The organism is Kitasatospora sp. NPDC002227, from assembly GCF_040296285.1.
Taxonomy (GTDB): Bacteria; Actinomycetota; Actinomycetes; order Streptomycetales; family Streptomycetaceae; genus Kitasatospora.
Map to the genome: position 1 here is coordinate 1 of NZ_JBEOWY010000058.1, position 53,454 is coordinate 53,454.

The window sequence follows — 53,454 nt, forward strand, 5'->3', positions numbered from 1 at the left end:
GTGGACCAAGCGGTGGGGCGGTGTGCCCTCGATGGGCGCGATCACCTCCGTGATGCGGGCCCACCAGATCCTGCTCTCCCGGGTGGACGCCGTGGCTCTCCTCCCGACGGCCGCCGCCGGACGACCGGGCTCAGACCGTGTAGAACCCGAAGATGTCGACGATCAGGTCGACGGTGCCGCCGCTGGTGTTCCAGAAGTCGACGATGCCGTCGGGGCCGGGCGCCGCCTGGACCAGGTTCGGAACGATGTCGCCCTGCTTCCAGTTCAGGGTGGAGACCAGCGGCCGGTTCGGCCAGTACGGGTTCTTGGCCTGGTACTGGACGAGCTGGTTCGGGTCCGGCGAGACGGTGAGGTAGCCGGGCGCGACGGTGTTGGCGACGGTGGTGTTCAGCGCGAACGCGGTGTCACCCGGGTCACCGAGCTTGGAGTAGATGTAGTAGCCGTTGCTGTTGTACAGCGGGCCCTTGCCCCAGGTCCGGGTGTCCAGCCAGCGGAACGGGTTCAGCGGCACGTAGGAGCTGACCCCGGTCGGGCTGTAGTAGCCGACCACGTCCACCACGACCTGGGCCGAGCCCCAGCTGCCGTTGTAGATCCTGATCTTCCCGTCCGCGCCGACCGGGACGATCACCGCGTTGGCGACGGTCTGGTCACCGGTGAAGTTCAGGTTGGAGGCGGTCGGGCGGTCGGTGCCGTCGGGGTAGGCCGTCAGGTAGCCGCCGCCCTGCGGGCCCGTCACGGTGACGTTCAGCGCCACGGCGGTGATGCCGGTGGCGGGCAGCCCGCCGACGCCGTTGCCGGCGATCTGCACGGTGAACGAGCCGCCACCGGGCACCGCGCCCTTGGCCGTGCCGGTGCCGTAGCGGGTGTCCGCCAGGCGACCCGGGGCGGTGGCGGTGTAGCCGCTGGAGAACGAGCGGGTGAAGTAGCCGGTGATGTCGGCGACCAGGTTCACCGCGCCCCGGCTGCCGTTGAAGAGCTCCACCTCGCCGTTCTGGCCGATCGGAGTGATCGTCAGGTTCGGCACCGTCCGGCCGGGGGTGAAGTTGACGTTCGAGGTGCCCGGCCTGGCCTTGCCGGCCGGGAAGGCGGTGACGAAGCCGCCCTGCTCGGGGTCGGTCACGGTGACGTTCAGCACGGCCGCGACGGCGTCGGCGGGCACTCCCCCCTGGCCGGCCACCTTGAGCCGCACGCTGGAGGCCGACGCCACCTTGGCGAGCGGGGCCCCGGTGCCGTTGCGGGTGTCGAGCAGCCGGGTCGGGCCGAACGGGGTGTAGTGGGAGCCGGCGGTGGCGATGTCCACCGAGTTGGTCACCAGGTCGCCCGTCCAGTTGGGGGTGACCGTGATGGTGATCGTGTAGTTGCCCGGGTGCGCGTAGGTGTGCAGGTCCTTCCAGCCGACCTGCGGGCTGAGCCCGCCGACCGTCCGCTGCCCGTCGCCCCACTCCAGGGTGTAGCCCGCGCTCTCCGCCTTGCGCGAGGTCAGCGTGGAGGTGACCTCGACCTCGGTGGCGCCCAGGTTCTTGACGGCGAGTGCGACCGCCAGGCCCGGGTCGGTGCTCAGGTACTCCACCGCGCCCCGGCTGGTGCGCGGCTTGTTGCCGTAGAAGTCGACGGCCAGCTGGCCCGGCGCCGTCGGGTCGGCGGTGCCGATCGCGGTCGAGCCCTTCTGCAGCGCCAAGTCCTGGCCGCCGTAGCCGCGGACCATGGTCGAGCCGGGCTTCACCGTGTCCAGGGTGTCGTGCGCGCCCTGGCCGGTGGCGGCCTTGAAGTCGGCCAGGGTCGGGTAGGCCGTGCCGCCGAAGCCGTACGGCACGGTGTTGTTGCCGGGCGGGAAGTAGAAGGTGTTGGTGTCGGTGGTGGTGCCCGCCACCGCGTCGGCGGCGACCCGGACACTCGGGTCCCAGGAGTAGCCCTTGGCCACGCAGTCGGTCTTGTAGCCGCCGTTGGAGTTGGTGGCCGGGTTGGAGTCCACGAACAGGTTGTTGCGGACACTGACCCCGGTGGACGCGCCGTCCAGGTCCAGGGCCGGGCTGCACCCGCGCTGCACGCTGTTACCCGTGAGGGTCAGGCCCTGCACGCCGGTGGCGACCACGCTGCCGTTGGCCAGCACGTCGGTGGCCAGGGTCACCCGGCTCGCCCCGGCGGCGATCCGGACCACGGCCTTGCCCTGGGTCCAGCGGCCGGTCCGGGCGTAGGCCCGACTGACCGTCACATCGCTGGAGCCGCCGTCGATCGTGATGGCGTCGTCCAGCCAGGCGGCGGCGACACCGCCGTCCATGGTGATCCGGGCCGAGTTGAGCACCCGCAGCGCCGGGGCACCGTCGGACTGCAGTGCGAGGTTTCGCAGCGTCACGTCCGAGACGCCGTCGAGCGTCAGCGCGGGCTTGCCGGCCTGGGCGTCGAGGGCGGGGATGCCGGTGTTGTCGGCGGCGGCCACGGTGATGCCCGAGGTGCGGATCGTCACCGACTCCGGGAAGTAGTTCGCCTGGATCTGCACGGTGTCGCCGGCCTTCGCCGCGTCCACCCCGTGCTGGACGGTGCAGAACGGCGCGTTCGCCTCGCCCGTCCCGGTGTCGGTCTGGCACTCCCTCGGCAGGACGTAGACCGTCCGGCCGGTGGCGGCCACCGCGTGGCTCCTCGCCCCGGTCGTCGGGGAGGCCGCCGAGGAGGCCTGCGGTGCGCGGCGGGAGTTCTTGGCCGGGCTCTCGAAGGTGTCCAGCGCGGCCGAGCGCGCGGCCGCCAGGGCGGCGGAGCCGGCCTGGCCCTGGGCGGCGGTGGGACCGCGGTCGGCCGCGTGGCCGACGGCGGGTATCAGTGCGAGGCCGGCCGTGAACAGGGCGGCCGTCGCGGTGAGGCGGCGGTGGAACACCGACCCTCCAGTCGTGGGAGTGTGCGAACCAGTCTTGCTGTGCCTGCGAACGCAGAGTGCGCCGAAGCCTAGCGTTCAGTTCGGACACCCACCGAACCGGGGGTGGGAACGCCGAAGGCCCCCCTGGTCTCCCAGGAGGGCCTTCGTGTTGGGTGGAGCTGAGGGGATTCGAACCCCTGACCCCCTCGATGCGAACGAGGTGCGCTACCGGACTGCGCCACAGCCCCAACGAGAAGAAACTCTAGCACCTTCCGAGGGTGGTCCGTGACCACCCCCCTGGTGAGGGGGTGGTCACGTCACTCGTTGGCCGCCCGGGGGCGGGTCTCGGCGTGGGCCGGGTCGGCGTACTGGTCGAAGAGGGGGGTGTTGGCGGAGCGGGGGTCGGCGGTGCGGCCGGAGTCCCAGGTGTCGCGGGCGTTCAGGTCCAGGCCCCGGGTGACGCGGGGGGCCACGGGGGCCGTGACGTAGGTGGGGAGCGGCACCGGGACGGGCTCCCAGGAGTCCGGGCCGGGGGCGCTGCGCTCGCGCAGGTCGTCCACCCACTCCTCGTGGTCGGTCGCCTCGGCCAGGGCGGCCGCGGGGGTGCGGCCGGTCTCCTCCGGGTCGGCCGCCAGGCGCAGGTGCGGGCGGGCCGGGCCGGGCGGCGGCACGGCGTCGTGCCGCGGCGCGCTCTCCTGACCCGTCGTCGGGGCGGCCGTGCGGGCCTGCTCGCGGGCGCGCAGCCGCTCCGCCGCCTGGGCCGCCCGGGCGCGGTCGAGCTTGACCTCGTACCGCTGGCGCTCCAGGCGGCGCAGGTGGCCGATGTAGAGGGTCAGCAGGATCGCCGGGCAGGCGGGCACCCAGAGGAAGGCCACCCCGGCCACCGCGGCGACCACGGCCCCGGCCGCGAAGGCCAGGAAGAGGGTGGTGACCATCCGGCGGCGGCGCGCCAGGAGGCGGGCCCGCCGCTCCCGGTGCGCGGCGGCGGAGGCGGCCGACTCGGCGTCAGCGGGGTACGCCTGGACCGGTTCGGGGTCCGCCTCGGCGGCCGCCGAGGCGTCCGGGCTCGCCAGAGCGTCGGCCGGGCCCTCCTCGGGCTCCTCGGCACGCTCGGTCCGGTCGTCGGTCTGGTCGCCCAGGGCCCTGGTGACCCGCCGCTCCATGGCCGATCGGCCGGCCAGCAGGCGGATCGCGGTACTGAAGCGTTCCGTCGGACGCGCCTCGTTGAGCTCGTCCTGCCTGCGGAGCCACATCGGCACCAGATAGGCAGCCCAGGCCCCTACGATGACTGCGTAGATAAGGCCGCTACTGCTCACGTTTCACACGGTACGGGCGTCGGGGAAGGCCTGACAGCAATTTGGCACGGCGTGTCGGGCGATCAAGCTGATTCTCCGACTATTTTGCCGGTATTTGTGACCACTCGGGGCACCGGCGATGCCATATCGATATCTTATTCGAACAGATATTCAATTTCCGTTCGGGCCACGCGAACTGACCGCCCGCCAGCGGTCCAGCAGGCTCCGCGGAGCCTCCTCGACCGTCATCGCGTAGACCAGGTGATCCCGCCAGTCGCCGTCGATGTGCAGATATCGGGGCCGCATTCCCTCCTCGCGGAAGCCGAGCTTCTCGACCACCCGCCGGCTCGGCACGTTCTCCGGCCGGATGCACACCTCGATCCGGTGCAGACCGAGCACCCCGAAACAGTGGTCGACGCAGAGCGCCACCGCCGTCGGCATGATTCCCCGGCCGGCCACCTCCTCGTCCACCCAGTAGCCGATGTTGGCCGAGCACATCGAGCCCCAGGTGATCCCGCCGACGGTGAGCTGGCCCACCAGCCGGCCCTGGTACTGGAGCACGAACGGCAGGATCCGCCCGGCCGCCGCCTCCGCCCGCAGGTAGCGGGTCATCTGGCGGAAGGTCGGCCGGGCGCCCGCCTCGCGGCCGGGCTGGGCGGGCGGCACGGTAGCCTCCCAACGCCGCAGCCACTCGCGGTTGCGGCGGCTGACCTCCTGCCAGTCCCGCTGGTCACGGGCCCGGATCGGGCGCAGGGCGATGTCGCCCTCCCGCAGCTCGACCTGCCAGCCGGTGTTCAGCTCGGGCTCCCCTCGACCGGCGGCCGGGGGTGGTCGCCGCCCCCGAGCTGGTCGACGGCGTGGGCGAGCAGCGGCTCCAGGACGGCCAGCCCGTCCTTCACCCCACCGGTGGAGCCGGGCAGGTTGACGATCAGGGTCCGCCCGGCCAGGCCCGCCAGGCCCCGGGAGAGCGCCGAGGTGGGCACCTTCTCGCGGCCGTACGCCCGGATCGACTCGGCGATGCCGGGCACCTGACGGTCGATCACCCGCAGGGTCATCTCGGGCGTGAGGTCCATCGGCGAGATCCCGGTGCCGCCGGTGGTGAGCACCACGTCGTACCCGGCGGCCACGGCGGCCCGCAGCGCGGCCTCCACCGGCTCGCCGTCCGGCACCAGCTGGGGGCCGTCCACCGCGAAGCCCATCGCGCGCAGGCCCTCGACCAGCAGCGGCCCGCCCTTGTCGGCGTAGACCCCGGCCGAGGCCCGGTTGGAGACGGTGACGGCGAGGGCCCTCACGACTGGCCCCGCTGAACGGCGTCCCGCTGCCAGTCGCCGCTCTTGCCGCCGGTCTTGGTGAGCACCCGGACGTCCTCGATCGCGGCCGCCTTGTCCACCGCCTTGACCATGTCGATCACGGTCAGCCCGGCCACCGCGACGGCGGTCAGCGCCTCCATCTCGACGCCGGTGCGGTCGGCCGTCTTCACCGTGGCGGTGATCTCCACCGCGTCGTCGGTGACCGCCAGGTCCACCTTGACGCCCGAGATGGCGATCGGGTGGCAGAGCGGGATCAGCTCGGGCGTCTTCTTGGCGCCCATGATCCCGGCGATCCGGGCCACGGCGAGGGCGTCGCCCTTGGGCACGCCCTCGCCGCGCAGCAGTTCGATCACCTTGGGGGCGACCCGCACCCGCCCGGCGGCCACCGCCGTGCGGACGGTGGTGGCCTTCTCGGATACGTCGACCATCCGGGCGGCGCCGGTCTCGTCGACGTGGGTGAGCCGGTCGCCGGGGTCAGTTGCGGTCACGGGGTCTCTCCAAAGCAGGGGTGCGAATACCGCGCTACCGTACCGCTCCCCACCGGTCAGGCCGTGAGAAGGACCACATCCACGGCGGAGTCGGCCGCCAGCGACGTGACGTCCTCGGGCACCACGATCAGGCAGTCCGCCTTCGCCAGCGCCCCGACCAGGTGCGAACCCTCGCCGCCGACCGGGTGCACCACGCCGTCCGCGTACCGGCCGCGCAGGAACTGCCGCCGCCCCGCCGGGGAGCGCAGCTCGACCGGGCACAGCGCCCGGACCACCGGTCGGTGCACGTCGGGGGCGCCCAGCATGGTGCGGATCACCGGGCGGACGAACAGCTCGAAGGAGATGTACGCGCTCACCGGGTTGCCCGGCAGCGCGAGCAGCGGCACCCCGCCGATCCGCCCGAAGCCCTGCGGCTTGCCGGGCTGCATCCGCAGCCGGCGGAAGTCCACTCCCCCGTACGACTCGCCCCCCTCGATTTGCTGGAGGGCCTCCTTGACCACGTCGTACGCCCCGACGCTGACCCCGCCGCTGGTGACGATCAGGTCGGCCCGGCCGAGCTGGTCCTCCAGCACGGCTCGCAGCACCGAGGCGTCGTCCGGCACCCCGCCGACGCGGTAGGCGATGGCCCCCGCGTCCCGGGCGGCGGCGGTGAGGGTGAAGCTGTTGGAGTCGGAGATCTGCCCGGGGCCGATCGGCTCGCCGGGCTGGACCAGCTCGCTGCCGGTGGAGAGCACCACCACGCGGGGGCGGGGGCGGACCTTGACGGCGCCCCGGCCGATCGCGGCCAGCAGGCCGAGCTGGGCCGGGCCGAGCACGGTGCCGGCCTCGAGCACCTCGGCCCCGGCGGTGATGTCGCTGCCCCGGCGGCGGATGTGCGCGCCCTCGGCGACCGGGCGCAGCACCCGGACCTCCTCGCCCGCCACGGGCGCGGTCATACTGTCGGCGGCCAGGCCGCTGCCGGTGCCGCCGTCGGTCCACTCGACCGGGGCGACGGCCTCGGCGCCGGGGGGCACCGGGGCGCCGGTCATGATCCGGGCCGCCTGGCCCGGGCCCACCTTGGGCAGCTCGCCCGCCCCGGCGGCGATGTCGCCGACCACGGTGAGCACCGAGGGGTACTGCCCGTCGGCGCCCTGGGTGTCGGCGGTGCGGACGGCGTACCCGTCCATCGAGCTGTTGTCGAACGGCGGCAGGTCGCCGGCGGCGACCACGTCCTCGTCCAGGCGGCAGCCCTGGGCGTCCAGCAGCTGGAGCTCGATGGCGGGCAGCGGCCCGACGGTGGCGAGCACGTCCGCGAGGTGCTCGTCCACCGTCCACAGGCGCGGGGCCGGGCCCGCCCCGTCCTCGCAGCAGCTGCTCTGGGTAGGCCCGGTCATCGCCTCACGCTCACTTCTCTAGAGGTCAGCCCTGCATCTCGGAGGCGACGAACTCGGTGAGCCAGGACCGGAAGTCCGGGCCGAGGTCGTCGCGCTCGCAGGCGAGACGGACGATAGCGCGAAGGTAGTCCGCGCGGTCGCCCGTGTCATAACGGCGGCCCTTGAAGAGCACACCGTGCACCGGCCCGCCGGCCGTCTCGTCCCGGCCGGCCAGCTCGCGCAGGGCGTCGGTCAGCTGGATCTCGCCGCCCCGGCCGGGCTTGGTGTCGCGCAGCACGTCGAAGACGGCCGGGTCCAGGATGTAGCGGCCGATGACGGCGTAGTTGGAGGGCGCGTCGGCCGTGTCGGGCTTCTCGACCAGGTCGGTGATCCGGAAGACGTCCTCGCCGAAGCCGTTGGGCTTGACGGCGGCGCAGCCGTAGAGGTGGATCTGGGAGGGGTCGACCTCCATGAGCGCGACGACCGAGCCGCCGAGCTCCTGCTGGACCTCGATCATGCGGGAGAGCAGCGGGTCACGCGGGTCGATCAGGTCGTCACCGAGCAGGACGGCGAACGGCTGGCCGGCCACGTGCTGCTCGGCCACCGAGACGGCGTGGCCGAGGCCCTTCGGGTCGCCCTGGCGGACGTAGTGCATGTTGGCCAGCTGGACCGACTCCTGGACCCGGCGCAGCTTGTCCTGGTCACCCTTGCGGGCGAGCAGCTCCTCGAGCTCGTAGGCGCGGTCGAAGTGGTCCTCCAGCGCGCGCTTGTTGCGGCCGGTGACCATCAGTATGTCGGACAGGCCGGCGGCGGCGGCCTCCTCGACGACGTACTGGATGGCCGGCTTGTCGACGACCGGCAGCATCTCCTTCGGAGTCGCCTTGGTCGCCGGGAGGAAGCGGGTACCGAGCCCGGCGGCGGGCACCACGGCCTTGGTGACGGGGATGCGGGCGTTCGTCTGCGTCATGCGGAGACCTTACTCATGCTCGGTACCGGGAACTGAGAACGGGGTGAACGGAGGGCAAATCCCAGCCGCTCAGGAGACTCCGTCACGCACCACGGTCACTTCGAAAGGGGTGTGGGACGCTCCGGAGGGCTGTGGGCCCCTCCGGCACAGAGCGACAGATTACCGGGGATTTCGGGCGTCTTTGCCACCTCGCCCCCCGGTCCTTCGCGTCCGTCCTGGTCAGGCCCCGCACCGGCCGCCAAGGTGAGCGAACAGCCCGGCTCCGCGGCCCGCCAGCCGTCGCCCCCGGCGGCTCGGGCCAGGCCCAGCGCCTGGTCCGCCGCGCGCAGCAGCAGGGCGGTGTGCGCCTCGCCGCCGGGCAGCGGCGCCGTCCCGGCCAGGGTGGCGATGCCGACGGCGGCGCTCAGGCCGTTGCCCGCCGCCGGGTGGTGCGGCTGGCGGCCGATCGGCGACCAGTCGAGCAGCGGGTGCCGCCGGACCGTCCAGCACAGCCGCTCCGCCACGTGCACCGCGCCCGCGAGGTCGGTGTCGGGCAGCACCACCAGGAACTCCTCGCCGCCGTAGCGGGCCAGGGTGTCGGTGCGGCGGATCTCCACGTTCAACCGCTGGGCCAAGTCCCGCAGGACGGCGCCGGCCCGGCCCCGGCCGTGCTCGGCCACCACGGCCTCGAAGCCGGCGATCTCCAGCATCAGCAGCGCCAGCGGGGGCTCCTCCCCCGGCTCGGCCCGGCGGGCCCGCTCGACCTCCCGCTCCAGTGTCAGCTGCAGGTGCCGGTGGTTCCACACCCCGGTGAGCGGGTCGCAGGAGGCGGTGCGCCGCAGCTCCTCGGCCTCGGCCTCCAGCTCGGCCAGCCGCTCCCGCAGCCCGGCCTCCCGCTGCTCGGCGGCCGCCGCCGAGCGCCGCCCGCGCAGCCCGCCGCGGACGGCGGCCGCCAGCGCCGGGGCACTGAGCACGGCCAACGCCTGGACCAGGAGCTGGCTGGACATCCGGGGCCTTCCACGTGTCAGGCTCAGGCCGTCACCTCGCAGACCGGCGACCGTGACCTGGGCGTACTGAGGAGCATCCGATGCATGACTATCCGGTGCACAACGAGAAGGCCGAGCTGAGGTCACGCCTGCTCGGCCGGCGCCGGGAACTTTCGCCCGAATGGCGCAAAACCGCCGCCGAGGCGCTGGCCGGGCACGCCGTCCGGCTGGCCGAGCCGGGCACGACGGTGGCCGCGTACGTCTCGGTCGGTGGCGAGCCGGGCACCCGGCCGCTGCTCGAGGCGCTGCGCGAGCGCGGCGTGCGGGTGCTGCTGCCGGTGCTGCTGCCCGACAACGACCTGGACTGGGCCGCCTACGAAGGCCCCGAACGGCTCGCCCCGGCCGGGCGCGGCCTGCTGGAGCCGGTCGGGCCCCGGCTCGGGCCGGAGGCGGTCTGCGCGGCCGCGCTGGTGCTGCTGCCGGGCCTCGCGGTGGACCACCGCGGCCTGCGGCTGGGCCGTGGCGGCGGCTCCTACGACCGCGTGCTGGCCCGCCTGGACCGGGCGGGGGCCACCCCGCTCCTGGTGACCCTGCTCTGGGCGCACGAGTTCCTGCCCGAGGTGCCCGCCGAGGAGCACGACCGCCCGGTGGGGGCGGTCGTGACCCCGGAGGGCGTCACTCTGATCAGGGCGTGAGCGTCAGGGTGTTCTTGGTCGCCGCGTCGACCTTGGCCGAGGACCAGGCCCAGGGGAGCAGGTCCCCCCGGGCCCACAGGGCCGTCTGGTCGTTGTAGTTGTCGTGGAAGGCGTGGCCGGAGGCTCCGCCGACGTTGATCCAGTGCGAGGCGTCGAAGTCGCTCAGGTCGACCACCATCCGCATCGACGGCACCCAGTCGACCTCGTACCCGGCGGCGGCGTTCCACCCGGAGGCGTCCACGGCCGCCGAGCCGCCCGAGAGCTGGTACGGGCCGCGGTTGAGCAGCTTGTGCACCAGGCCGGAGGCGATCGAGGAATCGTCGGTGCCCAGCGTCGGCTCCTTGAGCGTCAGCGTGTGCAGGCGGCCCCAGCTCCAGGTGGAGATGGACTTGCCGAGCCGGGAGGTCAGGTCCTGGCGGGCGTTCTTCATCGCCTCGGCGAGCAGGTTGTCCATGCCCTTCTGCGGGCGGTGCTCCGAGTCGATGTAGCTCCACCACGGGCTCTGCGGCTGGCCGAGCATGCCGCGCACGACCTCCATCCAGCGGTCCCCGCCGTCCGGCTGGGCCTTGGCGGCCGCCCGGGTGCCGCACTCGGTCACGGTGGTGGTGCCGTTGACCGCGTCGGCCGGGAGGTTGTTGTCGTGCTTCTGCCGCAGCTGGCAGTCGCCCTTGGCCCGCAGGTCGGCCGGGAACTTCTGGCCGAAGGCGAGGATCAGCAGCTGGCGCCAGACGCCGTTGTAGTACGCGGCGGCCGCCGAGGAGGCGTCCTGGTGGTAGTTCCAGTCCTTCAGCAGGTCCTGCGCCTCGCGGACGTACGGGTCGGTGATGTTGACCTTGAGCAGCTGCGGCACCAGGGTCTGCGCCAGCACGCTGGTGTTGTCCGACTGCATCTGCTGCATGTCGTCCGGGGAGATCCGGCCGCCGTTCTTGAGCTTGCTCTTGATCTGGTCGGTGATCTCCTTGGCCCGGGTGCCGTACTCCCAGTCGTTGGTGAGCAGGTACTTGTAGTCCGGGCCGACCACGGCCTGGTTGGCGGTGACGATGTAGCCGTCGGCCGGGTTGTAGCTGTAGGGCAGCGACTTGAAGGAGACGTAGTCCGGCTTCCAGTCGTAGGCCGAGTCCCAGCCCGGGGCCGGGTAGCGGCCGTCGCCCTTGCCGCGGACCGGCACCAGGCCGGGCGCCTGGTAGCCGATGTTGCCCTTGGTGTCGGCGTAGATCAGGTTCTGCGCGGGGACGGCGAAATCCTCGGCAGCCTTCTGGAAGTCGCCCCAGTTGGCCGCCCGGTCCAGCTTGAAGACGGCGTCCATGGTCCTGGTGGGCTTCAGCGCCGTCCACTCCAGTGCCACGCCGTACCCGGCGGCGCGGTCGGGGCCGCTGCCGACCGGGGCGTACTTGCCGAGGTCCTGCTGCTCGTTGCTCTGGTCCGAGATCAGCGGACCGTGGTTGGTGGTGCGCACCGTGATGGTCCGGTCATCGCCGCCGGCGACCTTGATGGTCTCCTTGCGGGTCTCGAACTTCCGGTCCTGGCCGTCCACCAGGTAGGTGTCCGGGCTGGTGACCTTCTCCAGGTAGAGGTCGGTCACGTCGGCGCCGAGGTTGGTGAAGCCCCAGGAGATGTTCTGGTTGTGGCCGATCACCACGCCGGGCATCCCCGCGAAGGTGAAGCCCGCCGTGTCGTACCCGCAGGCCGGGCCGGTCTTCCGGCAGTGCAGGCCCATCTGGTACCAGACCGAGGGCATCTCGGGGCCCAGGTGCGGGTCGTTGGCCAGCAGCGGCTTGTGGGTGGTGGTGTGCTGGCCGGAGACCACCCAGGAGTTGGAGCCGATGCCCTGGCCCTGCGGGCCGAGCAGCTGCGGCATGGTGGCCATCCGGTCCGAGATGCCCTGCAGCAGCGCCTGGGTGGTGGCCCGGCCCTGCGCGGCGGCGGCGCTCGGCGCGGTGGAGCCGTCGGCGGGCTGGTAGCTGCCGTCGGCGGCGACCTTGCCGGTCTTCACGATGGTGCCGTTGCGGGTGTACGGGTAGTCCGGGTAGAGCTGGGCGATCTGGTCGGAGTTGAAACTCTGCGACAGCAGCGAGCGGTCGATCTCCTCCTGCAGGTTGCCCGACAGGCTCCAGGCCATCGCCTTGAGCCAGGCCACCGAGTCCACCGGATCCCACTTCTCCGGCTTGTACGAGCCGTTGACGGCGCCGAGCATCGCGTACTCCACCGAGGCGGAGGCACCGCCGGGGTGCTCGGCGAGCCAGGCATTCACGCCGTCCGAGTAGGCCTGCAGGTACTTCTTGGTGTCGGGGGCGAGCACGCTGTCGTACTCCTGCTGCGCGACCCGGCGCCAGCCCATGGTGCGCAGGAAGGAGTCGGTCTCGACCTGGCCGGAGCCGAACATCTCGGAGAGCCGGCCGGCCGTGATGTGCCGCCGGACGTCCATCTCCCAGAACCGGTCCTGCGCCTGCACGTAGCCCTGGGCCCGGAACAGGTCCTCGGGCGTGTCGGCGTACAGCTGGGGGATGCCGTTGGCGTCCCGCTTGACGTCCACCACGGCGGTCATCCCGGCGACCTGCACACTGCCCGACACCTCGGGGTACGAGGAGCGGACGGTGTTCACGGCCCAGTACCCGCCGCCGGCCACCGCGGCGACCAGCAGGACGGCCAGCACGATCACGAACAGACGGGCGCGCCGGAACTTCTTCGAGCGGGGCATCTGGTGGGTCCTTGGCTGGGTCGACGGCCGTGACAGGTCACCACATTAGGGCGACTCGGGTGGCGGGCATGCACGGGGGAGGCTCCGGCGCATAAGCCGGTGATAAAAGAACAGGTAAAATGTTAGACTGGGTAACGACACTTGTCGCCCCACTTGCCCGCCGCCCTTCATGACGACGAGGTGCCACTGCGTGACTGTCGACCACCTGAACCGCTTCCTGCTCGAGTTCTCCGTGATCATGCTGGTCGCGGTGGTCGCCGTGCGCTTCGCGACCCGATCAGGGCTGCCCAGTCTCCTCATCTACCTGGGGATCGGCGTCGCGCTCGGCCAGAACGGCCTGGGCATCACCTTCGACAACGCCTCGCTCACCCAGGTGCTCGGGTACGCCGCCCTGGTCGTGATCCTGGCCGAGGGCGGGCTCAAGACCAGCTTCAAGGCGATACGGCCGGTGATCCCGGCGGCGAGCGTGCTGGCCACCTTCGGGGTCGCGGTCAGCGTCTTCGTCACCGCCGCCGGGGCGCACTGGCTGGCCGGCTTCGACTGGCGGACTTCGCTGCTGCTCGGCGCGATCGTCTCCTCCACCGACGCCGCCGCCGTCTTCTCGGTGCTGCGCACCGTGCCGCTGCCGCCCCGGCTGACCGGGCTCCTGGAGGCCGAGTCCGGCTTCAACGACGCCCCCGTGGTGATCCTGGTGGTCGCCTTCGCCACCACCGGGCCGCTGGACTCCTGGTACGTGCTGGTCGGCACGATCTTCGCCGAGCTGGCCGTCGGCCTGGCCGTGGGCTACGTGGTGGGCCGCCTGGGCGCCTACGCGGTGAAGCGGGTCGCACTGCCCTCCTCGGGCCTCTACCCGATCGCCGTGATGGCGCTCGCCGTCCTCGCCTACGCGGGCGGCGCGCTGCTGCACGGCTCCGGCTTCCTCGCCGTCTACATCGCCTCGGTGATCCTCGGCAACGCCAAGCTGCCGCACGGCCCGGCCGTCCGGGGCTTCGCCGACGGGCTGGCCTGGATCGGGCAGATCGGCATGTTCGTGGTGCTCGGCCTGCTCTGCAACCCCGACACCATGGGCTCGGCCATCGTGCCCGGCCTGGTCATCGGCGCCGTGCTGGTCTTCGTCGCCCGGCCCGCCTCGGTGCTGGTCACCATGACCCCGTTCCGGCTGCCCTGGGGCGAGCAGGGCCTGCTCAGCTGGGCCGGGCTGCGCGGCGCGGTGCCCATCGTGCTGGCCACCATCCCGCTGGTGGCGGACGTGCCGCAGGCCCAGGAGGTCTTCAACATCGTCTTCATCCTGGTCGTGGTCTTCACCCTGCTGCAGGGCCCGACCCTGCCGCTGGTGGCCAGGTGGCTGCGGATCGGCGAGGGCTCGATCGGGCAGGACCTCGGCATCGAGTCCGCCCCGCTCGAGCGGCTGCACGGCCAGCTGCTCTCGGTCTCGCTCGCGGCCGGCTCGAAGATGGCCGGCGTGGAGATCAGCGAGCTGCGGCTGCCCGCCGGGGCCGCCGTGACCCTGGTGGTGCGCGACGGCAGCAGCTTCGTACCGGACAAGGCCACCGTGCTGCGGGCCGGCGACGAGCTGCTCGTGGTCACCACCGAGGAGGTCAGCGAGGCGGCCGAGCGGCGGCTGCGCGCCGTGGACAAGGGCGGCAAGCTGGCGGGCTGGCTGCACGGGCGGTCGTAGGGCCCTGCGGGTGGTCGTGGGTTCTGCGGGTGGTCACCGTTGGTTCTCCGCCAGCTACGCGGGTAGCTGATTCGGTTCATGTGCGTCGCGCGACGTTCACCTTGCGTTCCTAGGCGGGATTGGGTGTTCCGCGCTAGCATGGTGATACAAGCTTCTGTACCTACCTGAACACCCGCTACATCTGTCTGATGCAGAGTTGGCGCGACCGCTCGGCGGCTGAGGTCCCGTTCCGGACCCGGTATCACCCCGGTCGACGCGCGAGAGGACGACTCTCGGCGCCGTCGGGGCCACCCACACCCCGTCCGCGCTACCAGGCAGCAGGAAGGACCGACCGTGACGGCCCCCGCCCCGGTCGAAACCCCCGCCCCCACCCGTGTCGGCTACGGTGCCCTGCTCCGCACCCCCGGCGCCTGGACGTTCCTGGTCCCCGCCTTCGCCGCCCGCCTGCCCTACGCCATGCTGAGCCTGGGCATCGTGCTGCTGGTCTTCGACACCCACGGCTCCTACGGCACCGCCGGTGCGGTCGCCGCGGTCTCCGCCGTCGCCCAGGCCTTCGTCGGCCCGCAGACCGGCCGGCTGGCCGACCGGTACGGCCAGGCCGCCGTACTGCTGCCGAGCGTCGCCGTGCACGCCCTGTCGGTCGGCGCGCTGATCGCGCTGGCGCTCGGGCACGCCCCGGTCTGGACGCTCTTCCTGGCCGCCGCCCCCGCCGGGGCGAGCGTGCCGCAGATCGGCGCGATGGTGCGGGCCCGCTGGGTGGCCAAGCTGTCGAGTGATTCCCCGCAGAAGCTGAACACCGCCTTCGCCTTCGAGTCCGTCACCGACGAGTTCACCTTCGTCGTCGGCCCGGTGCTCGCCACCGCGATCGCCACCACCGTCACCCCGGCCGCCGGCCTGATCGGCGAGGCCGCGCTGACCGTGCTCGGCGGCCTGGCCTTCGCGGCCCAGCGCCGCACCGCCCCCGCCCAGCACCCTCGGACGGCCGGCGCCGAGCGCGTCTCGGCGCTCTCCTCCCCGGGCGTGCGCCTGCTCGCGGGCTCCTTCCTCGGGGTCGGCACCGTCTTCGGCGCCATGCAGGTCTCCGTCACCGCCTTCGCGGAGGCGGTCGGCCAGCCGGGCGTGAGCGGCACCGTCTACGGCATCTTCGCGGGCGGCTCCATGCTGGCCGGCGTGCTGTACGGAATGGTCGCCTGGCGGCGCTCGGCCCGGCAGCGGATGCTCGGCAGCTACGCGCTCCTGGTGCTCGGCTGCTCGACCCTGTGGGCGATGCCCGACCTGACCGCGCTGGCCGTGGCCGGCCTGGTCTGCGGCCTGGCCATCGCGCCCACCCTGATCACCGGCTACACGCTGGTCGAGTCGCTGGTCGCCGACGGCGCCAAGACCGAGGCGTTCACCTGGCTGACCGGTGCGATCGGCCTCGGCCTGGCGGCCGGCTCCACCGTCGCCGGGCAGCTGATCGACGGGCACGGCGCCTGGGCCGGCTTCCTGGTCCCGATCGCCGGGGCCGGGCTCGGCCTGGCCGCGCTGATCTCGCTGCGGCACCTGCTGACGCCGCCCGCCAAGGCCGGCCGCACGGTGGCCCGGGGCGGGGCCGCCCAGGGCGCCCAGCTGGTGGGTGCCGCCAAGGGGTGAATCGCTCGGCCCGGCGCCGGGCGGGGGTATCTCACACCTGGGGCGCTGGACTCCGGGTGGCGGAATGCCGCATCATTGACCGTCGTTAGCACTCATCAGGCGAGAGTGCCAGGGGGAAGTGCAGGAGGAAGACAAGTGCCCACGTACCAGTACCAGTGCACCGAGTGTGGCAACGGCCTGGAGGCGGTGCAGAAGTTCACCGACGACGCGCTGACCACCTGCCCGGACTGCCAGGGGAAGCTCCGCAAGGTCTTCTCGGCCGTGGGCGTGGTCTTCAAGGGCTCGGGCTTCTACCGCACCGACAGCCGGTCCTCCTCGACCAGCTCGGTGAGCGCCTCCTCGGGCTCGTCCGGCTCCTCCGGCTCCTCCTCGGCCGCTTCGGCGCCCGCCGCCCCGGCCCCCGCTCCGGCGGCCTCCTCGAGCAGCACGGGCACCAGCTCCGCGAGCTGAGCACAGGCTTCACAGGGCCCGGCACCTTCTCGGTGCCGGGCCCTGTTGCGTGCTGTTTCACCCCTGCGGGTGACATGCGTTGTCCACAGCCCCGGGGTTATCCACAGGCTGGGGGTATTTCTGCCGGACCGGGGGCCTTCGGCGCACCCTGGTCCCGCGGGCCCGGCCGGGCCCGTGCCGGCCGACCGGAGGCGGTGCCCCAGCCATGACCAGCACTACGCAGTTCGGAGAGCGTCCCCCGCAGCAGCGGGCCCGGGCGGTGGCCCCCGATCCGGAGCCGGCCGTCCCACCCCGGCGGGCGGTGCCCGACTTCGCGCCGATCCGGCGCGGTGCGGGCGGGCGGCACCGACTGCAGCAGGCCGTCCGGCACCGACCGGGCGTGGTGGTGGCCGGGCTGCTGGCCGCCTCCACCTCGCTGACCGCCGGGCCCCTGCGGCACGGCCCGCTGCCACCGCTGCGGGCCTCCCCGGCGGCCGCCACGGCTGCCGTCACCCCCGCGCCCACAGCCCCGGAGGCCGGGTTCGCCCCTGGCGCCGCCCTGCTGCCGGGGGCGGGGAGCGGCCAGTCCGAGGCGTCAACCAGACGCCGTCGGATTCACCCGTGACCACTCCCGTGGTTCGTCGTTCAGCGCGGCATGAAGGGCTTCAAGGAATTCCTGCTCCGCGGCAATGTCATCGACCTCGCCGTCGCCGTCGTCATCGGCGCGGCCTTCACCAACATCGTCAACGCCTTCGTGAAGGGCGTCATCGACCCCATCGTCGGCCTCTTCGGAAGCGAGGACCTGGCCTCGTACTCGTCCTGCCTCAAGGGCCCCTGCGCCATGGACGAGACCGGCCACGTCACTTCCGGCGTCTACATCCTGTGGGGCTCGGTGCTGAGCGCGGCCCTGCAGTTCCTGATCACCGCCGCCGTCGTCTACTTCGCCCTGATCGTCCCCATGAAGCACTACATGGCCAACCGCAAGACCGTCGAGGAGGTCGCCGCCGAGGCGGAGGCCCAGGAGGTCGTGCTGCTCACCGAGATCCGCGACGCGCTGGTCCGGCAGGGCTGAGAGCCCGGCTCCCGCCCCCCGCCCGCCGTCCCTGCCCCCGTTCCCGCTTCTGTCCGCCGTCCCCGTCCCGGCCGCCTCACTCCCCGTGGTGCGGCGGCCGCTGGCTCAGGTACCAGTCCAGCCCCCGGCCGCCGGCGGCCGTGCCCTGGCCCTCGCCCCAGCCCCGGTCGGTGTCGTCACCGCTCTGCCGGTCCAGCGGGTCGCCGAAGACCAGCGCGGCCTTCTTCCGGGCCTGCTCGCCCTGGTCGGCCTGCTGCGCCGGTTCGTCCCGCTCGTTCATCCGTCCCGCTCCCACGTCCGTCCTGCTCCGACCCTCCCAGGGTAGGCGGCCCTCTCCCGCCGCCGGGAAACGGCGAGGAGCCCCGGCCAACCGCCAGGGCTCCCACCACTCCCGCTCGCCCCGCGCACCGGTCAGGCCGCCTCGAAGCCCGAGTGGTCCGCGATCTTCTTCAGCTCCGCCAGGGCGTGCTTCTCGATCTGCCGGATCCGCTCCCGAGTCAGCCCGTGCTGCTTGCCGACCTCGGTGAGCGTCCGCTCGCGGCCGTCCTCCATCCCGTAGCGGGAGCGGATGATCGAGGCCGTCCGGTCGTCCAGGCGGCCGATCAGGTCGTCCAGCTCCTCACGGCGCAGCATCACCAGCACGGCGTCCTCCGGGGAGGTCGCTCCGGTGTCCTCCACCAGGTCACCGAACTGGGTCTCGCCCTCGTCGTCCACCGACATGTTCAGGCTGACCGGGTCACGCGCCCAGTCCAGCACGTCCTTGACCCGCTGCTCGGTGGTGTCGAGCTCGGCCGCCACCTCGGCCGGATCCGGCTCCCGCCCCAGCTCCTTGGCCTTCTCCCGCTGCACCCGGCGGATCCGGCCCAGCTCCTCCACCAGGTGGACGGGCAGCCGGATGGTGCGCGACTGGTCGGCGATCGAGCGGGTGATCGCCTGCCTGATCCACCATGTCGCGTAGGTGGAGAACTTGAAGCCCTTCGCGTAGTCGAACTTCTCGACCGCGCGCACCAGGCCGGCGTTGCCCTCCTGGATGAGGTCGAGCAGGGGCAGCCCGCTGCGCGGGTACCGCCGGGCGACCGCAACCACCAGCCGGAGATTGGAGCGGATGAAGACGTCCTTGGCGCGCTCGGCGTCCTCGGCTATCGCCTCCAGCTCCTCACGCTGCGCCCCCTCGGGCAGGGGGCCCTCGTCCAGCAGGTGCTGGGCGTAGACACCGGCCTCGATACGCAGCGAAAGTTCGACCTCCTCGGCGGCGTCGAGCAGGGGTGTCCTGGCGATCTCGTCGAGGTACATGCCGACGAGGTCGCGGTCGGCCTCGTAGTTGGTCGGGCGGGCCGAGCGAGTCCGGTCGGCCCTGTCGCGAACGACGGCACGAGTGGCCATGCTTGCTCCCTTACAGCTGGTGCCGGTCGGCTGAACTTCCGCCCCTGCCCGCCGGCTGGTTGTCGCCCCCTCGCACCGGGCCGCAGCTCGGCCGGGGCCGGCCTCGGCCAGCCGGGGCATGACTTGTGCGGGCCTCCCGGAGGCTCACACGTAACGAATCAACGCATAGAAAACGGACAACATTCCCAACTGGGCCGGATTCGTCGACCGATGCAGTATCCTGCGGCACTTATCCCCCGCTTAACGACCCTAGGTGACCGGCCGATGACCTGGAGTGTCACCACCTGCGTACGCAAAGGACATGGGAGCGACACCACCCGTCCGCACGCCCTCCGCACAAAAGCCGCCAAATCGATATGCCTCCGGCACTGGTTCCCGCACTCCCCCTGGGAAGGTGTCAGCCATGCACCTGTCCACCAACGGCCCCCGCACCGACCCCGGCCCCGCACCGGGCGCCGAGTCGGCGTTGACCGTGCGCCGCAGCACCGTCCGGTACGCCGCCGTGGCCCTCGCCTGCGCCGCCCTGCTCGGCCTGCTGCTCGGCCTGGTGGAGACCAGATGGGGCCCGCTGGCCGGGCTCGACCGCAGCTGGGTGGACGCGCTGCACCGGTTCGCCCGCGGCCACACCGCCTGGACGGCCTCGATGCAGACCCTGACCGACATCGGCGGCCCGCTCACCATGCGGGTGCTGCTCGGGCTGGCGGCCACCTGGCTCTGGGCGATCGGGGCCCGGACGCTGGCCGGCTGGGCCGTCGCCCAGCTGCTCCTCGCCTGGCTGGTGGGCACGGCGGGCAAGGCCCTGGTCGGGCGCTCGCGCCCGTTCTTCATCGACCCGGTCTCGACGGCGCCGGACGCCTCCTTCCCCTCCGGCCACGCGCTCGCCTCGGCCGTGACCTGCGCGGCGCTGGTGCTGCTGGTCTGGCCGCAGGCCAACCGGGCCGGCCGGGTGGCGGCCTGCGTGGCCGCCGGCCTGGCCGTCCTGGCCGTCGGCTGGACCAGGATCGCCCTCGGGGTGCACTGGCCGAGCGACGTGCTGGCCGGCTGGCTCACGGCGGGCCTGGTCGTCGGCGCCGTCACGGTCGCGACCGAGATCTGGCGGCCCGGCGCCCTGGCCCGGGACGCCCGACGGGTCGACTGGCGGACCAGACCACGGGTGCAGCGCGTGCTGGCCGCCGAGGACGACCGGCCGGACGGGGACGAGGACTCGGATTCTGACGGTCGGTGAGAAAGGTCACACCGGCGCGGCGCGACCCTCGATCGAGTGGGAACCCCGGCGGGGCGAGCCGAACGGTACGTACAGATACGAAATAAAAACGTTCTAAATCCGGGCATTAGCCCCATCCTCGGCCGATCGGTGCCGACTCCAGACGGTCCGTCGCGGCCCCGGCCGGGCCGCCGAGATCTCCGGCACACGGCACAGCGCTCCCCAACGAGTGCCGAGGTGAGGCAGACTTCTCCGGCTGGGTGCACCCGCGCTCACCCCGGAGTGGAGGGCCCGCAGCGCCACCACCCAGGCACCGAGTGACGGGGGTCCGATGACCATGAACACGACGGGCGAGCCCCACGGCTCGTACGGCGACCCGCCCACCATGCCCCTGCGGCAGATCCCCGACCTGCCCGGCGTCCCGCCGCAGCCGGGCCACGCGCCGGCCGCGGTGCCCGGGCCGCGCGCGCCGCAGCCTGCGGTCCAGCAGCCTCAGCCCGCCGAGGCCGAGCCCGCCCCGGCCTCGACCGGGCGCAACGGGCTGATCATGGCGCTGGGTTCGCTGGCCTCGCGCGCACTCGGGTTCGTGCGTAGCGCGATGATCGTCGCCGCGCTCACCACCGGCCCGGTGGGCAGCGCGTTCAACGTCGGCAACTCGCTGCCCAACATCGTCTACATGATGCTCATCGGCGGCGCGCTCGCCTCGGTGTTCGTCCCCGAGCTGGTGCACGCCGCGCAGACCCACAAGGACGGCGGCGCCGCCTACACGGACCGGCTGCTGACTCTCTGCGGCGTCGTGCTGGTGGTGCTCACCGTCGGCGCCTGGCTGTTCGCACCGCAGATCGTCGACGTGTACTCCGACTACAGCGGTGCCCAGCGAGACCTCACCATCGCGTTCGCCCGCTACTGCCTGCCGCAGATCTTCTTCTACGGCGTGTTCACCCTGCTCGGCCAGGTCCTCAACGCCCGCGACAAGTTCGGCGCGATGATGTGGACGCCGGTGCTGAACAACGTGGTGGCGATCGCCGTCTTCGGCCTCTACATCGCGATCAGCAACCACGCGGAGAAGGCCGAACAGATGACCTCGGGCCAGACGATGCTGCTCGGCCTGGGCAGCACGCTGGGCATCGTGATCCAGGCACTGGGTCTGCTGCCCTCACTGCGGGCGGCCAAGTTCCGCTACCGGCCGCGCTTCGACTGGCGGGGCACGGGGCTGGCCAAGCCACTGCGGTCGGCGGGCTGGGCCCTGCTGCTGGTCCTGGTCACCCAGCTCTCCTTCGCCGTGATCACCCAGCTGACCACCCGGGCCGAGAACCTCGGCAAGCCTTTCGGCATCGACTACGCGGGCAACGCCGCCTACAACTACGCCTACCAGCTCTTCGTCGTCCCGCAGGGTGTCATCACCATCTCGCTGGTCACCGCGCTGCTGCCGCAGATGACCCGGGCGGCCACCGCGAAGAACCTGCCGGCCATCGGCGCCGACCTCGCCGACATGCTGCGCACCTCCGCCGGAATGATCATTCCGGCCAGCGTCATCATGGTCGCCCTGGCCGGCCCGATCTGCTCCGTCGCCTACCTGCACGGCCGGATGACCCCGGTCGGGGTCGAGGTCATCTCCCAGGCCCTGATCGCCTTCGTGATCGGCCTGCCGGCCTTCTGCGCGCAGTACGCGCTGGCCCGCGGCTTCTACGCGATGGGTGACGCCAGGACCCCGTTCTGGCTGACCGTCGCCACCACCGGCACCAACGCCGGGCTGTCCTGCGTCGCGTACTGGGTGCTCTCGCCGCGCTGGATCATCATCGGGATGGCCGGGGCGCAGAGCATCGCGTGCGTGGTCAGCATCGTGCTGACCGGCTGGGCGCTCGGCCGCCGTCTGCGCCAGGCGCCGGCCCCCCAGCCGGTGCAGCAGCCGGTGCAGCAGCAGCCCGAGCAGCCGGCCCCCGACGCGACGATGATGCTGAACCTGCGCCAGGTGGCCGCCCGCAGCGAGGCCACCATGACGCTCAACCTGCGGCGCGGCCCGGTCCGCAGCGGGCTGGACGGGGTGCGGGTGGTCACGCTGCACGTGATGCTCGTGCTGGCCTGCCTGCCCGGTGCGTTCGCCGGGCACTGGCTGGCCGACAGCACCGCGAGCGCGCTGGGCGGCGGGCTGATCGGCAACCTGATCGGCCTGGGCCTGGGCTCGCTGACCGTGCTGGCCTCGCTCTTCCTGCTGGCCCGCCCGCTCGGCGCCGGGGCGGCCGTCGCCCCGCTGGCCCGCAAGCTGCGCATCCCGTACAGCACCCCGGCCGTGGCCAACGGCGGCAAGCACCGTCGCTGACCGTTCATCAGAATATGGCCCTGAGCCGCAGGTCAGGGCACCTGATCGCCACATCGGCGCACCCGTTACGCACACCCGCGTTTTGTGACAGAGCCGTGACATCGGGCGGCCCCCCGGCCGGTGGCAAGGCCGTTCGAAAGTGTTAGCGTCGCCGGAGTCTTCCCTGCGTACGGCGCACCGGACCGCGGCGGGCCACCAGCGCGGCCGAGTGCCCCCGGAAGACTGCTGAGCACACGATCGGCCGGTGCGCCGGTACCACAGGGGAAGGGTCTGCAGACTCCGTATGACTGACATGCTTGGAGCCGCCCCCGGGCGCGGCTCGCACCGGGGAGCCCGCCGTCGGAGCCAGAAGCTGCGCCTTCCGCTGGCCCTCACGGTCGCCCTCGCCGCCTCCGCCACCGTCGCGACCACCTCCAACGCCGTCGCCGCCGGGGCCGTGACGACCACCGGCACGGACGCGCTGCAGAAGCAGTTCACCGCCGCCGCGGCCGAGTTCCAGGTGCCGGAGAGCGTGCTGCTGGCGCTCTCGTACCAGCAGTCCCGCTGGGAGTCGCACCAGGGTGCGCCGAGCACCACCGGCAACTACAACGTGATGGGCCTGACCCAGGTCGACGCGGCCGCCGTGACCAAGGCGCTGGCGAGCGGCCCGGGCGCCGAGGTGGACGGCCGTGGTGACGACGCCCCGGCGGGCGCCGCCAAGGCCCCCGCGCCGAAGGTCGTGGACAGCCCCGCGCTGCACACCCTCGACGCCGCCGCCAAGCTGCTCTCCCGCCCCGCCGACGAGCTGAAGACCGACTCGGCGCAGAGCATCCGCGGTGGCGCCGCCCTGCTGGTGCAGTACCAGAAGCAGCTCGGCAAGAGCCTGTCCGCCGACCCGGCCGCCTGGTACCAGGCGGTCGCCCGCTTCAGCCAGTCCACCGACGCCGACGGCGGCACCGCCTTCGCCGACCGGGTGTTCACCACCCTGCGCACCGGCGCGTCCTTGGTCACCACCGACGGCCAGGCCGTCCAGCTGGCGGCCAACCCCACCGTCGCCGCCCCCCGGACGGCCCTCGCCCCGCGGGCGCTGACCGCGAACGGCGCCGCCCAGGGCACCGTCGAGTGCCCGGCCTCGCTCAACTGCGACTTCAAGCCCGCCGCCTACGCGCTGACCAACCCGAACGACAAGACCTCGTACGGGAACTACACCCAGGCGAACCGTCCGGCCGACGGTGACAAGATCCAGTACATCGTCATCCACGACACCGAGGGCGGCTTCGACGGGTCCATCCAGACCTTCCAGAACCCGGCCACCCAGGCGAGCGCGCACTACATCGTCCGCTCCGGCGACGGCCACGTCACCCAGCTGGTGAACGACCAGAACATCGCGTGGCACGCGGGCAACAAGACGATCAACATGCACAGCATCGGCATCGAGCACGAGGGTTACGCCTTCCCCGGCGACAACGCGACCTGGTACTCGGAGCAGCTGTACCAGTCCTCCGCGACGCTGGTGAAGTACCTGGCCGCCAAGTACAACGTGCCGCTGGACCGTCAGCACATCATCGGTCACGACGACGTGCCGGGCCCGCTCCAGTCCTACATCAACGGCATGCACTGGGACCCGGGCACGTTCTGGGACTGGAACCACTACATGGACCTGATCAACCCGGCGGCCAAGGCCAACCTGGGCGGTCAGCCGATGGTCGGCGCCAAGGTCACCATCTCGCCCGCCTTCGACTCGACCAACCAGCCCCCGGTCGACAACAGCCAGGACCGCCCGCAGAACTTCGTCTACCTGCGCACCCAGCCGGACCCGAACGCCCCGCTGATCAACGGCGGCACCACCCAGGCCGCCGACTGGAAGGACAAGGCCGTCGCCGGCACCTCCTTCGTGGTGGCCGACCTCCAGGGCGACTGGACGGCGATCTGGTACGGCGGCGTCAAGGCGTGGTTCTACAACCCGGGCGGCTCGACCGCCAAGGCCGACAAGGGCACCGCGACGCCGATCCTGACCCCGAAGGCAGGGCTGGCCTCCATCCCGGTCTACGGCCGCACCTACCCCGAGCAGACGGCCTACGCGGCGTACCCGAACATCTTCAGCTCGAGCATGGCGCCGACCCCGTACGACGCGACCATCGCCGCCGGGCAGCGGTACGTCTCGGGCAGCGACACCCAGGTGCCGGGCGACTTCTTCTACGCCCAGAACATCGACGGCAGCGGGCAGAACGACCGCACCCTGGTGGTCGGCAACGACACGTACTTCCCGATCCGCTTCAACCACCGCCTGGCGTTCCTGAAGTCGACCGACGTGGACGTGGTGTACGCGCCCAGCGGCTACACCCCGTTCGGCCCGACCCGGGTGATGGACACCCGCAAGGGCACCGGCGTCCCGGCCGCCAAGGTCGGCCCCGGCGGCACCGTGACCCTCCAGGTGACCGGCGGCAGCACCGGCATCCCGTCCGACGCCACCTCGGTGATCCTCAACGTGACGGCCGTGCAGCCCACCACCGGCGGCTTCGTGACGGTCTACCCGAACGGGCAGCCCCGGCCGGTGACTTCGAACCTCAACTTCACCGCCGGGCAGATCATCCCCAACCTGGTGGTCGTCCCGGTCGTGAACGGCAAGGTCAACTTCTTCAACCAGGGCGGCTACGTCGACCTGGTCGCCGACATCACGGGCTACTACTCGCCGGGCAGCACCTCGAAGTTCAGCACCACCACGCCGACCCGCCTGCTCGACACCCGCACGGGCATCGGGGCGGACCAGGCCCCGGTGGGCCAGGACAGCAAGATCACCCTCCAGGTGGCCGGCCGGGCGGGCGTGCCCGCCAACGCCACCGGTGTGGTGCTCAACGTGACGGCGACCCGCGGCACCGTCGGCGGCTTCGTGACGGTGTACCCGAACGGCACCTCGATGCCGACCGTCTCGAACCTCAACTTCAGCGCCGGGCAGACCATCCCGAACCTGGTGATCGTGCCGATCGTCAACGGCAAGGTCGACCTGTACAACAAGTTCGGCAACGTCGACCTGATCGCCGACATCACCGGCTACTACACGCCGGACGGCGCCTCGAAGTTCACCAGCGCGGGCCCGACCCGCCTGCTGGACACCCGCAAGGGCATCGGCGCCACCCAGGCCCCGGTCGGCCCGGACTCCAGCATCTCGCTGCAGGTCGCCGGCCGGGCCGGGCTGCCGGCCACCGGCGTCAAGGCGGTCGTGCTCAACGTCACCGCCGTCGGGGCGAGCGCGGGCGGCTTCGTGGCCGTCTACCCGAACGGCACCCCGCTGCCGACCGTCTCCAACCTCAACTTCGGCCCGGGGCAGGTCATCCCGAACCTGGTCGTGGTCCCGGTCGGCGCCGACGGCAAGGTCGCGCTGTACAACAAGTTCGGCACGGTCAACCTGGTCGCCGACATCACCGGGTACTACACCGGCTGAGCCCCGCGAACGGCACCCGGTGGCCCGGTCCTCCCCGCCAGGGGTGGGGCCGGGCCACCGGCGTCCCAACCACCACGCGGTGCCGGGCGGATGTCACCACCTGCTGAGCAATGCCGGGCGCCGGGCAATGCCGGGCAACCCCGCTGGCCTGTGGTGTGATCGGGCATGGACGACCGCTCGTGAGAAAGGCGCCCCACCCGTGCCGTACGACGACCTCCGTTCCTACCTCGACGCCCTCGATCTGGACCGTCAACTCCGCCATCTCACCGAGGAGCTGGACCCCGCGCAGGGCCCCGCCGAGGCCTTGCGGGCCGCCGCCGAGCTGGGTGACCACGCCCCCGGGCTCTACCTCGACAACCTGCACGGCCTCCCCGAGGCCCAGCTCACCCTGGGGCTGCTCGGCTCCTGGACCAACCACGCGATCGCCCTCGGCCTGCCGCCGACCACCCCGCTGCGGGCCCAGATCGAGGAGTTCGGCCGCCGCTGGCACAGCCCGGTGGGGCCGGTCACGCACCGCGCCGATCCGGCCTGGGACGAGTACGTACTGACCGGCACCGAGGTGGACCTGGCCGCCGTGCTGCCGCTCTTCGAGCTGGGCGGCGACGAGCAGCAGGCCTCGGACCGCGCCCCGGTGCTCGCCGCGCTGCCCGGCCACCGCACCCCCGACCTGCGGCTGCGCCGGTTCGAGCCGAGATCCCGCAACCGGCTGGCCCTGCGGCTCACGGCCGGCGACCCGCTGGCCCACCACCCCCGGCAGGCCGACCTGCCGGTGGCCCTGGCCCTGGGCACCGAGCCCATGCTCACGGTGGCCGCCGCCACCGTCCGCAGCGGCTGCGCGTACACCCGGGCCGCCGCGCTGCGCGGGGCGCCCTGCCCCGTCACCACCGGCCCGCTGACCGGCTTCGAGGTGCCCTGGGGCTGCGAGGCCCTGCTCGAGGGGGTGCTCGAAGCCCGCGCGCAGGGTGCGACACACGCCCCCGTGGTGCGCATCGACCGGATCTCCCACCGCGCGAGCCCCATCTTCGACTCACTGCGCCGCACCGGCGAACACCTGACCGGGCCGGCCGCCTGCGTCCGGCTGCTCGACCGGCTGCGGGCCGACTTCCCCGACGTCCGGGCGGTCAACTCCCTCTACGGAGACGGCAGGTTGGCGATCGTCGCACTCACCCCGCGCCACCCCGGCCTGGCCGAGGCCGTCACCGCCCGCTGCCACGGGCTCGCCCCCGGCCACTCGGTGATCACGGTGAGCGGCGACGTCGACCCCTTCGACCTCCCGCAGGTGCTCGGCGCCCTCGCCGCCGGGCCCGCGCTGACCCTCGACACCACCCGCCCGGCCGTCCCGGTCTAGGGCCTGTCCGGCCGATCTTGTCGGATCAGCGCGCGACGTCGGGGGCCCGGCTGGGCGTGCGCCCGAGTCACCCTCGTACTGGGTCGTACTTGGGTGATTCGGGCGTGCGTCCAGGCGGGATTCCCGGTGTCGCGCGCCCGGCAAGACCGGCCGGACAGGCCCTGGGGCCTGTCCTCCGGATCACGCCGGCCGCAGGTGTGCGCGAACTGCGCACACCGCGTGCGCTGTTGCGCGAGAACCGGAGCCGTTCCGTCCCTACCGTGGTGGGCGTCGATGGGCACCTGTGCCCTCAGCCCCGCCTGCCGACCTCCCCGTCGGCCGGGCAGCGATGGAACTTTGAGGTGCTTTCATGACCGCGCCCGGCGCAGAAGTGACCAGCGCAGCAATGACCGCCGAGGAGGCTCTGGCCGCCGCGGCCGATGTGCTCGGCGAGGAGACCGACAAGGCCACCACCCTGGGCCCGAACGTCAGCCTCTACCGCTCGCGCGGGATCGACGGGGTGCTCCGGCCGCGGACCGCCGAGCAGGTGCGGCGGATCGTGAAGATCTTCGGCAGCTCGGCGCGGGCCGGTTCGCTGCACGCCTTCAGCACCGGCGGCAACTGGGGCCTCGGCTCCAAGGAGCCCGCCCGGGACGGCGCGGTGGTGCTCGATCTGCACGGGCTCGACCGGGTGCGCGACCTGGACCTCGCCGGCGGCTGGGCGCTGGTCGAGCCCGGGGTGACCCAGGCCCGGCTCGCGAAGCTGCTGGCGGGCACCGGGCGGATGCTCAACTGCACCGTCTCCTCCGCCCACACCAGCGTGCTGGGCAACGCCCTGGACCGCGGCGTCGGGCTGCGCCACCAGCGGGTCGAGGACCTGCTCGGACTGGAGGTGGCACTGCCGAACGGCGAGCTGGTGCACGTGGGTTGGTGGCCCGAGGCCGGCCGGACCACCCCGGTCTACCCGCACGGTCTCGGCCCCTCGCTGGTGCAGTTCTTCACCCAGTCCGACTTCGGCGTGGTCACCGCCGCCGCCGTGCGGCTGCTGCCCCGCCCGGAGGCGCTGCGGGTGGTCCGGCTCAACTTCGCCGCCGAGCAGCTGACCCCGGCGATCGACGAGCTCCGCCGCTGGGTGGCCCAGGGCCTGACCAGCGGTGTGGTCAAGGTCTACAACCCGCCGGCCGCCCGGGGCTACGGCTCCGCCGAGGGCGAGTACCTGGTGCACGTCTGCGTGGACGGCACCGAGGCGTCGGTGGCCGCCCTGACCGGGGTGGTCACCGCGGCCGCCGAGGCCAGTGGCCTGTTCACCCAGGTGTCCGCCACCGACGCGAGTGACCCGGCACAGCCGAACCACCAGGTGGCCAAGCTGGTCGAGGCCGCCTACGCGGGCGACCCGGACGCCCAGGACGTGCTCTTCGAGACCAAGATGGGCCGCCCGGCCGCCGAGTTGGACGAGAAGGGCGGCTTCCTCTTCTTCCTCCTCCTGGTGCCCTTCACCGGCCGTGACCTGGCCCGGGCCGACGCCCTCCTGGAGCAGGTCTTCCAGGAGACCGGGGTGCGCTGCGGCGCCACCCTGAACGCGCTGAACGCCGACCTGATCGACTGCGTCGTCACCATGAAGTACGAGCGCACCGAGGAGCAGGCCGCCCTCGGCCACCGCGCTCTCGACCGGCTGTACGAGCTCGCCGCCGAGGCGGGCTGGATGCCCTACCGCCTGGACATCGACCACGCCGACTGGACCGACCGCTTCGGCGACCCCGCCGCCCGGGCCCTGGTCCGCCGTCTCAAGGACACCGTGGACCCCAACCGGGCCGTCGCCCAAGGCCGTTACGCGTAACCCCCGCCTCCCCACAGACCTGAAGGACGAACCATGACCATGCTCGAACCCGACCCGACGACGATCAGATTCCAGTCCCGGCCGACCAGCGCCGCGGAGATCCTGGACCGTGCCCGCACCGTGGCGCCGCTCATCCGCGAGCGGGCCGAGGAGACCGAGCGGATCGGGCAGCTCCCGCAGGACGTCTTCGAAATGGTGCGCGACACCGGCGTGTTCGGGATGGCCGTCAAGAAGTCCTGGGGCGGCCCCGAGCTGGACGCCATGCAGCAGACCGAGGTGATCGAGGCGATCGCCACCGGCGACGCCTCCGCCGCCTGGGTCGCCATGATCGGCATGGACACCCCGATCTACAACAGCTACCTGGACGAGACCGTCGCCAAGGAGCTCTTCACCGACCCCGACGCCGTCACGGCCGGGGCGATCATGCCGCAGGGCCGCGGCGAGCGGGTGCCCGGCGGGTTCCGGGTCTCCGGCCAGTGGTTCTTCGGCAGCGGCATCAGCCACGCCACCTGGGTGATCGGCGGCTTCCTGGTCACCAACGACGGCGAGCTGGAGGCCAACCCCCGTACCGGCAAGCCCGGTTACTGGCGGATCTACTTCGCGCCGGTCGAGCAGCTGGACGTCCAGGAGACCTGGGACACCACCGGCCTGCGCGGCAGCGGCAGCAAGGACTACCGGGTCACCGACATGTTCGTGCCCGAGGAGCACACCTTCAGCTTCGCCGAGCCGCGGGTGACCGGCCCGACCGCCACCCCGGACACCATCCTGCGCAACATGGCCGGTGTCCCGCTGGGCGTGGCCCGCGCCGCGATCGACCACGTCCGCGCGATGGCCGCGACCAAGGTCGACAAGAACACCAACCAGCCCTGGGCGGAGAACTACCGCATCCAGACCGTCATAGCCCAGGCCGAGATGGACCTGATCGCCGCCCGCTACGGCGTCTACGGCAGCCTGGAGCGCCAGTGGCAGCTGCTCGAGGCCGGGGTCGAGTCGACCCCCGAGCTCCAGGTGGAGTCGGTGCTCGCCCGGGTCAACGCCTTCAGGACGGCCCGCTCGATAGTCGCCCGGCTCTTCGACCTGGTGGCGACCGCCGCCGTCTACAAGCCCTCCCCGATGGACCGCTGGCTGCGTGACCTCAACACCATGTGCCAGCACGTCATCGCCCAGGACGTGGTCGTCCAGTCAGCGGGCGCGGTCCTGCTGGGCGGCACACCGCACATGCCCTACAGCGTCGGGATCGTCGACTAATCCCCCGTACGACGGCCGGCAGACGGCTGGTACGGCAAACGAAGGAAGAGATTCATGGCAACCACCGAAGCCAATCCGAAAGTAGCCGAGGACGCCCGGCAGACGCCGGCTCCCCAGGCCGACTCCCGCTGGAGCGGCCGGATGTGGGGCATGCTCATCGTGCTCTGCGGCGCGATGTTCCTCGACGCGCTGGACAACGCGATGGTCGGCATCGCAGTCCCGCCGATCCAGGCGGACCTCGGTATGTCCACTTCCGCCGTCCAGTGGGTCGTCAGCTCCTATGTGCTCGGGTTCGGCGGGTTCCTGCTGCTCGGCGGCCGGATGTCCGACCTGCTCGGCCGTCGCAAGGTGCTGCTCGTCGCGGTGGGCGTCTTCGCCCTGGCGTCGCTGGTCGGCGGCCTGGCCACCGACGGCACGCTGCTGGTCGCGGCCCGGTTCGTGATGGGCGTCAGCGCGGCCTTCACCGCGCCGGCCGGTCTGGCGATCATCATCACCAGCTTCCCCGAGGGTGCGGCCCGCAACAAGGCCGTCTCCCTGTACACCGCCTGCGGTGCGGCCGGCTTCTCCAGCGGCCTGATCGCCGGCGGCCTGCTCACCGAGATCGGCTGGCGCTGGACCTTCCTGCTCCCGGTGCCGATCGCGCTCGGCGTGCTGTTCGGCGCGCTGGGCCTCGTCCCCAAGGACGCGGCCGCGGGCGGCGCCAAGCGCAGCTACGACCTCGGCGGCGCCGCCACCGTGACCCTGGCGATGCTGCTGCTGGTCTTCACCATCGTCGAGGCGCCGACCGCCGGCTGGGGCTCGGCCCGCACCATCGGCGGCTTCGTCGTCGCCGCGGTGCTGCTCGCCGCCTTCACCACCATCGAGAGCAAGGTCTCCCAGCCGCTGCTGCGGCTCGGCCTGCTGAAGAACCGCGGCCTGGTCGGCTCGGCGCTGACCGCCGCCGCGATCCTCGGCACCTACATGAGCTTCCAGTTCATCGGTGCGCTCTACCTGCAGAACCTGCGCGGCTGGTCGCCCCTGGAGATGGCGCTCGCCTTCCTCCCGGCCGGCCTGCTCATCGCCACCATCGCGCCCCGCGCGGGCGCCCTGGTCGGCAAGTTCGGGCCCAAGTGGATGATCTTCATGGGCTTCGTCGCCTACACCCTGTCCTACGTCCTCTTCTGGCAGATCGACGTCAAGTCGGCCTACCTGGTGGCGATGCTGCCGACCATGCTGCTGATCGGCGTGGCCTTCCCGTTCTCCTTCACCGGCTCCTACGTCCAGGCCACCTCGGGTGTCGCGGACGAGGAGCAGGGGCTGGCCGCGGGTGTGCTGCAGACCGGCTACCAGGTCGGTGCCGCGGTGGTGCTCGCCATCGTCACGGCGACCATGGCCGCGAACGGCAAGCCCAACTCGCTGACCAGCTTCCACAGCGGGCTGTACGTGGTCACCGGGATCTCGGCCTTCACCATGCTGGCCGCCCTGTACACCGCCCTGCGCGGCGCCGCCAAGCAGCGCGCCTCGCGCTGATCACGGCACGCCGACCAGCCGGTTGCACCGCCTGAGGGGCGCGTGGAACTGCGCGAGTGCGGAAGGCACCGGCCCATCGCCTTCCGGCTTCGCGCAGTGCCTCGCGCCCCTGGGCAGTGCAACCGGCTCTCCGCTCGAACGCTTCAGGAGGTGACCATGCTCGACACCCAGGTACGGTCCTCGACTCTGGTCGGCGCACCGCTGCCCGCCCCGGCCGCCCGCAGCCTCGGCGAGCTGCTCCCCCGGGCGGCCGCCACCGGCCGGGGCATCGTCCTGATCGGGGCGGACGGCGCCGAGGAGCGGCTCGGCTACACCGAGCTGTACATCAAGGCGCTGCGGGCACTCGGCGGCCTGCGAGCCCGCGAGGTGCCGCCGGGCAGCCCGGTGGTGCTTCAACTGGCGGAGCCGCACGAGCTGTTGACCGCGTTCTGGGCCTGTGTGCTGGGCGGGCTGCTGCCCGTACCGCTGTCCGCCGCGGCCCCGGCGGGCGAACTCGACCGGGTGCGGCGGGCCTTGGGCGATCCCTGGCTGCTGACCGACCGCCCCGAGGAGGGCCGGTGGCTCGGCCCGGTCGGCGAGCTGGCCGGCCCGAACGCCGAGCCGGCCCCCGGCGGCTGGGACGACCCGGCCGTCCTGGTGCTCACCGCCGGGAGCAGCGGCGCCCCCAAGGCCGTCCGGCTCAGCCACGGCAACCTGATCACCCGCTCCCAGGGCACCGCGCTGGACAACGGCCTGGACGGCGCCTCCCGGACCTTCAACTGGATGCCGCTGGACCACGTGAGCGGCCTGGTGATGTTCCACGTCCGGGACACCCTGGCCGGCTGCACCCAGATCCACGCCCGCAAGGACTGGGTGCTGGCCGATCCGCTGCGCTGGCTGGACGTGGTGGACCGGCACCGGGTGGACACCACCTGGTCGGTCAACTCATCCTTCGACCTGGTCAGCGACCTGCTGGAGCAAGGTGCCCGCCGCGACTGGGACTTGAGCTGTCTGCGGTACGTGATGAGCGGCGGCCAGGCGGTCAAGGCCCGGACCGTCCGGCGGTTCCTGGCCGCGCTCGCCCCGTACGGTCTGGCGCCCGGCGCCGTCCGGCCGGGCTGGGGCATGTCCGAGACGGCCTCGGGCATCGTGGACCACCGGGCCGACCTGAGCCGGCTGGCCGACACCGACCGGTACGTGCCGGTGGGCCGCCCGCACCCGGGCGTCTCGGTGCGGGTGGTGGACGAGGCCGGCCGCGTCGTCCCCGAGGGCGCCCTGGGCCACCTCCAGGTGTCCGGGCAGCCGGTCTTCGCCGGCTACTTCGGCACCTCCCCGGATGCCGAGACCTTCACCCCCGACGGCTGGTTCCGGACCGGGGACCTCGCCTTCGTCTCGGACGGCGCGCTGACCGTGACGGGCAGCGCGGACGACTCCGTCTCCCTGGCCGGGGCGCACTGCCACGGGCACGAGATCGAGTCCGCCGTGGAGGAGCTGCCCGGGGCGCTGCGGCACTGCACGGCGGCCTTCCTGGCCGACGGCGAGCTGGTGGTCTGCTACAGCCCCGCCCCGGGCGCCGACCGGGTGGCGCTGGCCGCGCGGATCACCGCACTGGTGCGGGAGCGGTTCGGCGTGCCGGTGAGCCACGTCGTGCCGGTGGCCGAGGACGAGGTGCCGCGCACCGGCACCGGCAAGCCCAAGCGGGCCGAGCTGCGCGCCTCCTTCAGGAGCAAGTCCCTTTGATTTCAGTTGAGTTGACACAGCGAGCACGGATACGGACGGAAGAGCGACACCATGGCTAGCATCGAAGAAGGACTCCGGCAGATTGCCGAACTCGGCGCGGCGGACAACTGGTTGGCCGTGCTGGTGACCCAGCGGGAGAGCGGCGACCCGGCACCCACGGTGGTCAACGCCGGTCTCGTGAAGCACCCGCTCACCGGCGAGCAGGCGGTCGCGTTCGTCTCGCGCGGCAACACCCTCAAGCTGAGGAACCTGCGCCGCGACCCCCGGGCCACCCTGGTCTTCCGGGCCGGCTGGGAGTGGACCGCCGTCGCCGGACCGGTCGAACTGATCGGCCCGGACGACGAGTTGCCCGGCTTCCCGGCCGAGCAGCTGCCGCAGCTGATCCGGGAGATCTACGCGGCGGCGGGCGGCACCCACCCGGACCCGGCCGAGTTCGACCGGGTGATGGCCGCCGACCGGCGCACCGTCGCGCTGGTCACGCCCGAGCGCTTCACCGTCAACGTCCGGGGCTGACCACCCCCGGGCGCCCCGCTCCAGAACGAGGAGACGCCGCATGATCAAGCTCGATGACATCCGCAGACACGCGGCCGTCCGGCCGGAGCGGGTCGCCCTGGTGGACGGTTCGACCCGGCTCGGCTGGGCCCGGTTCGCCGAGCACGTGGAGGCGGTGGCGGCCGGCCTGGCCGCCCTGCTGCCCCGGGACCGGCCGTCCAGGGCCGTCTTCCTCACCGAGAACCGCTGGGAGCTCGCGGTGGCCATGGCCGCCTGCGCCACCCTGGGGGTGCCCTGCACCGGGCTCGACCCGGAGGCCGACCGGCCGGCGCTGGCCTCGGTGGCGACCGCGCTGCTGCCCGAGCTCGCCTTCGTCTCCACCGCGCAGCACCCGCTGCTCGAGCGCCTCGGGCTGCCCGCGGACACCGTCCGGGTGGTGCTCGACGGTGTCCCCGACCCGGCCCGGGCCACCGTCCCGTTCGCCCGGCTGCTGACCACCCGGCCGCCGCACGAACTACCCGCTCCCCAGCCCTTCGAGGAGCTGACGGTGGTGCCGGACGCCGCGGGCGGCCCCCGGGTCGCCGTCCGGCGCCGCCCGGTCGCCGGCCGGCGCACGGTCGACCTGGTGGACCAGTTCGGCTTCGACAGCTCCGACATCCACCTGGCCGCCGCCCCGCTGAGCGAGCCGACGGCCCTCGCGCTGACCCAGACCTTCCTGGGCCTGGGCGCCACCCTGGTGCTCGTCCCGCGCCTGGAGTCCTGCGCACTGGCCGCGACGATCTCCGAGGAGCGCGCCACCACGATGACGGCCGACCCGGCCACCCTGCTGCGGCTGATCAACCACGACAGCGCCCGGCTGATCGGCGAGACCACACAGCTGCACTGCGTCATCACGCTCGGCCGCCACCTCAACCGCTGGGCGGTGAACGCCGCCTGGGAGCGCCTGGGCCCGGTGCTGCACCTGGCGCAGGCCGGCCCGGAGGTGGGCCTGTACGCGATGACGGGCCCCGACGAGCTGCACGTCGCCCCGCTGCGCTCGGGCCGGATGCTGCTCGGCAGCACCCTCGCGGTGCTGGACGAGGCCGGGGAGCCGGTGCCGGCCGGGCAGACCGGCCGGATCGCGCTCGGCGGCCACCAGCTGCTCAACGAGTACCTGGACGGCGAGCCGCCGGCCACCGTCACCCTGGACCTCGGCGAGGGGCCGCAGCGCATGCTGCTCACCGAGGACCTGGGCCGGCTGGACGAGCAGGGCCGGCTGGTCGTCACGGGTGGCGGCGGCAGCGTGCCGACCGTCCGCCGGACGGGGGCGATCGATGCCGAGCTCTTTCGTCTTGAGGCTGATCTACTGAGCCTGCCGTACCTGCGCGACGCCGCCGTGCTGCGGGCCGAGCTGCCCGTACTGGGCGACTGCCTGGTGCTGGCCTTCGTCGCGGTCTCGGCCGAGCGCGAGGCGAACGCCCAGGCCGCCCTGGAGGCGGTCTGCGCCCGCCGGGTGCCCTCGCTGCCCGCCCACGCGGTGGCCGTGGACCGCATCCCGTACAGCCCGACCGGGGCGATCCGCAGCGCCGAGCTGCTCGAGACCGCCGTGCCGATGATCTGCCTGGACGCCGTGCTCGAACGGCAGGCCCGGCAGCAGCAGCCGGCGACCCCGCAGCGCGTCCAGCAGGAGGTGTCCGCATGACCCGCGCCGCCACCAAGACCGCCGCGATCGAGGAGTCCTGGGAGGACTTCGAGGAGAGTTGCGAGATCGCCCTGGAGGAGGGGTACTTCGCGCTCGAGCTGGAGCTGCTCGAACTGCCGGCCGCCCAGGAGGTGGCCCTGGTGCACACCGAGCTGCCCGAGCTCGGCCCCACCCTGCTGGTCGCCTACGTGCCGCTCGGCCCCGGCCACGAGGCGGCCGGCCGCCGGGCCGTGCTGGCGGCCTGCGCCCGGCGGCTGCCGGGGGTGTTCGCGCACGCCGTGGCCACGGCGTCGATCCCGCGCACCGCGACCGGCGCCGTCCGGGCCGGCGCGCTGATCGACCAGCTGCTGCCGCAGATCGCCCGGGACTTCCTCTCCCCCACCGCGATGTCCGACTGACCTCGCACGTCTGCCGGAGGGCCCCCGATCCGCACCGGACCGGGGGCCTCAGCCATGCCCGAGCGGGGGCCCTCAGCCGTGCTGAGCAGGGGCATACAAACCGCACGGATGGTATTGTTTGCGAGACTAGGCCCACCCCTGGACACGCACAGGAAGGAGCCATGCCGTGAACCTTCAGCAGTTACGTGCGTTCTGCGCCGTGGCGGACCAGCTGAGCTTCACCTTAGCCGCCCGCAACCTGCACTACGCCCAGTCCAGCGTCACCGCACAGATCCAGCGCCTCGAAGAGTCGCTCGGAGTCCAGCTCTTCGACCGCAGCGCCCGGCAGATCGTCCTGACCGAGGCCGGGCGGACCTTGCTGCCCTTCGCGGCCCACATCATCCGCACCGTCGAGACGGCCCACGCCCAACTCGCCGCCGTCAAGGTCCGCACCCCCGCCCGCGGCGCCGCCTGAGCGCCCCGCGATCACCGGCCGAGCGCCACCTTCGGATCGCCGGCAGCAGGTTCCGCGCCTCGACCAGCCCGATAATTCGTCAGGTATAGCGCCTTTCCCGCGACCAACTCCCTTATTCCCATTACCGGTTGTTCCGGCCAGCCTAGAGCGGACGGGATATCCGGCGGCGGGGATGCGTGCATCGGCAATACTCCGTGCGCGCGGGTGCAAACCTCGCACGGGCGTTCTCCCTAGGCTCGAAAGCGTCGAACAGAGAGGCTGGGCATGAAGAACGACCTGCGCGACGTCATGCGCAATTTCGTCACCGGGGTCTGCGTGATCAGCACCTACTCGGACCAGGGTGCCACCCGTCGCCATGACGCCATCACCGCCAACTCCTTCACCTCCGTGTCCCTCGACCCGCCGCTGGTCTCGATCAGCCTGCGCACGGAATCCGTCTTCCTGACCGACCTGATGGAATCCAAGGTCTGGGGAGTTTCCATTCTGGATTCCACCCAGGAAGGCACCGCCCGGAGTTTCGCCCGCCCCCGCGAGGAGCGCGAGGAGAAACTCCGTCAACTCTCGCTGGAAACCGGCGAGAAGACCGGCACGCTGCTGCTGGACGCCCCCGCCTGGCTGGAGTGCCGCACCCGCGACCACCTGGTGGTCGGCGACCACATCATGGTGATCGGCGAGGTGGTCGCGCTCGGGGTCCGCGGCTCCGGGTCCCCGCTGATCTTCGTCCAGGGCGGGTTCCACCGTTTCGAGTCCGAGCAGGTAGGTAACTGAGCCATGCCCCGCAGATCCTCCATCGGAGTCGTCGGCGGCGGCGCGTCAGCGGTCTGCCTGATCGACGCACTGGCCCGGGCCGAGGCCGAACCCGGCAGCATCACGGTGTTCGACGCCTCGGCCAACCTCTGGCGCGGCCGGGCCTACCAGCTCGACACCGAGACGCTCAAGGTCAACGCCACCCCGGACGACATGTCGGTCCGGGCCGGCGACCTGCACCACTTCGAGCGCTGGCTGGAGACCAGGGACCGCGTGGTCGGCGCCACGATCGGCGTCGACGACTACTCCGGCGCCCGGTTCGTGCCGCGCACGGTGTACGGCGAGTACCTGGAGCAGAGCGCCTACGCCGCCCTCGGCGACCTGCGCCGCCAGGGCTGGCAGGTCCACCTGGTCGGCGAGAAGGTCACCTCCGCGACCCGGATGCCCGACCGGGTGCTGCTGCGCACCGGCGTCGGCCGGGCCCGGGCCTTCGACTACGCCGTGCTCTGCGTCGGCGGCGACAGCCCCAAGGACGTGTACGGCCTCGAGGGCGCGCCCGGCTTCGTCGGCGACCCGTACCCGGTCGTCGACAAGCTCGCCGACGTCGGGGAGAGCGACAGCGTCTCGATCATCGGCAGCGGCCTGACCGCCGTCGACATCATCCTCTCGCTGCGCGCCCAGGGGCACCGCGGCCGGATCAGCCTGCTCTCCCGCCGCGGCGTGCTGCCGGGCGTGCGGCAGCGGCCGGTCCACTTCGAGCTGCGGCACTTCACCCCCGAGCGGCTCAAGGCCATGGCGGCCGAGCTGATCGAGTTCACCATCGAGGACGTCAGCGCCGTGATGCGCGCCGAGTTCCAGGAGGCCGAGGCCGACCTGGACGCCGTGGTGGGCGAGATCCTGCGGGTCGACCAGGAGGACGCCGTCCAGCGGCTGCGCCGCCAGATCGCCGAGGTCGACTCCCCGCAGCTGGGGCTGCGGATCCTGCAGCGCGCGGTGCCGGAGACCGGGCCGGACGTCTGGCCCTGGCTGCGCGAGGAGGAGAAGGTGCGGGTGCTGCGCTCGCACTACCGCACCATCATGAGCCTGTGCTGCCCGATGCCGCCCGGCAGCGCGGGCGTGCTGCTCGACCTGGTCGACCAGGGCCGCCTGGAGATCCACTCCGGACTGCAGGACATCCGGCCGGCCGAGGCCGGCGGCTTCGAGGTCGTCACCGCCGACGGGCGGCAGCTGCACACCGACCGGGTGGTCAGCGCCGTCAACGCCTCCGAGGGCAAGATCCCCACCGAGGCGCTCCCGCTGGTGACGTCGCTGATGCGCGGCAACGCGGCCAGCCGCCACCCGCACGGCGGCCTGCACCTGGCCCGCGAGACCAGCAGGCTGACCGTCAACGGCCGCCCCGACCCGCGCCTGTACGGGCTCGGCAACATCGCCGCCGGGGCACTCTTCTTCACCTTCGGCGTCCCCTCCCTGGTGGACCGCGCCGTGGACATCGTGGCCGCGATCCTCGACCACACCGAGACCGCAGCCGCCGCCCTCCGCGAGGCCGTCCCGGCCGGCGTCTGACTCCCGCTTCTGCACTCCTGGAAGGACTGCGCACCATGACCACCGTCGACGAGCCCCGCGCCGAGTTCCTGGCGGACACCGCCACCGGTCTGCCGATCCCCGGCGAGCCGGTCTTCGCCACCGCGGAGGAGACCCGCCGCCACCGCAAGCAGCGCCTCACCGCGGCGCTCCGACTGTTCGGCAAGTACGGCTTCGGCGAAGGGATTTCGGGCCACATCTCGGTCCGCGACCCGGAGCACCAGGACCGCTTCTGGGTCAACCCCTTCGGTGTCTCCTTCAAGCACGTCAAGATGTCCGACCTGATCTGCGTGGACGCCTCGGGCCGGGTCGTGCACGGCAGGCACCGGGTCAACCCGAGCGCCTTCGTCATCCACTCCCAGATCCACGAGCTGCAGCCCGGCGCCGCGGCCGCCGCCCACGGCCACACCGCGCACTCCCGCGCCCTCGGCGCGCTCGGCCGCCTGCTCGAGCCGATCGACCAGGAGTCCTGCGCGTTCTACGGCCGCCAGGTGATGTACGACGACTACGAGGGCCCCTCCACCTCGCTGGCCCAGGGCCGGGACATCGCCGAGAAGCTCGGCGACAACCGGGCGATCCTGCTCCGCCACCACGGCCTGATCACCGTCGGCGGCTCGCTGGACGAGGCGGTGCACTGGTTCTTCACCTACGACAGCTGCGCCCAGGTGCAGTTGCTCGCCTACGCGGCCGGCACCCCCAAGACCTTCAGCCATGAGCAGGCCACGGCGGCCGGCGAGGGCTTCGGGAACGAGCAACTCGGCTGGTTCAGCTTCCAGTTGCTCTGGGACGAGATCGTCGCCGAGCAGCCCGACTTCTTGGACGAGTGAGCCCTGCAAGCCCCCTCCCCACCCGCTCCCACCTAAGGACGGACATGACCGTACGAGCCGTGCGCGGCGCCATCCAGCTCGACCAGGACGAACGTGGCGAGATGCTCGACAGCGTCAAGACCCTGTTCAAGGAGATGCTGGACGCCAACGGCCTGGGCCAGGACGACCTGATCAGCGTGATCTTCACCGCCACCCAGGACCTGCACAGCGTCTTCCCGGCCGTGGCGGCAAGAGAGTTGGGGCTCACCGACGTCCCGCTGATGTGCGCCCAGGAGCTGTCGATCGAGGGCGCGCTGCCCAGAGTGGTCCGCATCCTGGTGCACGCCGAGTGCGAGCGGCCCAAGTGCGAGATCCGGCACGTCTACCTGGGCGGGGCCGCCGCGCTCCGTACCGACCTCGCGGGGGCCGGCCTCGCCGGGGCCGGCGGCGTCCGGTGATCCGTACCGCGGCCGTGGTCGGCACCGGGCTGATCGGCACCTCGGTGGCGCTGGCGCTCTCCCGCCGCGGGGTCCACGTCCACCTGCTCGACACCGACGAGTCCGCGGCCCGCACCGCCGCCGCGCTGGGCGCGGGGGTGGTGGGCCGGCCCTCACAGCCGGTGGACATCGCGGTCCTCGCCGTGCCGCCCGGCCTGGTCGGCCGGACCCTGGCCGCCGAGCAGGCCCAGGGGCTGGCCCGCAGCTACACCGACGTGGCCAGCGTGAAGGCCGAGCCGGAGCGGGACGTGCTCAAGCGGATCGCCGACCCGGACTGCTACATCGGCGGGCACCCGATGGCCGGCCGGGAGCGCTCCGGCCCGCTGGCCGCCTGCGCGACCCTCTTCGAGGGCCGTTCCTGGGTGCTCACCCCCTCCGCCGTGACCTCGCGGGAGACGCTCAACCGGGCCCTGGAGGTGGTCGCGCTCGCCGGGGGCGTCCCGGTGCTGATGGAGAGCGACTCGCACGACCGCGCCGTCGCCCTGGTCTCGCACACCCCGCACGTGGTGGCCTCGCTGATGGCCGCCCGGCTGCAGCACTCGCCCGACGAGGCCTCGCAGCTGGCCGGCCAGGGCCTGCGGGACGTCACCCGGATCGCCGGGGGCGACCCGCGCCTGTGGGGCGACATCCTGGAGGCCAACGCGGACGCCGTCGCGAACGTGCTCGGCGAACTGGCCGAGGACCTCTCCGCGATGGTGGCCGCCCTGCGCCGGCTGGCCGGCGAGGACCAGCTCGAGCGCTCGCTGGGGCTCACCCAGGTCACCGAGCTGCTCGACCGCGGCCGGCTCGGCCGGGAGCGAATCCCGGGCAAGAACGGCGCCACCCTGCGCTGCACCCCCGTCCGGGTACTGATCGGCGACCAGCCGGGCGAGTTGGCGCGCCTGCTCGCCGATGCGGCCGAACTGGCCGTCAACGTCGAAGACATGACGATCGATCACGCCCCGGGTGGGGTCAGCGGGCTGGTCGAGCTGATGGTCTCGCCCTCCTCCGCGCTGCCCACCGTGCAGCGGCTCTGGGAGCGAGGCTGGCAGGTGCAGCGCATCCCCGGCCTGCCCTGCGAACGGCTCCCCGAGCGGCCGGCCCTGTCGGGCTCCACGGCCGGGTGACCGTCGCGGCCTCGGCTCATCGAAGTTTGCGATGCCCTTAGGAAACCGCCCAGTCCGTATGTTCTTCTTGCTACCAGGAGAAGAGCAGGCCCAGGAGGGGTGGCACGCATGCCGTACGTCGAGTCGCCGACCGTCCAGCGGGCCGCCACCGCTCCCGTCACCGCTCCCGTCACCGATCCCAGACCGGTGGCGAGCCCCTCCGGGGTCCAGGTCGTCCGGGAGCACGACGCGGACTTACGCGGCACCACCGCGCGCCACCGCTTCGGCGAGGTGCTGGTGAGCCTGGCCGAGGGCGGGCCCTTCGAGGCGATCCGCCCCGGCCGCCTGATCGACCGTGAGGCGGAGGGCTTCCTGCGGCTCAGCCGGATGCTGGCCGGGGAGCTCTGGGTCTTCCAGGACGGCCGGTTCGGCGTCGCCCGGGGCCCCCAGCTGATCTGCTCCGACACCAGCCGGGCCTTCAAGCTCGTGCTGCCCAAGCCGTTCCGGATGGTCAGCCTGCTCGTCCCGCACCGGCTGATGGGCGTCACCCCCAAGGAGGCGAGCCTGCTCACCGCCGGGCCGTGGGGCGGCGGGCAGGGCCTGGCCGCACTGCTCTCCGCCCTGCTGGCCGAACTCGAGGAGCACGGCGAGGAGATCGACACCGCGGTGGACCTGCTCGGCAGCAGCGTCGCCGGGCTCACCGCCGCCCTGTTCACCGAGCGGATGCGCACCCAGGCGGCGGACTCCCAGGTCGCCCGCCAGTCCCTGATCCTCAGCGTCCAGAACTACGTCCGCGAGCACCTCGCCGACCCCGACCTCTGCCCGGCCACCATCGCGCAGCGGTACAACGTCTCGCTCCGCTACCTGCAGAAGATCTTCCGCGAGCACGGCACCAGCCCCGCCCGCTGGATCCGCGACGAACGCCTGGCCCGCTGCTGCGCCGAGCTGAGCGACCCCGGCCTCGCCCACCTCCCGGTCGCCGTGATCGGCGAGCGCTCCGGCCTGTACGGCGCCTCGCACTTCAGCCGGCTCTTCCGCGACCGCTACGGCACCACCCCGCGGGACTACCGCAGGGCCGTGGCCGCCACACTCTCCCTGGCGCCCGCCTCCCACGGACGGGAGCGCGTGGCCTGCGCGGCCAGCTGCAGGCCCGCCCCCTTCGTCTCCTCCGCCCACAGCACGCAGACCAGCAGCCCCGCCGCCGTCAGCCCGGCGGCGATCAGCATGGTCGGGCCGATCCCGAGCCCGCTCAGCGAGAGCGGCAGCAGGTAGGTGCCGACCGCCGCGCCGATCCGGCTCACCGAGGTGGCGAACCCGACCGCGGTGGCCCGGATCCTGGTCGGGAACAGCTCGTTGGGGTAGGTCCAGTCGAGCACGTTCGGCCCGCCGCACAGGAAGGCGTACCCGCACAGCGCCAGCAGGGCGAGCAGCGCCGGCGCCGTCGGCCAGAGGCCGAGGAAGGCCAGCGGCACGATCATCAGGGCGAAGGACCAGATGATGGTCGGCCGCCGCCCGTGGCTGTCGATGGCTCGCAGCGCCGGGTAGCAGCCCACCAGGAAGACCAGGCTGATCAGCCCGGTACCCAGGGTGTTCATCGCGGTGCCGCCGGGCATCCCGAACGCGCCCAGGATCTGCGGCCCGAAGGTCAGCATGGCGAACAGCGGCGCCACCTGGCAGAGGAAGAACAGCCCGCAGAACAGCGTCCGCCGCCGGTACTCCGGTGCGAACAGCGCCCGCATCCCGCCGCCTGCGTCCTGCTCCGTGGCGGTCAGCTCCTCGACCGTCACCTCCCGGCCCAGATGCCGGCGGACCATCTCGACCGCCTGGGCCCCGCGCCCGTTCTGCGCGAGCCAGAGCGGCGACTCGGGCGAGCCGCGCCGCACCACCAGGAAGAACACACAGAGCAGAGCCGAACTGGCCAGCATCCAGCGCCAACTGCCGTCCCCGCCGAGGCGCAGGAACGCGTACCCGACCACGTAGGCGAGCACCGACCCGGCGTACCAGGCGACGATCTGCTTGCCGAGCAGCCGGCCCCGGTGCTTGGTCGGCAGCCACTCGGCGAGCAGCGAGGTCGCGATCGGGTAATCGGCGGCCACCGCCATCCCGAGCACGAAGCGCAGCGCCACGACCAACCAGACATCGGTGGCCCAGAAGGAGGCCACCGAGCACCCGATCATCACCAACAGGTCGGCGGTGTACATCACTTCACGGCCGACCTTGTCCGTCAGCACCCCGAACACCGCGCCGCCGACGAACATCCCCACCAGCGCCGCGGCCCCGATCAGGCTGATCTCCCCTGCGCTCAGCCCGAGTTCGGGCTTCATCCCGATCAGCGCCACTCCGACGATGCTGAGGATGTATCCGTCAAGCAGCGGCCCACCCGAGCAGGCCAGAGCCAGCCTGCGGTGGAACCTCGTGTACGGCGCGGTGTCTATGACGGTCGACATGGAACTCGCATCGGTAGGGGACATGGCCTGCCGGGCCCGGCCGCCGCTGGCGGCGGCACGCACCCGACCCGCCAACCCTGCCTCTGTTCCTTGTTGCACCCCCAGAGCCCTTGGCCCCCTCTCCTGGTGACCTAAGCCCCCGTGATCCCCGCCACACCGGGGCGCGTCGGCGCTCGGACGGGGACCTTGATCAATAGTCTTTGCCCCGGCATTGCCAAGATGCCCGCTCTCATCTTCCCGGGGGGACACACATCATGATCAAGCGCACGCTCCGTACCCTGGCCGCGGTGGCCATCGCCGCGGCGGCCACCCTCACCGCCGCGGGCACCGCCGAGGCCCGCGACACCCCGTCCGGCAACTTCTGCTACCAGGCCCACATCCAGAACGTCGGCTGGCAGGACTGGCGTTGCGACGGCGAGTGGGCCGGCACCACCGGCCGGGCACTCGCCGTCGAGGCGGTCCGGTACCACTTCAACGTCGGCAACAACCCCGCCCGTCTCTGCTTCAGGGCCCACCGGTCCAACTACGGCTGGGACGCCAACTACGTGTGCCTGGACAGTGCCCACAGCACCATCCAGATCGGCACCGAGGGCATGAACACCCCGATCGAGGCCATCCGCTACTTCGAGGACGGCTGGAGCCCCGTCTCCTCCTTCCACGCCGACGCCCACGTCCGGAACATCGGCTGGCAGGGCGGCCCCACCTACATCGGCGGCAACTTCGGCACCGAGCAGATCGGCACCACCGGCCAGGCCCTCCCCATCGAGGCCCTCTGGTTCCAGTGGTACTAAACCCGGCGCACCTCCGGTAGCAGTTCGGCCCCCGGGAGATCCTCCCGGGGGCCGAAGTCGTCCATCTCTTACGCCGGCTGACCAGCTCCGAACAGGTCCTTCTGCCTCTGCCTCAACGGCTCCGGCGGAGGGAGGTCGCGACGAGCAGCGCGGCCGTCACCGCCCAGGCGGCGACGGCGATCCAGAGCAGCACCTGGCCGAGCGGCCGGAGCCAGTGCACACCCGTGGCTGAGCCGACCGAGAGCGTCGCGACGGCGGTCATGCCGAGCGGGAAGACGGTGGCCCAGCGGCGGAGGTTGTAGTGCGGCCGGGGGTGCCGGACCTCCGCGCCCAGCAGCACCACGAACCAGGGCAGGGCGAGGACCAGCAGCACCAGGGCCGTGCCGCGCAGCGTCGCGTGGGCGGCGCCGGTCCAGTGCGGCCAGGCGGTGAGCTTGGCCGCCGCCAGAGCGGAGATCGCCAGCGCGCCGGCCGCGATCCACTGGTCCCCCAGGCCGTCCTCGACCTGCCGCAGGTCGAACCTGGTCAGCGCGGCAAGGTAGAGCCCCAGGCCCAGTACGAAGGCCGCCAGGGCGCACCAGGTCAGCCAGTCGCGGTGCTGGATCGTCCCGAGCGTCGCGGCCAGCACCGCGAGCCCGTTGGTCGCCACGCACACCAGGAAGACCGCCCCCGGCAGATGGTGCTGCCAGTGCCGCAGCACCGCCACCAACAGCCCGGGCCAGGCCAGCGCCGCCACCGCCAACAGCACCCCGGCACCGGTCACCCACCCCTCCAGCGCCGCCCGAGTCCCCAGCACCGCCGTGGCGGCCACCGCACACAACGCCGCCGGCGTATCGGCATGGGCCCGCCACCGCCCCCGGTCCCTGACGAACGTCAGCCCGAACGCGACCGCCAGCACCCCCCACCCCACCGCCGCCAACCCCACCAACACCCAGGACAGCACCGCCTGCCCCACCAACCGCAGCCCCACCGACACAATCCCGGTAGCCATCACCACCGCCCCCGCCGCCGGCGGCACCCCCACCCACCACCCACCCGAACCCGAACCCGGCACCCCCGCACCCCGCGAACCGATCACACCCCCATGACACCGCACCCGGGACTGCCCGCCCCCACCGCCGCGCCCATCCAGCAACTCCAACGAAAAAAGACCCAGCCCCCGGGGACACACCCCCTGAGCTGGCCCTTCGGTCATGCATCAGCGCTACGCGCTCCGTGCCCCATACAGGATTCGAACCTGCGACACCGGCTTCAGGAGGACGTCCTGCGGGCTCACGGTTGGCCACTCTCGGTCCCTGATTCTTGCTTCACAGCAGGTCAGATGGCCCGTGCCGAGTAGACGTCCCCCTGCCAGTCACGAGCCTTCACTGTCCTTGTGTCCCCCACCACGTCCCCACCCGATGATCCGCTGTACCAAGTGGGCCACCCCCAGGCAGCACCCTGCTGGACAGTCACACCGGCAGACCCGCGACCTGGGCTCTGACCTTCCGGAGCAAAACGGCTCCGGCCTTCGGCTGATCCGGTGGGGCCACCCTCACTGACACATCGCCCGGCCGCCTCGGCCACCCGGATCCGCGCCTGACCCAGACCACGAATCGTTGCATCGCCTACCCGTATCCAACATCCTGGCTGGCATGACATCGCTCGCCGACTTCGGTATCACCGCAGTCATCACACTGATCTCCGCTGGGGCTGGCAGGCCGGTCGAGGAGCGAGCGGCCAGGCTCGGTCTAGGAGTTCGCGGACGTGGGGGTTGCGGCGGTGTGGCAGGGTGGCGGAGAGCATGGTGCGGAAGCGGTCGTCCGCCCGGCCTGACTGGACGTGGGGGAAGTCGTCCAGGGCGAGGTGCCAACTGAGGACGGCTTCTTCCAGTCGCCCGGCTTCGAGCTGCCACTCCGCGACCATCGCTCGGTGCCGGACCCGGGCCCGGCGGTAGACGGCGGGCCTCACCTTCTCGGAGTGCTGGAGCGCGCGGATCGCGCCTTCGCGGTCGCCGAGCTCGTAGTTGACCTGGGCGACGTGGTACGAGAACGAGGCCGGATCGTAGGAGCCATGTGCCTTGGCCTTGGACTCGGCCTGTTCCATGGCGACTTCGGCTTCGCGGAGCATGGCCAGCGCGCCCGAGCGGTCGCCGATCTGCGCAAGGGCGTGGGCCTGCTGGCCAGCGAGGAAGGCGCGCATCCTCGGGCCGGCCTCGGGTGAAGCCGCGGCGGCGGAGTTCGCGTACCGCAGGGCTGCGCTGCCGTGGCCGAGTTCGACGGCCTGCACGCTCATGCCCCGCAGGGTGGTGCAGTAGGTGAGGTGGTCTCCGGCCGCCAGGGACAGCTCGAGCGCCTTCTTGTAGTACGCCTGCCCAAGTGGGTCCAGCCGCTCGTCCACCGCCATGTACCCGGTCAGATACAGGTGGTCGGCGGCGGCGGAGAGCATCGCTTTGCGCACCTCGTCGGAGGCTGTGGCCTTGAGGTACGGGGCGATGGTGTTGACCAGGAACGCTGCCGCCATCGGCCGGGCGGTCCGGCCACCGAACACGTCGTCCATCTCGCTGACCCTCTCAGTCATGGCGATGACGGACTGGACCTCAGCCATGCCGATCCGGGTGTGCGGGTCAGTCCTGAGCCGCTCGAACCGCCCGATGTGGTCCGGCCAGCCAGGGATGGTGAGCGCGACCGAGTACAGGCCCGCCCCGAGTACGCCCCTGCGCGATGGGTCCATGTCCATGCTCCCGAGGTCGATCAGTCCCGCCACCGTATCCGTGGATGTCGGCAGGGCGTCGGGCTGATTGGCGAACCCGGCTTCGAACGCGGTGACCGGACGCCCGAGACGGCGTGTCAGTGCCTCCAGCACCACCTGCCGGTACTTGGTCATGGGCCGGGTGCCGGAGAGCCAGTGGGAGACGGCGGACTCGTCGTACTTGAGCTTGAACCCGGCCTCGGTGCCAGCTCGGTTGACGGCGCGGGCGAACTCGCCGTGGCTCACCCACCGGCACTCGGAGACCAGCGCGGCGAGCCTGTGGTTCGGTGTCCGTTCGCGTGTCACCAGTGTCCCCCCATGAGCCAGGTTTCAAGGGTTTCAGAGATCAGTGGTCTCTCTACCGTGTTCACGCCCGGCGCACACCTGTTGACTCATAGTCAGGTCACCCGGGGAGTCACTCCCCTTGGAGGACCGGTCCCCGGCCGCCGGCATCCCCCGGTGGGAGCCGTCTATCTCCCGTCAGGCGTCGAAGGGTTCCCCGCCATGCCCGTGCACAGTTCGACCACCGTCCTGATCCGCGACCCAGCCTCCGTGCCGAGGGCCCGGCTCTGGGTCAACACCCAGATCACCGACTGGGGTGTCTACCTGGACGACGCCACCCGCGACGCCATCGCGGTGGTCTTCACGGAGCTGGCGACCAACGCGGTGCGGCACACCAAGGGGGCGATGCTGATCATCCACATGTATGTGCACCCGCGTCTTCGGCAGCTCCGGGTCGAGGTCTACGACGGTTCGCCCGCCCTGCCCCGGCCGCGCTTGGTCGGCCCTGACGAAGCAAGCGGACGCGGGATGTTCCTGGTCGAGCAACTGGCCAAGAGCCACGGCGCGGAGCGGACCGAGTGCGGCAAGAAGGTCTGGGCCGAGCTGGCACTACCCGAGCAGCCGATGACCCACCGCCAGTTCCTGGTCCGCCCCCGGCGGGCGGCACGCCAACTCGCCCGTCGGGGGTGGCCCCGTCGACGGCCGCCGATACGCCCTCACCGGCCCCGCCGCCCCAGTGCCCGGCTGTCCCCGGCCGTGGCCCGCACCTCATAGCAGTGATCCCGCCCGGCTTAGGGCCGCCCAACCGATCGAGGAGGATGGACGTGCATCAACTCATCGCCAGCCGATTCCTGAACGACCACCTGGTCGTCTGCCCCGGCAGCACCGCAGGGATCAAGGTCCCCCTCCAGCAGTACACCGAGCTCGAACAGGCCGCCGCTGCCGGGCAGCCGGCACCGTCCTGGCTGGTCAAGGCCGCACGCCAACGCTGGGCCATGGACCTGTCGGTCGCTCGTCCGGCCCGGGACTTCCTGCTGGTGCGGCCGAAGGCCGATCCGCAGTACAGCCGCGCGTCGTGGGAGATCAACCTCGGCTGCAACTACGACTGCGAGCACTGCTATCTCGGCGAGAAGAAGTTCGAGGGCCTGTCGATGGACGGGAAGGCAAAGCTGCTGCACACCATGCAGCAGGCCGGGGTGCTGTGGCTCCAGATCACCGGCGGCGAGCCGACCGTCGACCGGGACTTCACCGAGTCGTACGCCCTCGCCGCCGAACTCGGCATGATGATCACGGTCTCGACCAACGGCTCCCGGCTGTGGCGGCCCAAGATCCTCGACGTTTTGACCCGGCTGCCCGCCTACCGGGTTGTGGTCAGTGTCTACGGCGCGAGCGCGGCCAGCTACGACGGCCTGACCCGCCGCAAGGGCTCCTTCGCCACCTTCCGGAAGGGCATGGCCGCAGCCCTGGAGGCGGGCATCCCGATGCGCCTCAACCTGGTCGTCACCGAGCACTCCGCCGACGAGGAGGCCGCAATGGTCGCCATGGCGGAGGACTGGGGCCTGGAGCACAACTCGTACGTCAACATGTCCCCGACGATCTACGGCGGCGGCGAGACCCTGCCCGCCCAGTCCGCCAAGCACCTGCGCCAGCGCAAGGTGTTCTCCGGTTGCAACGCGGGCCACACGTTCTTCCACTCCGACCCGCACGGCATCGCGTCGATCTGCAAGGTCGGCCGCGATCCGAACGTGGACCTGATCGCCGAAGGCGTCGACGGGCTTCGCAAGCTCGGCGCCATCGCCGACTCCCTCATGCTTCGCACCGGTGGGTGCTCCGGCTGCCAGCTCTCAGGCTCCTGCGGGGTCTGCCGACCGATGGCCAAGCTCTACCAGGAGGCGAAGGCACCACTCGCAAGTTACTGCCAGCACGGACGACAGAAGGAAGAGGTACCCGCGTGAAGCCGGAAGCCCTGATCCAGCTCGGTGCCACCCGCGCCAGCGTGGTCGAGATCGAGCTCGTCGACGACCTGGACGACCTCGCCGAGTCCACGAAGTGCTCGTGCAACGCGGGCGACGACAACCCGTTCTAGCCCTCAAGCGGTCAGAACCTCGCAGGCCCCGGCGGAATCCCGCCGGGGCCTGCGGCACGAGGCGCCCGTGAGTAGGGTTCGGTCATGGAACTGGAGTGGGACTGGTTGAGCCCCGTGCTAACCGTGCCGTACGTGCCGGCCCTCGGCCCGATCCACCCGGGCGCCCTGAGCACGGACCTCTTCGCCGATGTCCTGGGCGTGGCCGGCACCGGCCGTTTCCTCCCGCACGACAAGGACCAGCGGTGGAGCGCCGAAAAGGACGAGACGGTCCTGACCTCAGCCGTCGTCCACCGCCCCGGTCTGACGTTGATCCCCACCCTCACCCGCCGCGGCCGGGGCTGCGTGAAGCTGCACCACTACGGCACGGAGGCGCCGGACCTTCCGGACCTGCTCGACACGGCGGCCAAGCTGGCGGCCGACCACGGCGCCCAGTCGGCCCGCGTCGTGTGGTTCCAGCCCGGCGCCACCGCGCTGGTGCCAGCCGGGACGGCGTGCACCAGGATTCAGCTCAAGCAGTTCACCCACGACGAACCACCGCAGACGACCGTACGAAACCTGCGCGAGCACCCGCCGACTGTGGTGGCCACCTTCGCCGACTTCGCCTCACAGATGACCGCAGACGGCTTCGTGTTCCTCTGGGACCGCTTCCAGGACGATCAGCTCGGCGGCCCCCTGCTGACCCTCACCACCGACGAGCGGGTGGTCGGGGCAATCGGCCCGATGGAAATCATGAAGGACTCGGCCGGAGCCGACCGGCTGCTACCGCAGTACTTCGGCGTCCTGCCCGACCAGCGCGGCCACGGCCATGGCCGGACCCTGTGGCGGGCTGCCATGCACTGGGGCAGGGCCAACGGAGCCGCCTATCAGCTTCTCCAGACCGAACTGGGCGGCGCGTCCGACCGTCTCTGCCAGGCCGAAGGTCTGGACAGCCTTGGCTTCGTCCTCACCACCAACGCCGACACCCGGTAGGAGCCCGGCGAATCCTTGCCGTGCGAACCCGCGAGATGGGCGGGCAAGGCCGACACGTGCTCGGCAGGCCCGGCGGCGGCGAGCCGGCCCAGGCCGGCGGGGAACATCACGGCCGTGCCACCCGCCTGAACGGGCATCAGGCGGATGCTTCGCCTGAACGGCACTGCCCTACTGCCGGGCCCGCCCCTGTTTCAGTCTCGGCGAACGACCGGGTCCCCCGCTACGTCCCCACCGAGGCGGCTGCCTGACAGCGCTTCCTCACCCTGTCCCCACCTGACGGAAAAACCCCCTCCGAGACTGACCCCGGAGAGGGTTTTCCATGATCAATACCTAGCGTTCCGCCAGGTCACAGCATGTGCCCCATGCAGGATTCGAACCTGCGACACCGGCTTTAGGAGAGCCGTGCTCTATCCCCTGAGCTAATGAGGCGGGGTGGATCAACGTGTGACCACCGACAGCCTAGCGGATCAGGTCTCGGGGTCGGGCAGTGATAACCCCGGGCGGTGTGGAAGTGGTGCCGGGGGCGGGGCGGGGCTAGGTTCGCCGGTCATGGAGATCGGTGAGCTGGTCGGGGTGGGGCGGATGGCGGATGTGTATGCGGCCGGGGAGGGGAGGGTGTTGCGGCGGTACCGGGACGGGTTCGATGCGACCGGGGAGGTCGCGGTGATGGGGTACCTGCGGGAGTGGGGGTATCCGGTGCCGGAGGTGTGGGGCGGGGAGGCGGCGAGTGAGTTGGTGATGGAGCGGCTGGAGGGGCGGACGATGCTGGCCGCGCTCGCCGAGGGGGCCGTGACGGCGGAGTGGGCCGGGGAGGTGCTGGCGGAGTTGCTGGGGCGGCTGCACGGGATACCGGCGCGGGAGTCGACGGACCCGCGGCACCGGGTGCTGCACATGGACCTGCACCCCGACAACGTCTTCCTGACCCCCGCCGGCCCGGTGGTGATCGACTGGGGGACCGCGATCGACGGGCCGCCCGGGCTGGACTCCGCGATGTCGGTGCTGATCCTCGCGCAGGCCGCCGTGACGATGCCGGAGATCGCGGAGATCGCCCGGCCCGGGCTGGCGGCGCTGCTGCGGGCGCTGGGCGGTACGGAGGGGCTGCTGCTCACCGAGGCGAAGGCCCGGCGGGCGGCGAACCCGACGTTGAGCGCGGCGGAGATCGGGAAGCTGGACGAGGCCCTGGCCCTGATCGCCGAGCTGGCCTAGCAGAGGCGGCGTCAGGAGACGCGCAAGTCGGCCAAGGACGCGATCAGTTGGGCGATCGCCACCCGGTCGATCGCCGGGATGCCGAGCGCGACGTCAGTCGGCACGTCGCGGATCGAGAGCTGGAGCTCGAAGGGCTCGTGCCGCTTGCCGGTGGGCTGGAGCCGGATCCGGGTGATCTCGGCGATCGGCAGATCGATGTTCGAGCGGAGCTCGACGGACTGGATGCGGTCACCGGTGAAGCGCAGGGGGCCGAGGAGGACCGCCCCCTGCCGCGTGATGGCGAGCAGGGCTGCCGCCACCCGCCAGGGGGCGGTCATCTCGGCGACGTCGAGGGCCAGTCGGGTGCCGCGGACGATCTGGCGCTCGCCGAAGCCGAAGCACTCCCGCCCGTCCACATCCACCGCGTACGCGAAGGCCGGGCGCCCCGGATAGCGCTGGTTGACGCGCTTGATCCGGACGGAAGCCGCCTCCCAGAGCCCGGCCCGCTTGCGCTGCCCCCACATGCCCACCAGCAGGAAACCGTCCTCGAACAGGTACACCGCCTTGCGGAGGCGGGTGCACAGGCCGGCCACGGTCGCGACCAGCACCAGCACGGCGCCGGCCAGCAGCACCGCCGCCCGGATCGGCGAGTGCGGTAGCCCCAGGGCGACCGTCTCGACCAGGAACATCCCGGCGAAGGTGAACCAGGCCAGTCCGCTGTACGGGTAGCTCCGCCGGTACACCTCCAGGCCGAGCTCCGCAGCCTGCCGTGCCACGCGCTCCGGCACCATCGCCGCTCCCCCAACCTCTGATGCCGCGCAGGAGAAGCAACTGTGACACACCATCAGCTGAGATGACTACGGCGTGCGCGGAGTGATCACCTCGGCCGAAACCGGACTGCCGCCGTTCCGGTGATGCGGGCGCCTGCCGGGCCTGGCCTCCGGAGTGCGGACGGAACGCGCGATCAGGATGAGGCGGATCGAGCAGGACCGGAGCGAGAGGAGGCGCGGATGTCGGAGGCGGGCAAGGAGACGCACAGCGTGGTGCTGCTGGGCTTCGCCGGCGGCGACGGGTGGCAGGCCGCCAACGAGGAGGCCCAGCACCTTCCCGGGATCCGCCAGGTGGCCGTGCTGGTGCGGACGGCCGAGGGGGAGCTCTCGGCGCCCGAGAGCTGGGTGAAGGGCGCCGGAGTGCGGACGGTCGGCTCCAGCGTGGCCGGCGCGCTGATCGGCGCCCTGGGCGGCCCGATCGGGGCACTGCTGGGCATGGCGGCCGGGGCGGCCCTGGGCAATGCGGCCGAGACCAACCGCGACACCGAGGAGGGGGCAGGTCTGATCATGCTCGGCGCCCGGGTCGAGGACGGCACCGCCCTGCTGGTGCTCGACCTGCACGAGCACTCCCCAGCCCCGGCGGACGAGCTGGCGGCCCGCCACGGCGCCACGGTCGAGCGGATCCCGGCCGAGGAGTTCGCCGCCCAGGTCCGGGCCGCCGAGGCCAAGGCAGAGGCAGAGGCGGAGCCCGAGGAGGAGTGACCACCCCCCGGCCTTGAGCGAGGCATGCATACCAGGTATACATACTCGGTATATCGATCGGCATACCGAGTATGTATGCCGTGCTGCCCACCTCCGAGGGGGAGATGTGACCACATACGAGACGGCCCGGCCGATACTCGAGCTCCGTGGCGTGACCCGCGTCCACGGCCGGGGCACCACCGAGGTGCATGCCCTCAGGGGGGTGGACCTGGCGGTGCGGCCGGGTGAGTTCGTGGCGGTGATGGGCCCTTCGGGGTCGGGGAAGTCGACCCTGCTGACGCTGGCGGGCGGGCT

General features: G+C 72.1%; 46 protein-coding genes, 2 tRNA genes and 2 pseudogenes. 33 read left to right on the plus strand and 17 right to left on the minus strand.

The features are described from left to right. Positions 1-94, plus strand: a pseudogene (locus tag ABT095_RS33315) (MarR family transcriptional regulator); the annotation flags it as partial. A gap of 36 nt (positions 95-130) precedes the next feature. On the opposite strand, the gene ABT095_RS33320 reads toward ABT095_RS33315, so the two are convergent. From ABT095_RS33320 to ABT095_RS33360, 9 genes are all read right to left on the minus strand, one after another. Continuing rightward, a complete protein-coding gene (locus ABT095_RS33320) occupies positions 131-2,869 on the minus strand; it encodes a hypothetical protein (protein ID WP_350533298.1) in 2,739 nt (912 codons plus the stop codon). Between the two features lie 153 nt (positions 2,870-3,022). Beyond that, a tRNA-Ala gene (locus tag ABT095_RS33325) sits at positions 3,023-3,096 on the minus strand. 69 nt (positions 3,097-3,165) lie between these two features. Further along, positions 3,166-4,164: a divisome protein SepX/GlpR gene (sepX, locus tag ABT095_RS33330; protein ID WP_350533299.1), complete on the minus strand. Its 999-nt coding sequence runs from the start codon at positions 4,162-4,164 to the stop codon at positions 3,166-3,168. A gap of 150 nt (positions 4,165-4,314) precedes the next feature. Continuing rightward, positions 4,315-4,941 (minus strand): GNAT family N-acetyltransferase, encoded by a 627-nt coding sequence (locus ABT095_RS33335; protein WP_350533339.1) that lies wholly within the window; start codon positions 4,939-4,941, stop codon positions 4,315-4,317. Beyond that, positions 4,938-5,435: a MogA/MoaB family molybdenum cofactor biosynthesis protein gene (locus ABT095_RS33340; RefSeq protein WP_350533300.1), complete on the minus strand. Its 498-nt coding sequence runs from the start codon at positions 5,433-5,435 to the stop codon at positions 4,938-4,940. The genes ABT095_RS33335 and ABT095_RS33340 overlap by 4 nt, the downstream gene beginning before the upstream one ends. Further along, a complete protein-coding gene (moaC, locus tag ABT095_RS33345; RefSeq protein WP_350533340.1) occupies positions 5,432-5,881 on the minus strand; it encodes a cyclic pyranopterin monophosphate synthase MoaC in 450 nt (149 codons plus the stop codon). The genes ABT095_RS33340 and moaC overlap by 4 nt, the downstream gene beginning before the upstream one ends. Positions 5,882-5,997: 116 nt before the next feature. Continuing rightward, on the minus strand, positions 5,998-7,314 hold the full coding sequence (glp, locus tag ABT095_RS33350; RefSeq protein WP_350533301.1) for a molybdotransferase-like divisome protein Glp: 1,317 nt from the start codon (positions 7,312-7,314) through the stop codon (positions 5,998-6,000). 25 nt (positions 7,315-7,339) lie between these two features. Then, a complete protein-coding gene (gene galU / locus ABT095_RS33355; RefSeq protein ID WP_350533302.1) occupies positions 7,340-8,260 on the minus strand; it encodes a UTP--glucose-1-phosphate uridylyltransferase GalU in 921 nt (306 codons plus the stop codon). A 95-nt stretch (positions 8,261-8,355) separates the two neighbouring features. After that, a complete protein-coding gene (locus ABT095_RS33360) occupies positions 8,356-9,246 on the minus strand; it encodes a GGDEF domain-containing protein (RefSeq protein ID WP_350533303.1) in 891 nt (296 codons plus the stop codon). A gap of 80 nt (positions 9,247-9,326) precedes the next feature. Here ABT095_RS33360 and ABT095_RS33365 point away from each other — a divergent pair, with 80 nt between their 5' ends. Continuing rightward, positions 9,327-9,920, plus strand: coding sequence for a 5-formyltetrahydrofolate cyclo-ligase (locus ABT095_RS33365; protein WP_350533304.1), 594 nt, complete (start codon positions 9,327-9,329; stop codon positions 9,918-9,920). Here the strand turns inward: ABT095_RS33365 and ABT095_RS33370 are convergent. Then, positions 9,910-12,618, minus strand: coding sequence for a penicillin acylase family protein (locus ABT095_RS33370; protein ID WP_350533305.1), 2,709 nt, complete (start codon positions 12,616-12,618; stop codon positions 9,910-9,912). The two genes, ABT095_RS33365 and ABT095_RS33370, sit on opposite strands and share 11 nt — an antisense overlap. 169 nt (positions 12,619-12,787) lie before the next feature. Here ABT095_RS33370 and ABT095_RS33375 point away from each other — a divergent pair, with 169 nt between their 5' ends. The 5 genes from ABT095_RS33375 (at position 12,788) to mscL (ending at position 17,429) form a co-directional block, all read left to right on the plus strand. After that, complete coding sequence (locus tag ABT095_RS33375) at positions 12,788-14,296, plus strand: potassium/proton antiporter (protein ID WP_350533306.1); 1,509 nt, start codon at positions 12,788-12,790, stop codon at positions 14,294-14,296. A gap of 333 nt (positions 14,297-14,629) precedes the next feature. Continuing rightward, a complete protein-coding gene (locus tag ABT095_RS33380) occupies positions 14,630-15,928 on the plus strand; it encodes an MFS transporter (RefSeq protein ID WP_350533307.1) in 1,299 nt (432 codons plus the stop codon). 135 nt (positions 15,929-16,063) lie between these two features. Further along, a complete protein-coding gene (locus tag ABT095_RS33385) occupies positions 16,064-16,378 on the plus strand; it encodes an FmdB family zinc ribbon protein (protein ID WP_350533308.1) in 315 nt (104 codons plus the stop codon). 205 nt (positions 16,379-16,583) lie between these two features. Further along, complete coding sequence (locus ABT095_RS33390; RefSeq protein ID WP_350533309.1) at positions 16,584-16,982, plus strand: hypothetical protein; 399 nt, start codon at positions 16,584-16,586, stop codon at positions 16,980-16,982. A gap of 30 nt (positions 16,983-17,012) precedes the next feature. Next, positions 17,013-17,429: a large conductance mechanosensitive channel protein MscL gene (mscL, locus tag ABT095_RS33395; RefSeq protein WP_350533310.1), complete on the plus strand. Its 417-nt coding sequence runs from the start codon at positions 17,013-17,015 to the stop codon at positions 17,427-17,429. Positions 17,430-17,505: 76 nt separating this feature from the next. Here mscL and ABT095_RS33400 read toward each other — a convergent pair whose 3' ends face one another. Both ABT095_RS33400 and ABT095_RS33405 read right to left on the minus strand, forming a co-directional pair. Beyond that, complete coding sequence (locus ABT095_RS33400; RefSeq protein ID WP_350533311.1) at positions 17,506-17,709, minus strand: hypothetical protein; 204 nt, start codon at positions 17,707-17,709, stop codon at positions 17,506-17,508. A gap of 131 nt (positions 17,710-17,840) precedes the next feature. Next, positions 17,841-18,812 carry a sigma-70 family RNA polymerase sigma factor gene (locus ABT095_RS33405; RefSeq protein ID WP_502885112.1) on the minus strand — a complete coding sequence of 324 codons (972 nt, stop codon included), beginning with the start codon at positions 18,810-18,812 and terminating at the stop codon, positions 17,841-17,843. Between the two features lie 403 nt (positions 18,813-19,215). Between ABT095_RS33405 and ABT095_RS33410 the strand changes: the two genes are divergently transcribed. From ABT095_RS33410 to ABT095_RS33495, 18 genes and pseudogenes are all read left to right on the plus strand, one after another. Beyond that, positions 19,216-20,037, plus strand: coding sequence for a phosphatase PAP2 family protein (locus ABT095_RS33410; RefSeq protein ID WP_350533312.1), 822 nt, complete (start codon positions 19,216-19,218; stop codon positions 20,035-20,037). Between the two features lie 310 nt (positions 20,038-20,347). Further along, on the plus strand, positions 20,348-22,336 hold the full coding sequence (gene murJ / locus ABT095_RS33415) for a murein biosynthesis integral membrane protein MurJ (RefSeq protein ID WP_350533313.1): 1,989 nt from the start codon (positions 20,348-20,350) through the stop codon (positions 22,334-22,336). 283 nt (positions 22,337-22,619) lie between these two features. After that, positions 22,620-25,757 (plus strand): N-acetylmuramoyl-L-alanine amidase, encoded by a 3,138-nt coding sequence (locus ABT095_RS33420; RefSeq protein ID WP_350533314.1) that lies wholly within the window; start codon positions 22,620-22,622, stop codon positions 25,755-25,757. 199 nt (positions 25,758-25,956) lie between these two features. Further along, positions 25,957-27,105: a UbiD family decarboxylase domain-containing protein gene (locus ABT095_RS33425; RefSeq protein ID WP_350533315.1), complete on the plus strand. Its 1,149-nt coding sequence runs from the start codon at positions 25,957-25,959 to the stop codon at positions 27,103-27,105. Positions 27,106-27,454: 349 nt separating this feature from the next. Continuing rightward, complete coding sequence (locus ABT095_RS33430; protein ID WP_350533316.1) at positions 27,455-28,921, plus strand: FAD-binding oxidoreductase; 1,467 nt, start codon at positions 27,455-27,457, stop codon at positions 28,919-28,921. 33 nt (positions 28,922-28,954) lie between these two features. Beyond that, the gene (locus ABT095_RS33435) at positions 28,955-30,169 is read left to right on the plus strand and encodes an acyl-CoA dehydrogenase family protein (protein WP_350533317.1); all 1,215 of its coding nucleotides are present in this window, start codon (positions 28,955-28,957) and stop codon (positions 30,167-30,169) included. Positions 30,170-30,223: 54 nt separating this feature from the next. Beyond that, on the plus strand, positions 30,224-31,678 hold the full coding sequence (locus ABT095_RS33440) for an MFS transporter (protein ID WP_350533318.1): 1,455 nt from the start codon (positions 30,224-30,226) through the stop codon (positions 31,676-31,678). A 156-nt stretch (positions 31,679-31,834) separates the two neighbouring features. After that, entirely contained in the window at positions 31,835-33,397 is a 1,563-nt protein-coding gene (locus ABT095_RS33445; RefSeq protein ID WP_350533319.1) for an AMP-binding protein, read from the plus strand. A gap of 51 nt (positions 33,398-33,448) precedes the next feature. Beyond that, complete coding sequence (locus ABT095_RS33450) at positions 33,449-33,910, plus strand: pyridoxamine 5'-phosphate oxidase family protein (protein ID WP_350533320.1); 462 nt, start codon at positions 33,449-33,451, stop codon at positions 33,908-33,910. A gap of 40 nt (positions 33,911-33,950) precedes the next feature. Further along, entirely contained in the window at positions 33,951-35,570 is a 1,620-nt protein-coding gene (locus tag ABT095_RS33455; protein WP_350533321.1) for an AMP-binding protein, read from the plus strand. Next, positions 35,567-35,968 carry a hypothetical protein gene (locus ABT095_RS33460; protein WP_350533322.1) on the plus strand — a complete coding sequence of 134 codons (402 nt, stop codon included), beginning with the start codon at positions 35,567-35,569 and terminating at the stop codon, positions 35,966-35,968. Before ABT095_RS33455 ends, ABT095_RS33460 begins: the two co-directional genes overlap by 4 nt. A gap of 166 nt (positions 35,969-36,134) precedes the next feature. Further along, on the plus strand, positions 36,135-36,422 hold the full coding sequence (locus tag ABT095_RS33465) for a LysR family transcriptional regulator (RefSeq protein WP_350533323.1): 288 nt from the start codon (positions 36,135-36,137) through the stop codon (positions 36,420-36,422). A 264-nt stretch (positions 36,423-36,686) separates the two neighbouring features. Further along, complete coding sequence (locus ABT095_RS33470) at positions 36,687-37,190, plus strand: flavin reductase family protein (protein ID WP_350533324.1); 504 nt, start codon at positions 36,687-36,689, stop codon at positions 37,188-37,190. A gap of 3 nt (positions 37,191-37,193) precedes the next feature. Further along, on the plus strand, positions 37,194-38,732 hold the full coding sequence (locus tag ABT095_RS33475; RefSeq protein WP_350533325.1) for an FAD/NAD(P)-binding protein: 1,539 nt from the start codon (positions 37,194-37,196) through the stop codon (positions 38,730-38,732). 35 nt (positions 38,733-38,767) lie between these two features. Next, positions 38,768-39,577 (plus strand): class II aldolase/adducin family protein, encoded by an 810-nt coding sequence (locus ABT095_RS33480; RefSeq protein ID WP_350533326.1) that lies wholly within the window; start codon positions 38,768-38,770, stop codon positions 39,575-39,577. Positions 39,578-39,621: 44 nt separating this feature from the next. Further along, positions 39,622-40,014 (plus strand): chorismate mutase, encoded by a 393-nt coding sequence (gene aroH, locus ABT095_RS33485; protein WP_350533327.1) that lies wholly within the window; start codon positions 39,622-39,624, stop codon positions 40,012-40,014. Then, complete coding sequence (locus tag ABT095_RS33490; protein ID WP_350533342.1) at positions 40,014-41,159, plus strand: prephenate dehydrogenase; 1,146 nt, start codon at positions 40,014-40,016, stop codon at positions 41,157-41,159. Before aroH ends, ABT095_RS33490 begins: the two co-directional genes overlap by 1 nt. Before the next feature lie 108 nt (positions 41,160-41,267). Beyond that, positions 41,268-42,152: pseudogene (locus tag ABT095_RS33495) on the plus strand (helix-turn-helix transcriptional regulator); the annotation flags it as partial. Between the two features lie 50 nt (positions 42,153-42,202). Here ABT095_RS33495 and ABT095_RS33500 read toward each other — a convergent pair. Next, a complete protein-coding gene (locus tag ABT095_RS33500) occupies positions 42,203-43,585 on the minus strand; it encodes an MFS transporter (protein WP_350533328.1) in 1,383 nt (460 codons plus the stop codon). 254 nt (positions 43,586-43,839) lie between these two features. Here ABT095_RS33500 and ABT095_RS33505 point away from each other — a divergent pair, with 254 nt between their 5' ends. Next, complete coding sequence (locus ABT095_RS33505) at positions 43,840-44,376, plus strand: hypothetical protein (RefSeq protein WP_350533329.1); 537 nt, start codon at positions 43,840-43,842, stop codon at positions 44,374-44,376. Between the two features lie 112 nt (positions 44,377-44,488). On the opposite strand, the gene ABT095_RS33510 is transcribed toward ABT095_RS33505, so the two are convergent. Together ABT095_RS33510 and ABT095_RS33515 are read right to left on the minus strand one after the other, a co-directional pair. Continuing rightward, positions 44,489-45,472 carry a tellurite resistance/C4-dicarboxylate transporter family protein gene (locus ABT095_RS33510; RefSeq protein WP_350533330.1) on the minus strand — a complete coding sequence of 328 codons (984 nt, stop codon included), beginning with the start codon at positions 45,470-45,472 and terminating at the stop codon, positions 44,489-44,491. A 575-nt stretch (positions 45,473-46,047) separates the two neighbouring features. Then, positions 46,048-47,415 (minus strand): NsdA family TPR-like regulatory protein, encoded by a 1,368-nt coding sequence (locus tag ABT095_RS33515; protein WP_350533343.1) that lies wholly within the window; start codon positions 47,413-47,415, stop codon positions 46,048-46,050. A 195-nt stretch (positions 47,416-47,610) separates the two neighbouring features. Between ABT095_RS33515 and ABT095_RS33520 the strand changes: the two genes are divergently transcribed. The 4 genes from ABT095_RS33520 (at position 47,611) to ABT095_RS33535 (ending at position 50,443) form a co-directional block, all read left to right on the plus strand. Beyond that, positions 47,611-48,162, plus strand: coding sequence for an ATP-binding protein (locus tag ABT095_RS33520; RefSeq protein ID WP_350533331.1), 552 nt, complete (start codon positions 47,611-47,613; stop codon positions 48,160-48,162). 44 nt (positions 48,163-48,206) lie between these two features. After that, entirely contained in the window at positions 48,207-49,343 is a 1,137-nt protein-coding gene (locus tag ABT095_RS33525) for a radical SAM protein (protein WP_350533332.1), read from the plus strand. Next, a complete protein-coding gene (locus ABT095_RS33530; RefSeq protein ID WP_350533333.1) occupies positions 49,340-49,474 on the plus strand; it encodes a hypothetical protein in 135 nt (44 codons plus the stop codon). Before ABT095_RS33525 ends, ABT095_RS33530 begins: the two co-directional genes overlap by 4 nt. An 84-nt stretch (positions 49,475-49,558) precedes the next feature. Continuing rightward, the gene (locus ABT095_RS33535) at positions 49,559-50,443 is read left to right on the plus strand and encodes a GNAT family N-acetyltransferase (RefSeq protein ID WP_350533334.1); all 885 of its coding nucleotides are present in this window, start codon (positions 49,559-49,561) and stop codon (positions 50,441-50,443) included. Positions 50,444-50,799: 356 nt separating this feature from the next. Here ABT095_RS33535 and ABT095_RS33540 read toward each other — a convergent pair. Then, a tRNA-Arg gene (locus ABT095_RS33540) sits at positions 50,800-50,872 on the minus strand. 120 nt (positions 50,873-50,992) lie between these two features. On the opposite strand from ABT095_RS33540, the gene ABT095_RS33545 reads away from it, so the two are divergent. Next, positions 50,993-51,649 carry a phosphotransferase gene (locus tag ABT095_RS33545; RefSeq protein WP_350533335.1) on the plus strand — a complete coding sequence of 219 codons (657 nt, stop codon included), beginning with the start codon at positions 50,993-50,995 and terminating at the stop codon, positions 51,647-51,649. 11 nt (positions 51,650-51,660) lie between these two features. Here the strand turns inward: ABT095_RS33545 and ABT095_RS33550 are convergent, their stop codons facing one another. Beyond that, positions 51,661-52,419, minus strand: a complete 759-nt coding sequence (locus ABT095_RS33550; RefSeq protein WP_350533336.1) for a hypothetical protein — start codon at positions 52,417-52,419, stop codon at positions 51,661-51,663. A gap of 219 nt (positions 52,420-52,638) precedes the next feature. Between ABT095_RS33550 and ABT095_RS33555 the strand changes: the two genes are divergently transcribed. Beyond that, on the plus strand, positions 52,639-53,160 hold the full coding sequence (locus tag ABT095_RS33555; RefSeq protein WP_350533337.1) for a histidine kinase: 522 nt from the start codon (positions 52,639-52,641) through the stop codon (positions 53,158-53,160). 106 nt (positions 53,161-53,266) lie between these two features. Continuing rightward, a partial coding sequence (locus ABT095_RS33560; protein WP_350533338.1) for an ATP-binding cassette domain-containing protein occupies positions 53,267-53,454 on the plus strand: 188 nt, incomplete at its 3' end.

Coding starts and splice junctions, on each gene's coding strand:
- moaC (WP_350533340.1), bottom strand. CDS start 5,881: ATGGTCGACGTATCCGAGAAGGCCACCACCGTCCGCACGGCGGTGGCC.
- glp (WP_350533301.1), bottom strand. CDS start 7,314: ATGACCGGGCCTACCCAGAGCAGCTGCTGCGAGGACGGGGCGGGCCCG.
- galU (WP_350533302.1), bottom strand. CDS start 8,260: ATGACGCAGACGAACGCCCGCATCCCCGTCACCAAGGCCGTGGTGCCC.
- ABT095_RS33360 (WP_350533303.1), bottom strand. CDS start 9,246: ATGTCCAGCCAGCTCCTGGTCCAGGCGTTGGCCGTGCTCAGTGCCCCG.
- ABT095_RS33365 (WP_350533304.1), top strand. CDS start 9,327: ATGCATGACTATCCGGTGCACAACGAGAAGGCCGAGCTGAGGTCACGC.
- ABT095_RS33370 (WP_350533305.1), bottom strand. CDS start 12,618: ATGCCCCGCTCGAAGAAGTTCCGGCGCGCCCGTCTGTTCGTGATCGTG.
- ABT095_RS33375 (WP_350533306.1), top strand. CDS start 12,788: ATGACGACGAGGTGCCACTGCGTGACTGTCGACCACCTGAACCGCTTC.
- ABT095_RS33390 (WP_350533309.1), top strand. CDS start 16,584: ATGACCAGCACTACGCAGTTCGGAGAGCGTCCCCCGCAGCAGCGGGCC.
- mscL (WP_350533310.1), top strand. CDS start 17,013: ATGAAGGGCTTCAAGGAATTCCTGCTCCGCGGCAATGTCATCGACCTC.
- ABT095_RS33400 (WP_350533311.1), bottom strand. CDS start 17,709: ATGAACGAGCGGGACGAACCGGCGCAGCAGGCCGACCAGGGCGAGCAG.
- ABT095_RS33405 (WP_502885112.1), bottom strand. CDS start 18,812: ATGGCCACTCGTGCCGTCGTTCGCGACAGGGCCGACCGGACTCGCTCG.
- ABT095_RS33410 (WP_350533312.1), top strand. CDS start 19,216: ATGCACCTGTCCACCAACGGCCCCCGCACCGACCCCGGCCCCGCACCG.
- murJ (WP_350533313.1), top strand. CDS start 20,348: ATGACCATGAACACGACGGGCGAGCCCCACGGCTCGTACGGCGACCCG.
- ABT095_RS33420 (WP_350533314.1), top strand. CDS start 22,620: ATGACTGACATGCTTGGAGCCGCCCCCGGGCGCGGCTCGCACCGGGGA.
- ABT095_RS33430 (WP_350533316.1), top strand. CDS start 27,455: ATGACCGCGCCCGGCGCAGAAGTGACCAGCGCAGCAATGACCGCCGAG.
- ABT095_RS33435 (WP_350533317.1), top strand. CDS start 28,955: ATGACCATGCTCGAACCCGACCCGACGACGATCAGATTCCAGTCCCGG.
- ABT095_RS33440 (WP_350533318.1), top strand. CDS start 30,224: ATGGCAACCACCGAAGCCAATCCGAAAGTAGCCGAGGACGCCCGGCAG.
- ABT095_RS33445 (WP_350533319.1), top strand. CDS start 31,835: ATGCTCGACACCCAGGTACGGTCCTCGACTCTGGTCGGCGCACCGCTG.
- ABT095_RS33450 (WP_350533320.1), top strand. CDS start 33,449: ATGGCTAGCATCGAAGAAGGACTCCGGCAGATTGCCGAACTCGGCGCG.
- ABT095_RS33455 (WP_350533321.1), top strand. CDS start 33,951: ATGATCAAGCTCGATGACATCCGCAGACACGCGGCCGTCCGGCCGGAG.
- ABT095_RS33460 (WP_350533322.1), top strand. CDS start 35,567: ATGACCCGCGCCGCCACCAAGACCGCCGCGATCGAGGAGTCCTGGGAG.
- ABT095_RS33470 (WP_350533324.1), top strand. CDS start 36,687: ATGAAGAACGACCTGCGCGACGTCATGCGCAATTTCGTCACCGGGGTC.
- ABT095_RS33475 (WP_350533325.1), top strand. CDS start 37,194: ATGCCCCGCAGATCCTCCATCGGAGTCGTCGGCGGCGGCGCGTCAGCG.
- ABT095_RS33480 (WP_350533326.1), top strand. CDS start 38,768: ATGACCACCGTCGACGAGCCCCGCGCCGAGTTCCTGGCGGACACCGCC.
- aroH (WP_350533327.1), top strand. CDS start 39,622: ATGACCGTACGAGCCGTGCGCGGCGCCATCCAGCTCGACCAGGACGAA.
- ABT095_RS33500 (WP_350533328.1), bottom strand. CDS start 43,585: ATGTCGACCGTCATAGACACCGCGCCGTACACGAGGTTCCACCGCAGG.
- ABT095_RS33505 (WP_350533329.1), top strand. CDS start 43,840: ATGATCAAGCGCACGCTCCGTACCCTGGCCGCGGTGGCCATCGCCGCG.
- ABT095_RS33520 (WP_350533331.1), top strand. CDS start 47,611: ATGCCCGTGCACAGTTCGACCACCGTCCTGATCCGCGACCCAGCCTCC.
- ABT095_RS33525 (WP_350533332.1), top strand. CDS start 48,207: ATGGACGTGCATCAACTCATCGCCAGCCGATTCCTGAACGACCACCTG.
- ABT095_RS33535 (WP_350533334.1), top strand. CDS start 49,559: ATGGAACTGGAGTGGGACTGGTTGAGCCCCGTGCTAACCGTGCCGTAC.
- ABT095_RS33545 (WP_350533335.1), top strand. CDS start 50,993: ATGGAGATCGGTGAGCTGGTCGGGGTGGGGCGGATGGCGGATGTGTAT.
- ABT095_RS33550 (WP_350533336.1), bottom strand. CDS start 52,419: ATGGTGCCGGAGCGCGTGGCACGGCAGGCTGCGGAGCTCGGCCTGGAG.
- ABT095_RS33555 (WP_350533337.1), top strand. CDS start 52,639: ATGTCGGAGGCGGGCAAGGAGACGCACAGCGTGGTGCTGCTGGGCTTC.